Source organism: Devosia sp. Root436, from assembly GCF_001426345.1.
In the GTDB taxonomy this organism is placed as follows: Bacteria; Pseudomonadota; Alphaproteobacteria; order Rhizobiales; family Devosiaceae; genus Devosia.
This window is the reverse complement of record NZ_LMEM01000011.1, coordinates 280585-337779: the sequence shown is the minus strand read 5'-3', so window position 1 is coordinate 337779 and position 57195 is coordinate 280585. Positions and strand designations below refer to the sequence as shown.

The 57195-nt window shown below is 64.1% G+C and carries 51 protein-coding genes (1 of these 51 only partly in view); 30 read left to right on the top strand and 21 right to left on the bottom strand.

All coding sequences use genetic code 11. From position 1 onward, the window contains the following. Nucleotides 1-3: 3 nt before the first annotated feature. Nucleotides 4-930, top strand: a complete 927-nt coding sequence (locus ASD04_RS12715) for a LysR family transcriptional regulator (RefSeq protein WP_056257395.1) — start codon at nucleotides 4-6, stop codon at nucleotides 928-930. A gap of 77 nt (nucleotides 931-1007) precedes the next feature. Here ASD04_RS12715 and ASD04_RS12710 read toward each other — a convergent pair whose 3' ends face one another. Then, nucleotides 1008-2045, bottom strand: a complete 1038-nt coding sequence (locus ASD04_RS12710) for a LacI family transcriptional regulator (protein WP_056257392.1) — start codon at nucleotides 2043-2045, stop codon at nucleotides 1008-1010. Between the two features lie 281 nt (nucleotides 2046-2326). Here ASD04_RS12710 and ASD04_RS12705 point away from each other — a divergent pair, with 281 nt between their 5' ends. From ASD04_RS12705 to ASD04_RS12680, 6 genes are all read left to right on the top strand, one after another. Beyond that, nucleotides 2327-3643 (top strand): extracellular solute-binding protein, encoded by a 1317-nt coding sequence (locus tag ASD04_RS12705; protein ID WP_056257390.1) that lies wholly within the window; start codon nucleotides 2327-2329, stop codon nucleotides 3641-3643. Between the two features lie 203 nt (nucleotides 3644-3846). Beyond that, on the top strand, nucleotides 3847-4737 hold the full coding sequence (locus tag ASD04_RS12700) for a sugar ABC transporter permease (protein WP_056257387.1): 891 nt from the start codon (nucleotides 3847-3849) through the stop codon (nucleotides 4735-4737). After that, on the top strand, nucleotides 4737-5549 hold the full coding sequence (locus ASD04_RS12695) for a carbohydrate ABC transporter permease (RefSeq protein WP_056257385.1): 813 nt from the start codon (nucleotides 4737-4739) through the stop codon (nucleotides 5547-5549). The genes ASD04_RS12700 and ASD04_RS12695 overlap by 1 nt, the downstream gene beginning before the upstream one ends. Next, a complete protein-coding gene (locus ASD04_RS12690) occupies nucleotides 5546-8746 on the top strand; it encodes a glycoside hydrolase family 38 C-terminal domain-containing protein (protein ID WP_056257382.1) in 3201 nt (1066 codons plus the stop codon). Before ASD04_RS12695 ends, ASD04_RS12690 begins: the two co-directional genes overlap by 4 nt. A 10-nt stretch (nucleotides 8747-8756) precedes the next feature. Further along, complete coding sequence (ugpC, locus tag ASD04_RS12685) at nucleotides 8757-9812, top strand: sn-glycerol-3-phosphate ABC transporter ATP-binding protein UgpC (RefSeq protein WP_056257380.1); 1056 nt, start codon at nucleotides 8757-8759, stop codon at nucleotides 9810-9812. 245 nt (nucleotides 9813-10057) lie between these two features. Then, nucleotides 10058-11263 (top strand): ROK family transcriptional regulator, encoded by a 1206-nt coding sequence (locus ASD04_RS12680; protein ID WP_056257379.1) that lies wholly within the window; start codon nucleotides 10058-10060, stop codon nucleotides 11261-11263. Here the strand turns inward: ASD04_RS12680 and ASD04_RS12675 are convergent. Further along, complete coding sequence (locus tag ASD04_RS12675) at nucleotides 11234-11563, bottom strand: integration host factor subunit alpha (RefSeq protein WP_156460448.1); 330 nt, start codon at nucleotides 11561-11563, stop codon at nucleotides 11234-11236. The genes ASD04_RS12680 and ASD04_RS12675 overlap by 30 nt on opposite strands. Before the next feature lie 210 nt (nucleotides 11564-11773). Here ASD04_RS12675 and rirA point away from each other — a divergent pair, with 210 nt between their 5' ends. Together rirA and ASD04_RS12665 are read left to right on the top strand one after the other, a co-directional pair. Then, complete coding sequence (rirA, locus tag ASD04_RS12670) at nucleotides 11774-12235, top strand: iron-responsive transcriptional regulator RirA (RefSeq protein ID WP_056257375.1); 462 nt, start codon at nucleotides 11774-11776, stop codon at nucleotides 12233-12235. A 483-nt stretch (nucleotides 12236-12718) separates the two neighbouring features. Beyond that, nucleotides 12719-14539: an ATP-binding cassette domain-containing protein gene (locus ASD04_RS12665; RefSeq protein ID WP_056257373.1), complete on the top strand. Its 1821-nt coding sequence runs from the start codon at nucleotides 12719-12721 to the stop codon at nucleotides 14537-14539. 34 nt (nucleotides 14540-14573) lie between these two features. Here ASD04_RS12665 and ASD04_RS12660 read toward each other — a convergent pair whose 3' ends face one another. Next, nucleotides 14574-15623, bottom strand: coding sequence for a LacI family transcriptional regulator (locus ASD04_RS12660; protein WP_082531194.1), 1050 nt, complete (start codon nucleotides 15621-15623; stop codon nucleotides 14574-14576). A 533-nt stretch (nucleotides 15624-16156) separates the two neighbouring features. Between ASD04_RS12660 and ASD04_RS12655 the strand changes: the two genes are divergently transcribed. Next, a complete protein-coding gene (locus ASD04_RS12655; protein WP_056257371.1) occupies nucleotides 16157-16378 on the top strand; it encodes a hypothetical protein in 222 nt (73 codons plus the stop codon). 71 nt (nucleotides 16379-16449) lie between these two features. Here ASD04_RS12655 and ASD04_RS12650 read toward each other — a convergent pair whose 3' ends face one another. The 5 genes from ASD04_RS12650 to ASD04_RS12635 all read right to left on the bottom strand — a co-directional run bounded on the left by ASD04_RS12650 (nucleotide 16450) and on the right by ASD04_RS12635 (nucleotide 19250). Then, on the bottom strand, nucleotides 16450-16650 hold the full coding sequence (locus ASD04_RS12650) for a hypothetical protein (RefSeq protein WP_156461236.1): 201 nt from the start codon (nucleotides 16648-16650) through the stop codon (nucleotides 16450-16452). Beyond that, nucleotides 16637-16783 carry a hypothetical protein gene (locus ASD04_RS19720; RefSeq protein WP_200940263.1) on the bottom strand — a complete coding sequence of 49 codons (147 nt, stop codon included), beginning with the start codon at nucleotides 16781-16783 and terminating at the stop codon, nucleotides 16637-16639. Before ASD04_RS19720 ends, ASD04_RS12650 begins: the two co-directional genes overlap by 14 nt. Before the next feature lie 64 nt (nucleotides 16784-16847). Next, nucleotides 16848-17414, bottom strand: a complete 567-nt coding sequence (gene phnN, locus ASD04_RS12645; RefSeq protein ID WP_056257368.1) for a phosphonate metabolism protein/1,5-bisphosphokinase (PRPP-forming) PhnN — start codon at nucleotides 17412-17414, stop codon at nucleotides 16848-16850. 3 nt (nucleotides 17415-17417) lie between these two features. After that, nucleotides 17418-18554 carry an alpha-D-ribose 1-methylphosphonate 5-triphosphate diphosphatase gene (locus tag ASD04_RS12640; RefSeq protein ID WP_056257365.1) on the bottom strand — a complete coding sequence of 379 codons (1137 nt, stop codon included), beginning with the start codon at nucleotides 18552-18554 and terminating at the stop codon, nucleotides 17418-17420. Beyond that, complete coding sequence (locus ASD04_RS12635; protein ID WP_082531193.1) at nucleotides 18555-19250, bottom strand: DUF1045 domain-containing protein; 696 nt, start codon at nucleotides 19248-19250, stop codon at nucleotides 18555-18557. Nucleotides 19251-19389: 139 nt separating this feature from the next. On the opposite strand from ASD04_RS12635, the gene ASD04_RS12630 reads away from it, so the two are divergent. From ASD04_RS12630 to ASD04_RS12620, 3 genes are all read left to right on the top strand, one after another. Next, nucleotides 19390-20622 (top strand): glycerate kinase, encoded by a 1233-nt coding sequence (locus ASD04_RS12630; protein ID WP_056257624.1) that lies wholly within the window; start codon nucleotides 19390-19392, stop codon nucleotides 20620-20622. 12 nt (nucleotides 20623-20634) lie between these two features. Beyond that, on the top strand, nucleotides 20635-20982 hold the full coding sequence (locus tag ASD04_RS12625; protein WP_056257363.1) for a VOC family protein: 348 nt from the start codon (nucleotides 20635-20637) through the stop codon (nucleotides 20980-20982). 73 nt (nucleotides 20983-21055) lie between these two features. Beyond that, a complete protein-coding gene (locus ASD04_RS12620; protein WP_056257360.1) occupies nucleotides 21056-21994 on the top strand; it encodes a Gfo/Idh/MocA family oxidoreductase in 939 nt (312 codons plus the stop codon). Nucleotides 21995-22525: 531 nt separating this feature from the next. On the opposite strand, the gene ASD04_RS12615 is transcribed toward ASD04_RS12620, so the two are convergent. Beyond that, nucleotides 22526-22918 carry a VOC family protein gene (locus tag ASD04_RS12615; protein ID WP_056257358.1) on the bottom strand — a complete coding sequence of 131 codons (393 nt, stop codon included), beginning with the start codon at nucleotides 22916-22918 and terminating at the stop codon, nucleotides 22526-22528. A 226-nt stretch (nucleotides 22919-23144) separates the two neighbouring features. Between ASD04_RS12615 and ASD04_RS12610 the strand changes: the two genes are divergently transcribed. The 5 genes from ASD04_RS12610 to ASD04_RS12590 all read left to right on the top strand — a co-directional run bounded on the left by ASD04_RS12610 (nucleotide 23145) and on the right by ASD04_RS12590 (nucleotide 28543). Continuing rightward, nucleotides 23145-24740 carry an ABC transporter substrate-binding protein gene (locus ASD04_RS12610; RefSeq protein ID WP_056257355.1) on the top strand — a complete coding sequence of 532 codons (1596 nt, stop codon included), beginning with the start codon at nucleotides 23145-23147 and terminating at the stop codon, nucleotides 24738-24740. 212 nt (nucleotides 24741-24952) lie between these two features. Further along, nucleotides 24953-25960, top strand: a complete 1008-nt coding sequence (locus tag ASD04_RS12605) for an ABC transporter permease subunit (RefSeq protein WP_056257351.1) — start codon at nucleotides 24953-24955, stop codon at nucleotides 25958-25960. A gap of 1 nt (nucleotide 25961) precedes the next feature. After that, the gene (locus ASD04_RS12600; protein WP_056257349.1) at nucleotides 25962-26864 is read left to right on the top strand and encodes an ABC transporter permease subunit; all 903 of its coding nucleotides are present in this window, start codon (nucleotides 25962-25964) and stop codon (nucleotides 26862-26864) included. 3 nt (nucleotides 26865-26867) lie between these two features. Continuing rightward, nucleotides 26868-27716, top strand: a complete 849-nt coding sequence (locus ASD04_RS12595; protein WP_082531192.1) for an ABC transporter ATP-binding protein — start codon at nucleotides 26868-26870, stop codon at nucleotides 27714-27716. Further along, the gene (locus ASD04_RS12590) at nucleotides 27713-28543 is read left to right on the top strand and encodes a dipeptide ABC transporter ATP-binding protein (RefSeq protein WP_056257346.1); all 831 of its coding nucleotides are present in this window, start codon (nucleotides 27713-27715) and stop codon (nucleotides 28541-28543) included. The genes ASD04_RS12595 and ASD04_RS12590 overlap by 4 nt, the downstream gene beginning before the upstream one ends. Before the next feature lie 147 nt (nucleotides 28544-28690). Here ASD04_RS12590 and ASD04_RS12585 read toward each other — a convergent pair whose 3' ends face one another. The 8 genes from ASD04_RS12585 to ASD04_RS12555 all read right to left on the bottom strand — a co-directional run bounded on the left by ASD04_RS12585 (nucleotide 28691) and on the right by ASD04_RS12555 (nucleotide 40173). Continuing rightward, on the bottom strand, nucleotides 28691-29725 hold the full coding sequence (locus ASD04_RS12585; RefSeq protein ID WP_056257342.1) for a Gfo/Idh/MocA family oxidoreductase: 1035 nt from the start codon (nucleotides 29723-29725) through the stop codon (nucleotides 28691-28693). A gap of 150 nt (nucleotides 29726-29875) precedes the next feature. Next, nucleotides 29876-32545: an EAL domain-containing protein gene (locus ASD04_RS12580; RefSeq protein ID WP_348271021.1), complete on the bottom strand. Its 2670-nt coding sequence runs from the start codon at nucleotides 32543-32545 to the stop codon at nucleotides 29876-29878. A 116-nt stretch (nucleotides 32546-32661) separates the two neighbouring features. Continuing rightward, nucleotides 32662-33426, bottom strand: coding sequence for a DeoR/GlpR family DNA-binding transcription regulator (locus ASD04_RS12575; protein WP_056257340.1), 765 nt, complete (start codon nucleotides 33424-33426; stop codon nucleotides 32662-32664). Nucleotides 33427-33433: 7 nt separating this feature from the next. Then, the gene (mce, locus tag ASD04_RS12570; protein ID WP_056257337.1) at nucleotides 33434-33838 is read right to left on the bottom strand and encodes a methylmalonyl-CoA epimerase; all 405 of its coding nucleotides are present in this window, start codon (nucleotides 33836-33838) and stop codon (nucleotides 33434-33436) included. Between the two features lie 142 nt (nucleotides 33839-33980). Next, a complete protein-coding gene (scpA, locus tag ASD04_RS12565) occupies nucleotides 33981-36101 on the bottom strand; it encodes a methylmalonyl-CoA mutase (protein WP_056257334.1) in 2121 nt (706 codons plus the stop codon). Further along, complete coding sequence (locus ASD04_RS12560) at nucleotides 36101-38083, bottom strand: acetyl/propionyl/methylcrotonyl-CoA carboxylase subunit alpha (protein ID WP_056257332.1); 1983 nt, start codon at nucleotides 38081-38083, stop codon at nucleotides 36101-36103. Before ASD04_RS12560 ends, scpA begins: the two co-directional genes overlap by 1 nt. Beyond that, on the bottom strand, nucleotides 38046-38579 hold the full coding sequence (locus ASD04_RS19190; protein WP_082531191.1) for an endonuclease domain-containing protein: 534 nt from the start codon (nucleotides 38577-38579) through the stop codon (nucleotides 38046-38048). Before ASD04_RS19190 ends, ASD04_RS12560 begins: the two co-directional genes overlap by 38 nt. 61 nt (nucleotides 38580-38640) lie before the next feature. Next, nucleotides 38641-40173: an acyl-CoA carboxylase subunit beta gene (locus ASD04_RS12555; protein WP_056257328.1), complete on the bottom strand. Its 1533-nt coding sequence runs from the start codon at nucleotides 40171-40173 to the stop codon at nucleotides 38641-38643. Nucleotides 40174-40292: 119 nt separating this feature from the next. Here ASD04_RS12555 and ASD04_RS12550 point away from each other — a divergent pair, with 119 nt between their 5' ends. Continuing rightward, entirely contained in the window at nucleotides 40293-41705 is a 1413-nt protein-coding gene (locus tag ASD04_RS12550; protein ID WP_056257325.1) for a helix-turn-helix transcriptional regulator, read from the top strand. Nucleotides 41706-41839: 134 nt separating this feature from the next. Here ASD04_RS12550 and ASD04_RS12545 read toward each other — a convergent pair whose 3' ends face one another. Next, nucleotides 41840-42394 carry a gamma carbonic anhydrase family protein gene (locus tag ASD04_RS12545; protein ID WP_056257322.1) on the bottom strand — a complete coding sequence of 185 codons (555 nt, stop codon included), beginning with the start codon at nucleotides 42392-42394 and terminating at the stop codon, nucleotides 41840-41842. Nucleotides 42395-42405: 11 nt separating this feature from the next. Continuing rightward, nucleotides 42406-43815 carry a protein adenylyltransferase SelO gene (locus ASD04_RS12540; RefSeq protein WP_056257617.1) on the bottom strand — a complete coding sequence of 470 codons (1410 nt, stop codon included), beginning with the start codon at nucleotides 43813-43815 and terminating at the stop codon, nucleotides 42406-42408. A gap of 96 nt (nucleotides 43816-43911) precedes the next feature. Between ASD04_RS12540 and ASD04_RS12535 the strand changes: the two genes are divergently transcribed. Both ASD04_RS12535 and ASD04_RS12530 read left to right on the top strand, forming a co-directional pair. Further along, nucleotides 43912-44592 (top strand): HAD family phosphatase, encoded by a 681-nt coding sequence (locus ASD04_RS12535; RefSeq protein WP_056257320.1) that lies wholly within the window; start codon nucleotides 43912-43914, stop codon nucleotides 44590-44592. Nucleotides 44593-44979: 387 nt separating this feature from the next. Then, the gene (locus ASD04_RS12530) at nucleotides 44980-45852 is read left to right on the top strand and encodes a cell wall hydrolase (RefSeq protein WP_162245131.1); all 873 of its coding nucleotides are present in this window, start codon (nucleotides 44980-44982) and stop codon (nucleotides 45850-45852) included. Between the two features lie 249 nt (nucleotides 45853-46101). On the opposite strand, the gene pckA is transcribed toward ASD04_RS12530, so the two are convergent. Continuing rightward, nucleotides 46102-47694 (bottom strand): phosphoenolpyruvate carboxykinase (ATP), encoded by a 1593-nt coding sequence (gene pckA / locus ASD04_RS12525; protein WP_056257316.1) that lies wholly within the window; start codon nucleotides 47692-47694, stop codon nucleotides 46102-46104. A gap of 247 nt (nucleotides 47695-47941) precedes the next feature. On the opposite strand from pckA, the gene ASD04_RS12520 reads away from it, so the two are divergent. From ASD04_RS12520 to ASD04_RS12495, 6 genes are all read left to right on the top strand, one after another. After that, a complete protein-coding gene (locus tag ASD04_RS12520; RefSeq protein ID WP_056233925.1) occupies nucleotides 47942-48652 on the top strand; it encodes a response regulator transcription factor in 711 nt (236 codons plus the stop codon). A 9-nt stretch (nucleotides 48653-48661) separates the two neighbouring features. Then, nucleotides 48662-50488, top strand: coding sequence for a stimulus-sensing domain-containing protein (locus ASD04_RS12515; RefSeq protein ID WP_244488310.1), 1827 nt, complete (start codon nucleotides 48662-48664; stop codon nucleotides 50486-50488). Between the two features lie 9 nt (nucleotides 50489-50497). Beyond that, entirely contained in the window at nucleotides 50498-50968 is a 471-nt protein-coding gene (locus ASD04_RS12510) for a hypothetical protein (protein ID WP_082531189.1), read from the top strand. A gap of 175 nt (nucleotides 50969-51143) precedes the next feature. Next, complete coding sequence (locus ASD04_RS12505; protein ID WP_056257311.1) at nucleotides 51144-51545, top strand: PTS sugar transporter subunit IIA; 402 nt, start codon at nucleotides 51144-51146, stop codon at nucleotides 51543-51545. Between the two features lie 46 nt (nucleotides 51546-51591). After that, nucleotides 51592-51903, top strand: a complete 312-nt coding sequence (locus tag ASD04_RS12500; protein WP_056257613.1) for an HPr family phosphocarrier protein — start codon at nucleotides 51592-51594, stop codon at nucleotides 51901-51903. Between the two features lie 3 nt (nucleotides 51904-51906). Then, nucleotides 51907-52443, top strand: a complete 537-nt coding sequence (locus tag ASD04_RS12495) for a GrpB family protein (protein WP_056257307.1) — start codon at nucleotides 51907-51909, stop codon at nucleotides 52441-52443. Nucleotides 52444-52480: 37 nt separating this feature from the next. Here ASD04_RS12495 and ASD04_RS19715 read toward each other — a convergent pair whose 3' ends face one another. Beyond that, nucleotides 52481-53185: a hypothetical protein gene (locus ASD04_RS19715; RefSeq protein WP_082531188.1), complete on the bottom strand. Its 705-nt coding sequence runs from the start codon at nucleotides 53183-53185 to the stop codon at nucleotides 52481-52483. A gap of 92 nt (nucleotides 53186-53277) precedes the next feature. Between ASD04_RS19715 and ASD04_RS12485 the strand changes: the two genes are divergently transcribed. The 3 genes from ASD04_RS12485 to ASD04_RS12475 form a co-directional block, all read left to right on the top strand. Beyond that, the gene (locus ASD04_RS12485) at nucleotides 53278-53784 is read left to right on the top strand and encodes a DUF2937 family protein (protein WP_056257304.1); all 507 of its coding nucleotides are present in this window, start codon (nucleotides 53278-53280) and stop codon (nucleotides 53782-53784) included. 98 nt (nucleotides 53785-53882) lie between these two features. Continuing rightward, nucleotides 53883-55280 (top strand): adenosylhomocysteinase, encoded by a 1398-nt coding sequence (gene ahcY / locus ASD04_RS12480; protein WP_056257301.1) that lies wholly within the window; start codon nucleotides 53883-53885, stop codon nucleotides 55278-55280. A gap of 639 nt (nucleotides 55281-55919) precedes the next feature. After that, nucleotides 55920-57195, top strand: the 5' portion of a protein-coding gene (locus tag ASD04_RS12475; RefSeq protein ID WP_056257300.1) for a PAS domain-containing sensor histidine kinase. 1112 nt of this gene lie beyond the right edge of the window; the window shows 1276 of its 2388 coding nt (coding positions 1-1276); its start codon is at nucleotides 55920-55922; the stop codon falls past the right edge of the window.

Sequence of the window (57195 nt, the reverse complement as noted above, 5' to 3'; positions counted from 1 at the left end):
CTGGTGAATTTGCGCTCGCTCAGGATTTTTCGCCGCGTCGTGACGACTGGATCGCTCGCCCAGGCCTCGCAGGATCTCAATATATCGCCCTCGGCCGCCAGCCGGTTGCTGTCGCTGCTCGAATCCGAGCTCAAGCTCAACCTGTTTTCGCGGTCCAAGCGCCGGCTCGAACTGACCGAGGAAGGCGACCGCTTCTATCGGCAGACCGAGCATATCCTGCGTGGCCTCGACGAAATGGAGCTTATCGCCGCCGAAATCCGCGCCCAGGCCAACGAACTGCTGAGCCTGGTGACGGCGGCGCCGCTGGCCATGGGGCTGATCTCGCCGTCGCTGGTGCTCATGCAGCAGCGCGACGCGGCCTTCGAATGCGTGATCAATGTCGAGACCCGGTTCGACCTAGAAAGCAAGGTTGCCGCCCGAGCCTATAATGTGGGCGTGATTTCGCTGCCGATCGAGAACGGCATTCTCGACCTCACCATCGAGCCCTTCCTCGAAACCCGGCTTGGCGTGTTGATGCGCACCGATCATCCCCTGGCCGGGCAAGCCGAAATCGCCCTCGATGAACTGGCCCGGCACCCCATTGTCGCGCTGACCAAGGGACAGCGCTGGCGCGAACGGCTGGACGATATCTTCTCGGCTTCCGGCCTGACGCCCGAGATTCATCTGGAAACGACATCAACGCCGGTCGTCAAAAGTCTCGTCCGCGATGGCGCCGGCCTGACGGTGGTGGATTGCATCTGTGGCCGGATCGCCGATGACGAGCCGCTGCTGCTAAAGCCTCTGGCAGGCGAAAAGTGGATCACCTATGCCACTATCCATCCCAACGGCCCCAGATCGGCCCGGAGCGGTCAGTTCATCGAGGCCATGCGCGACTTCATCCGCGCCGAGATGACCCGCAGTCAGGCCAGATCCATGCTGCGTCTCATCTAAAGCATGTCTCCCGAAAATGGTCGCCGGGTTCGGGACAAAGAAGCGCTAGGAGCCAATCTGAAAGATCGCGATGCGCCTTAGCTGCGCCAGTGCGGCTGTGGTTCGGCCATGGTCTGCAGGCTTTCCGCGTCGGCGCCCTCGATGCGCTTGAGCAGCAGCCGCGTCAGTTCCGTGCCGGCGGCAAATACATCCTCGCGGATGCTGTCGAGGCCAGGGAACAATGTGGGCAGGATGCCCGAGGTCTGCTTGTAGATCAGGTGCACGTCCCGCCCCACCACCAGCCCGCTCTCCTGCAACCCGCCGACCAGGGCGATGGTGCGCATCTCGCTGTCGCAGATGATGCCGTCCGGGCGGTTGGCTTCTGCCGCCAGGTCGAGCCCGATCTTGCGCATTTCCGCGGGTGCCAGCCCCTGCGTGCCCTCGAGGATGCGGGCCTCGATTCCGGCGCGCGCCGTTGCCCGGTGAAAGGCGGTGACGATGTTGTGGTAGTTGGTGGTGCTGTCGTCGCCGATCACCAGCATCACCTGCTTACAGCCCTTGCTGGTCAGGCGCTCCACCGCCAGGGCGGCGAACACTTCGGAGTGGAAGTCGTGATAGGGGTGGGGCGTATAGAATTCGGTGCGGCCGTGGCTGACAAAGGGAAAATCCGCGTCGATCATCATCTGCACGCGCTTGTCGCGCGGCCCGGTATGGGTGATGACAACGCCGTCGGCCGTGCGGTTGTCGAGAATGTAGCGGATCGTATCGGCGCTCAAATTCCGCTCGAATTCGGGAATAACCGTCAGGTGGTAGCGCGTGCCCTTGATGGCATGGCCGATCCCCTGGATCATCTGCCGCGCGAAATCGATCGAGTCCTCGGCGCCATCGAGAACCAGGGCGATAACATTGGTCTTGCCGGTACGCAGGCGCACGCCGGCGCGGTCGGGAATATAGCCCAACGCGTTGGCGGCCTCGGCCACCTTATCGCGGGTTTCCTGCTTCAGCGTGGTGCCGCCGCGCAGTGACAGCGATACGGTGGACAGGCTCAGCCCCGTCACCTCCGCAATGGTGCGCAGGGTGACGCGCTGGCTTCCAGCCGCCCTGCCATTCCCGCCCGATGTGGTCTTGCTGCTCATATATTCGCTTCCCCACCCGTTTCTACACCGCTGGGCAGAGAAACCAAACAGGTCAAATTTTGCAACGATGTATAACAGGCTTCAATGGATTTGAAACGATTGCGCAGGGTTAATAGTATGAAATAGCTGGATAAAAATTAACAATGGTCAAAATGCCTGTCGCAAGACAATTCAGAATTGCAACGTTGCATAAGATGTGATTATCTCGGCCCGCGCCAGGATGAGGGTTCCGGCGCGAGGCTGCCCGACCAGAGGCAGCGCGAGCAGCAGAGGAGGAGTTGATGCTCAAACGAGGTTTTCTGACCACGGTGGCCGCTATGTCACTGATGGCCGCCGCCGCGATTCCCGCGAAGGCCGAAGTGTCTTTCATGTATGCCGAATGGATTGCCGCGCTGGTCGAGCCCGGCATCGCGGCCTTCGAGGCCGAGACCGGCGAGACCGTCAAGGCCATCAAGCTGCCCGGCCAGGGCTATGACCAGCGCATTGCGCTGGACCTGGCAGCCGGCACCGCCGCCGATGTCAATCTGATGGACAGCTTCATGGTCTCCGAGCTGGCCTCGGCCGGCTATCTCGAGCCGCTCAACGATCTCGCATCGGGCTGGGACCAGTATCAGTATTACCTGCCCGGCCTGCTCGAAGTGGCTTCCTATCAGGGCAAGGTCTACGCCCTGCCCACCGATACCGACGTGCGCATGCTGTGGTACGACAAGTCCAATTTCGAGAAGGCCGGCATTGCCATGCCGTGGGAGCCCAAGAGCTGGGCCGACATTCTCGATGCGGCCCAGAAGCTCAAGGACGCGGGCGTGCAGTACCCGTTCCAGCTTCCCGCCGGTATCAAGCAGGGTGAAGCCACCACCATGCAGGGCGTCTATATGGCTTTGCTCGGTGCCGACGTGCCCGAGGGCGATCGCAACCGCCTGCTCAACCGCGAAACCAACCAGTGGATCGGCGACAGCCCAGCTTTGCGCCGCACCTTCGATCTCTATCACCAGGTTTTCGTCGAGCGCGAGCTGAACCCGGCCGATCTCAACTACGCCACCGATATCGGCGCCGCCGTGCGCCAGGCCCTGGCCGATGGCAAGCTCGGCATCCTGGCCTCCGGCTCGTGGGAAGACGCCTGCCTGTGGGATTGCAATAATCCGCCCAGCCGCGAAGATCGGGATGCCCAGGTCGGCTGGACCCCGTGGCCCGGCTCGGGCGAGCCCGGCACCAAGACGACCACCAACATTTCCGGTGGCTGGACCATTGGCGTCAATGCCAATGCTGCCGACAAGGAACTGGCCTTCAAGCTGATCACTTCGATCTTCGATGAAGCCAATTTCAAGGAATGGACGCTGGCCAATCACCGCATGGCGGTCCGCACCGATATTTCGGAAAGCCCGGAATACACTGCCGATCCGTTCCTGGCCAAGGCGACGGCATTGGCTGCCGATACCACCGGCCGCGACACTGTCCCCGGCTATCAGACGGTCTCGGCCCTGATCCAGCAGGCCACGTCCGACCTGCTCGATGGCGTCAGCGTCGATGAAGTCGTCCAGGGCTACCACGATGCGCTGGTCGACGAATTCGGCGAAGAGAACGTCATCACCTACGAGTAAACCAAACCTCCCGACGCGGCGGCGCCCACCTGTCCTCAGGGTGCCGCCGTGACGGGGCGCTTTGCACCAGACCACTCACAATCGCGATGTCACCCCGGCGAAGGCCGGGGTCCATCCTGAGATCGACTAACCGGCAACATCTCAGGATGGATTCCGGCCTTCGCCGGAATGACACCGAGCAAGTTTATGGGCCCGAGTGAACTATGAAAAACCAGGCCAATCCCTGGCTCACCAGCAATCTGTTCCTCCTTGGTCTGGGTCTGCTGCCCGCCGCCATCCTGATCGGCGCGCTGCTCTATTTCACCGCCTGGGCCTTCGCCTTCAGCTTTACCGACCTGGCCCTTGTCGGCCGCAAGTCGGTGGAGTGGAACTGGGTGGGCCTGCAGAATTTCGAGCGCCTGTTCACCCGCCGGGGCTTTCTGGAATCGCTCTGGACCACTGTCATCTTCGTTTTCTTCTCGGCCATCGTCGGCCAGTCGGTGCTGGGCTTCCTGCTCGCCGCCGTGCTGCGCGGCAGCCAGTCCACCATTCGCAGCGTGGTCGAAGTCTGCATCATGCTCGGCTGGCTCCTGCCCGATATCGTAGCGGCCTTCTTGTGGTCGGCCACCACCAGCCAGACCGGGCTGATCAATCAGCTTATCGTCGTGCCGCTGGGCTTTCCGCCGATCAATTTCATCAACGAATATGCCCTGCCCATCGTCACCATCGCCAATATCTGGAAGGGCACGGCCTGGTCTTACCTGCTGTTCTCGGCGGCCCTGGATTCGGTATCGCGTGAAGTGGTCGAAGCGGCCAAGGTCGATGGCGCTACGCCTTTCCAGCGCATCTGGCTGGTGCAGCTGCCGATCATCCGGCCGCATATCGCCACCAACATGCTGTTCATCACCATCTGGACCTTCACATATTTCCCGCTGATCTTCGCCATGACCGGCGGCGGGCCGGGAAGGCAGACCGAAGTGCTGGCGGTGTTTCTCTACAATCAGAGCTTTTCGCGCGGCAATCTCGGCTTCGGCAGCGCCATTTCGGTGGCCATGCTGGTCATTGTGGGCCTCTTGTCGCTGGTCTATCTGCGCATGCTGCGGGAGCCGAAATAATGGAATCGACCGGCACCTCCCGCGTCACCGCCATCGCCCTGGCTTTTATGGCGGTCATCTGGATCAGCCCGTTTTCCTGGCTGCTGCTCAACGCCTTCAACCCAATGTCCACCGGGCAGCTCGAAATCCCGCGCGCCGTGGGGCTCGACAATTTCGCGCTGGCCGTCAGCGGCAATGCCGGGCGGCAATTCCTCAATTCCATGCTGATCGCCGCCGGCACGGCGACGCTCAGCGTCATCGTCGGCATCTCCGCCGCTTACCCGCTGTCGCGACTGCGCATCCCCGGCCGCAACGCCTTCCTGTGGACGCTGGTGCTGCTGCGCATGCTGCCTTCCGCGGGCGTGCTGGTGCCGCTCTATTTCGCGGCGCAGCGCTCGGGCCTGCTCAACCAGCTCGGCGTCATCATCGCGCTGACCGTGCTCAACCTGCCCTTCACTTTGCTGCTGCTGAAGAACTTCTTCGACACCGTGCCGATCGAGCTTGAGGAAGCGGCCTATGTCGAGGGCGCGAGCCTGCTCCAGATCGTCACGAAAATCGTGCTGCCCATGTCGCGGGCCGGCATCGCCGTGGTCTGGTTCTACAGCTTCACCGGTGCCTGGAACGAATTCCTGCTGCCGCTGATCTTCGCCCGCGTACAGGATGCCTTCCCCATGTCGGTCGGGCTTTACGCGGCCTTCGGCCAGCAGGGGGCCATCAATTACGGGTTCCTGACGGCCTTTTCCATTATCTACGCTGCGCCGGCGGTCGGCGTGTATTTCTTGTTACGGCGCAACATGAACACAGGTTTCGCCGGTGTCGGAGTCAAAGGATGACCTATTCCAACCCCCAATCGTCCAAGCTCGGTCTGCTCGACGATGACCTCAAGATGGAGGGCAAGCTCATCCGGCTCTGCAAGGATCTGGAAAACAAGATCCTGACCCCGGTCGGCGGCGTCGCCTGGCAGTGGCATGTGCAGCGCGCCGACATGACCTCAGAGGAAGCCCTCAAGGCCGATTGGCGCAAATGGGAGCAGTTCGGTCCTCATTCTGTCTGGGCCAAGAAGCAGGGCCACACCTGGTTTGCCGCCGAAGTCACGGTGCCGCCGGAAGCGAAGGGCAAGACCTTCGTGCTCAAGTTCACCAGCCAGTGGCAGGATCGCCCGGGCTCGACCGACCCGCAATGCCTGGCCTATCTCGATGGCAGGATCGCCCAGGCGCTCGACGGCAATCACACCGAACTGGTCATCGAGCGCGACGCCAAGCCGGGCAGCAAGCATACCCTGCTGGTCAATGCCTTCACCTTCTTCGACCGGCCGCTGGTCGGCTTCACCGTCGATTTCTACACCCGCAGCGAACGCGCCGAAAAGCTCTATTGGGACTTGCAGACGCCGCTGGATGTGGCGGTGCGCCTCTACCAGAACGACCCCCGCCGCCAGGCCATCCTCAACATCGTCGACCGTGCCCTGCGCGCCCTCGATCGCCGCGCGGGCTACACGCCCGAATTCGAAGCCTCGCTGGGTGCCGCCGAGAAGATCGCCGCCGAAATCTACAAGCTGGTCGATACGGAAAACCAGCCGCAGATCACCGCCGTCGGCTCCACCCATCTCGATGTGGGCTGGCTCTGGCGCGTCATGCACACGCGCGACAAGACCGGGCGGTCCTTCGCTACAGTGTTGAATTTGATGGAGGAATATCCAGAATTCATCTTCATGTATAACCAGTCTGTCCTCTTCGACTTCCTCAAGAAGGACTATCCCGAGCTGTGGGAGCGCCTGCTCAAGAAGGTGAAGTCCGGCCAATTCGAGATCGAGGGCGCCATGTGGGTGGAGCCCGACGTCAACATCGTCTCGGGCGAGTCGCTTGTCCGCCAGATCATGCGCGGCCGCCGCTTTCACCTCGAGCATTTCGGCGTCGATCCCAAGACGGTCTGGCTGCCCGACACCTTCGGCTACTCCGCCAACCTGCCGCAGGTGATGGACAAATCCGGCCTCGAATATTTTGTCACCTCCAAGCTGAGCTGGAACGATACGGACCGGTTCCCCTATGACAGCTTCCATTGGCGCGGCATCGACGGCACCGTCACCAAGGCGCAGCTCATCACCGCCCAGCGGGTCGAGAGCGAGCAGATTTTTACCACCTATAATGGCGATCTCTCGGTTTCCGAAACCATGGGCGCCTGGAAGCGCTACGAGCCCAAGGCCGTGCATACTGAAGTCGTCATGTCCTATGGTTATGGCGATGGCGGCGGCGGCCCCACCCGCGAGATGATCGAGCGCGGCATCCGCCTCGAACGCGGCATTCCAGGCGCCCCCCGCGTCAAGCTCGAAGGCATCGTTCCCTTCCTCGACCGCCTCGGCAAGGCGATGGATGCCAAGGGCAACCGCTTCCCTGTCTGGAACGGCGAGCTTTACCTGCAATATCACCGCGGCACCCTGACCTCGGTGGCCAAGAACAAGGCCAATAACCGCCGGTCCGAACGCCTGCTGCGCGAACTGGAATTCCTCGGCGCCATGGCGCTGACCCAGGACGGTGCACCTTACCCGGCCGACACCCTGGCCGAGTTCTGGGAGCTGGTCCTGATCAACCAGTTCCACGACATCCTGCCCGGCACCTCCATCCCCGAAGTCTATGTCGACAGCGACAGTGAGTACGGTCAGATTTTCTCGACCTTGGGCTCGCAGAATGGCCCCTGGCATTCCGCGGCGCAGGCTTTCTCCAAGCCGGGCGCCGATCAGCTCCGTCTGTTCAACTTTACCGGCCAGACCCGCTCGGGCCTGGTGAGCCTGGGCGCGGATGCCGGACTCGATGGGTCATCTCTGTCAGCTCCAAGCGGTACTTATCCCCTGCAGAAGATTTTTGCGGCTGATGGGTCTTCGTCATTCGCCGCGCCAGTCAGCGATATTAGCCCGCTCGGCTGGACTGGGGGACAAGTTATTTCCGGCGGCGCCAGCAACAGCTCGTCCAGCCTGTCGGTTTCGGCAAGCCATCTCGAAAATGAGCTGCTGAAAGTCACTTTCGACAAGGCCGGCGAGATCACCTCGATCTTCGACAAGACGCGCAACCGCGAGACCCTGGCGGCGGGCGAAAAGGCCAACCGCCTCATCGCCTATGAAGACAAGCCGATGGAGTGGGATGCCTGGGATATCGACCGCTATTTCGAGGAACAGTTCTGGCCACTGGCTGATGGCAAGGCCTTGATTTCAGTGGTGGAAACCGGCCCGCATCGTGCCGCTATCCGCATCGAGCGCCTCTATCGGGCGTCCAAAGTCGTGCAGGTCATTTCGCTGGCGTCAGGTGCACGGCAGGTCGAATTCGACACCTTTATCGACTGGCAGGAACGCCAGACGGTGCTCAAGGCCCAGTTCCCCTTCGACCTCAATACGTCGGAAATCCGCGCGGAAATCCAGTTCGGCCATGTGAAGCGCCCCACTCATCGCAATACCAGCTGGGACAAGGCCCGTTTCGAGGCCTCGATGCATCGCTGGGTCGATCTCAGTGAATCCGATTTCGGCGTCGCCCTGCTCAACGACTGCAAATATGCCTATGATTGTCTTGAGCAATCCGTCCGCCTGACCCTGGTGCGCGGCTCCACCTTCCCCAGCCCCGATGCCGATCTGGGCGAGCATCGCCTGCGCTACGCGCTCTTCGTGCATGATGGCGTGGCCGACCTGGCCGATGTGCATCGCGCCGCCGAGCGCTTCAACAATCCCGTCGCGGTTATCGGCTCCCTCAAGCCCGCCGCCACAGCGGCGAGTGAACTGGGTCAGTTCAGCTTCGCTCGGGCCGACGTGGATAACATTACGCTGGAGACGGTCAAGAAGGCCGAAAAGTCTGACGCGGTGGTGCTGCGCATCTTCGAGCACGCCAATATCCGCGCCGAGGCGACTATCACCTTCGGCATGCCGGTCAAGTCGGTACGCTCAGTCAACCTGATGGAGGAGGGCGCCAGCAAGCCCCTGAAAATCAAGGACAATGGCGTGACACTGTCGCTGCGACCCTTCGAGATCGCGACGCTGCTGATCGAAACCTGAGGAGGCTTTCATGTCCGATGTGTCGCTGCGCGGCGTCCGCAAATCCTATGGATCACTTGAAGTGGTCCATGGGGTGGACCTCGATATCAAGTCCGGCGAGTTCGTGGTTTTCGTCGGCCCCTCGGGCTGCGGCAAGTCCACCTTGCTGCGGATGATCGCCGGGCTAGAGCCGATAACCGGCGGGGATATCTCCATCGGCGGCAAGGTTGTCAACGACGTGCCTTCGCCCCAGCGCGGCATCGCCATGGTGTTCCAGAGCTACGCTCTCTACCCGCATATGAGTGTCTACGAAAACATGGCCTTTGGCCTCAAGCTCGCCAAGACGCCGAAAACCGAGGTAGATCAGCGGGTTAGGGAGGCGGCGCGGATATTGCAGATCGAGGATTACCTCGAACGCATGCCCAAAGCGCTCAGCGGCGGCCAGCGCCAGCGCGTCGCCATCGGCCGGGCCATCGTGCGCAATCCCAAGGTGTTTCTGTTCGACGAACCGCTCTCCAACCTCGACGCTTCACTGCGGGCGCAGACGCGGGTCGAGATCGCCAAGCTGCACGATACGCTAGATGCCACAATGATTTACGTGACCCATGACCAGGTCGAGGCCATGACCTTGGCCGACCGGATCGTGGTGCTCAATGCCGGCAGGATCGAGCAGGTCGGCAGCCCGCTCGAACTCTACCGAAACCCCGTCAACACCTTCGTTGCCGGCTTCATCGCCAGCCAGCGCATGAACTTCCTTCCGGTGTCCCCGAGCAGTGACGGGTTGCTGCTTCCGGGTAACAGACTGTTAACGTTGAGCCACGCCAAACGTGAGAATGTAAGAACTCTGGGGGTGCGCCCCGAGCACCTTCACCTGGCCGATCCCGAGGCCGCCCATTTCAGCGGCTCGCTGTCGGTGATCGAGCAGTTCGGCGAATATGCCTTGGCCTATGTCGAGCTGCCCAGTGGTGACCTCGTCACCATCAAGCTCGACGGCGCGCCCGACCTGCAACTGCATCAGACCATCCATATCGGCCTGCCTGCCGAGGGGGTGCATCTGTTCGACGAAGCCGGCCGCGCCCTCCGCTGATCCCATCCCCGCGACGGGGGGCCTCGTAGATTTCCCAATAGACACGACTTTAGTCTTCTATTCATTTGAGGGCTCGGGACTTGGCGCGGCGGACCCGGTTTGGCATGATTGCCGGACTTGTTTCGAATCACGGATTACGGGCGTTTGCGGCGCCCGTGTCACCTTCATTTTGTTATGGGATCCCGGACGGGCCCGTGCTGCGTGCACGGCCCGGTACGGTGGTTGACCTTTTTGGGATGCCGACGATGACCACTGAGCCCGTACGCGACGCCTTCGATGCGGGGGGGCGCGGATTGCAGCACCAGGGGCTTCGGCGCGCCAATGAACGGGCCGTGCTGACCATTATCGGCTTCAACCCCGGCGTGTCCAACGCCGACATCGCCCGCCTGTCGGGGTTGGCGCCACAGACCGTCTCGGCCATCCTGAGCGACCTCGATGGCATGGGGCTCATCACGCGGGGCGAAGTGCTGCGCGGGCGGCGCGGCCAGCCGGCGACCCCGATTTCATTGCATCCGCAGGGCGCATTCGCAGTTGGCGTCGAGGTCGGCTGGCGCCATCTCGACGTGTTGCTGCTCGATCTGCATGCGCGGGTGCTGGACCGCCGTCATCGCGACCATGTCTTTCCCGATGCCACCACCATTATCGACGATATCGTGGCGATGACGGACGAGGTGCTGGGCACGCTGCCCGAGGGCATGAGGGCCAGGCTGACCGATATCGGGGTGGCGCTGCCGACCAACATTGCCGGCAATCTGGGGCTGGTCAGCGCGCCTGCGGAACAGCGGGCGCACTGGCTCCAGCTCGATATCGCCGCGGCGCTGAAGCAGCGCACCGGCATCGCGGTGAGCCTGTTCAATGACGGCAATGCCGCCTGCTGGGCCGAACTGATCGCCTTCCCCAAGCCGCGTCCGGCCAATTTCATCTATTTCCTGATCGGACGCTACATCGCCGCCGGCATTGTCGGCGAGGGCACGTTGTGGGAAGGGCCAAGCGACAATTCGGCCAATCTCGGCTCCATGCTGGTGGATGGCGATGACGGGCCGCAGGTGGCCCATTTCATCGCTTCGGTCACGGCACTGGAAAGCCGGCTTGTCGCGGCGGGCTTTGCCGTCGATACCCATGACCCGGCCAACTGGCCCTGGCAGGATTTCGGGCCCGTGCTCGACCAATGGTTGGACGACAGCGCCAAGGCCCTGGCCAAGGTGGTGTTCAACACCACGACGGTCATCGAAAGCGGGCTGGTGCTGGTCGACAGCACCCTGCCGCCGGCCATCGTGACCCAACTGGTAGAGCGGCTGGAGGCAGAATTGCGGCGCCTGCCCATTGCCGCCTATGTGCCGCCGCAAGTGCTGCCCGGACATCTGGGCGCACTGGCCCCCGCAATCGGCGGAGCCGAGCTGACGCTCTATCGCCGCTATTTCTCACGCACGCTGGCGGACCTGGCCGGCTGACGGCGCCGGCTCGGCGTGGTTCAGCGCCTCGCGCAATTGCGCACTGGGCGTGAACACCACGGTCTGCCGTGGCGAGATGCGGTGTTCGGTGCCGGTGCGCGGATTGCGGCCCAGCCGCTCGGCGCGAGAGCGCACCTGCAACGAGCCGAACGCGGTGAGCTTGACATTTTCCCCCGCCATCAGCGCCTCGCCCATCAGCGCAAACATGGCCTCGCCAACTGCCGCAGCGTCGGCCTTGCTGACTCCAGTTCGTCGAGCCGCCGCTTCGCTGAGCATGGCTCGCGTAATTGTCGTGTTCAATGTGCCGTCCCCCTCTTTAAGTTCATAGAAGGAAGTTATCCCCCTGTCCAGAGGGGCATGCGGCAACAAATATGATCGTACCGATCAAGTTACGTTGACATATTTTAGAATGGTTATAAGCTGCGAGGCGTTCTATGAACGGATAAGAAGTCGAATCATGGCCGGCCGGCACCGCTTGCGGCGCCTCGCCAGGCCAATATGAGGTCCGAAGTGAGACTGACCCGCCAATCCAATTATGCGATCCGCACCCTGGTCTATTGTGCCGTCAATGAGCCGGGGCTGAGCCGGGTGGCCGACATCGCCAGGGCCTACAATATTTCCGAGCTTTTCCTGTTCAAGCTGATCAAGCCGCTGGTGGAAAATGGACTGCTGGCCACGGTGCGCGGCCGCCATGGCGGCATCAAGCTGGGCAAGAAGGCCGAGGACATTACCCTGCTCGATACGATCAGGCTGACCGAAGAGAATTTCGCTCTGGCGGAATGTTTCGAGGACGGCGCCGATTGCCCGCTGATCGGGGAATGCGACCTCAACGGCGCGCTGCGCGAGGCGCTGGGAGCGTTCTTCGATGTGCTGGCCAGCTATACCATCGCCGATCTCGCCAGCAAGAAGCGCTCCATCCGCGACCGGCTGGGGTTGAGCGCGCTGGACGCGGTGATGGAGCCGGCGCACTAAGGCACGTATCGGTACTGTGGAACTGGATTGTCACCCTCGGGCTCGCCCGGGGTGTTTTGTGTCCACCACGCCCCCTTCTCCCTTCGTGGGAGAAGGTGCCTCCCCGTGTCGCTTCGCGCACGAGGACAGGCTCCGGGCGATGAGGGGGGGACGCCGAGCTATCCGCTGGCATTGAAGCATGGGACAGCGCAGCCCCCTCACCCGGAAATCCGCTGAACGCGGATTTCCCCCCTCTCCCACGAGGGGCGAGGGGTGGCTCCACTCGTGGCGGGAGTGAAGAATCCATTATTATGAGTTTGACACTCATAATAACATATGCTTTTCTCCCGTCATCGCGCGGCGGTGGTTGGTCCCAGGGGACTTCACCAATCGCAACGCTGCCGAGACGACGGGGCTTGCTGCTACCGTCTCCCCGGGCCGGTCAGGATCCTCAACGTCCTGACCGGCCTTTTCTTTGCTCGGGCCTTGTGCTCTATCCGCGCCATGGCCGCTGCACCCCTTCTTTCGCTCCAGAATATCCATCTGACCTTCGGCGGCACGACGCTGCTCGAAAGTGCCGAACTCATCGTGTCGCCGGGCCAGCGCATAGCGCTGGTAGGGCGCAACGGCTCGGGCAAGTCGACTTTGCTCAAGATCGCCTCGGGCGATGTTGCCCATGATGGCGGGGTGCGCTTCATCGAACCCAGCGCCACCGTGCGCTACCTGCCGCAGGAGCCGGACCTTTCGGCCTATGCGACGACGCTCGACTATGTCGAAGCCGGGCTGGGGCCGGGCGATGACAAATATCGCGCCCAATATCTGCTGAACTCGCTCGGGCTGACCGGTGCCGAAAGCCCGAAAAATCTTTCAGGCGGCGAGGGGCGCCGGGCCGCGCTGGCGCGGGTGCTGGCCCCCAAGCCCGATATCCTGCTGCTCGACGAGCCGACCAACCATCTCGACCTGCCCGCCATCGAATGGCTGCAGGCCGAACTCGACAGTCTGCGGTCGGCCATGGTGCTGATCAGCCACGACCGGCGCTTCCTCGCCGATCTGACCAAAGCGACCGTCTGGCTCGATCGCGGCGTGACGCGCCGGCTCGACAAGGGTTTTTCGCATTTCGAAGCCTGGCGCGATTCCGTGCTGGAAGAGGAGGAGCGCGACCGCCACAAGCTCGACCGGCAGATCGTGCGCGAGGAACACTGGCTGCGCTATGGCGTCACCGCCCGGCGCAAGCGCAATGTGGGGCGGCTGGAGCGGCTGGCTGGGCTGCGGCAGGATCGGCGCGAACAGCGGCGGGTGACCGGCTCGGTCAATATGCAGGTGTCCGAGGGCAGGACATCCGGCGCGCTGGTGGTGGAAGCCGAGAACATTGCCAAGCGCTATGGCGAGCGGGTGATCGTCGGCGATTTTTCGACCCGCGTGCTGCGCGGCGACCGCATCGGCATTGTCGGTCCCAATGGCGCCGGCAAGACCACGCTGATCAAGATGCTGACCGGGCTGCTCGAACCCGACAGCGGCAAGATCAAGCTCGGTTCGGCGCTGGAACTGGCCATGCTCGACCAGGGGCGGGCCAAGCTTCATCCCGAGACGCGGCTCAAGGAAGCATTGACCGGGGGCGGCTCGGATACGCTGCAGATCAACGGCCAGCCCAAGCATGTGGTGGGCTATATGAAGGACTTCCTGTTCGGCCCCGAACAGGCCAATACGCCCATCGGCAAGCTTTCGGGTGGGGAGCGGGCGCGCGTGGCCCTGGCCCGGGCTTTGTCGCTGCCCTCGAACTTCCTGGTGCTGGACGAGCCGACCAACGATCTCGATCTCGAAACGCTCGACCTTCTGGAGGAAATGGTCTCGGACTATGCCGGCACCGTCATCGTGGTAAGCCACGACCGCGATTTCCTCGACCGGGTGGCGACCTCGGTGATCATTGCCGAAGGCAATGGCATCTGGACCGAATATGCCGGCGGCTATTCCGACATGGTGATCCAGCGCGGCGAGGGCGTCACCGCCCGCGAACCGGCGCCCAAGGCGCACCGGCCGGGCAAAACCAGCCTGGCCCAAACCACGGCTGCCGTGTCCGCCGCGCCGAAGCGCAAGATGAGCTTCAAGGAAAAGCACGCGCTCGAAACCCTGCCCAGGACGATCAACGGGCTCGAGGACGAGATCAAGGCGATCAATGCCGCACTGGCCGATGCCAATTTCTATGCGCGCGACCCGGCGGGTTTCGCAGCGAAATCCAAGGCGCTGATGGAAGCCGAGGCCAAGCGGGCGGCGGCGGAGGAACAGTGGCTGGAACTGGAATTGCTGCGGGAAGAGCTGGAAGGGTAGGCGGAATCGCCCGTGTGGGCGATGAGCTGGACTCTCAGTCCTTCCACTCGAATTTCGGTTCGGTGAGCTGTTGCAGCCCCTCGGGGCCTTCGCCAGCGATGCGGCGCAGCAGGACGGCGCCGAGCTGGCGGCCTGCACCGACGAAATCCTCGAATACGGTCTCGGCGCCCGGCTGGAACTGGGCGAACATCTGCGAGGATTGCTTGGCCACCACATGCGCGGTCTGGCCGACGACGCGGCCGGCCTCGTTGAGGCCGCCGATGACCGCCAGGGCCGAGACCTCCGAGGCGCAGACCCAGCCGTCGGGCCCGTCGGGGCGCTTGGTGCGCTTCATCACATAATTGCGGATGGCGTCGGTCGGGCTGCCCAGATTCACGTCGGCAGCGAATTCGTGCTCGATGCCGGCCTCCCCGGCTGCGCGGGCCATGCCGGTCTTGAGATGATCGGTATAGGTCAGGGCGCTTTCGGGCAGGACGATGGACACCTTGCGGCAGCCCTTCTGCACCAGGCGCTTCACCGCGCCATAGGCATAGGCTTCGTTGTTGAAATCGACCGAGGCATGCTGCTCGGGCCAGTTGGTGCGGCCATGGCTGACAAAGGGGAACTCGTTGTCGATGAGAAAGCGGATGCGCTCGTCGAAAGTCTCGGCCTTGGAGAAGATCACCCCATCGGCCATGCGATTGCGCACGATATGCTTGATCGGCTCGATCGGCTGCACATTGCGGAACAGGGGCGTGATGACGACGTGATAGGCCGTGTCGCGCACCGCCTCGGTGAGGCCGGTGACGATGGAGGAGCCGAAGCCGTAAATCTGCTCGTCCGGCTCCAGCACCAGGGCGATGACATTGGTGCGGCCGGTCTTGAGGCGCAGGGCCGCGCGGTCGGGCAGGTAGCCGATTTCGGCGGCGATCTTCTGCACGCGGTCGCGGGTTTCCTGGGCGAGCTCGGGGGCATTGTTGAGGGCGCGGGAAATCGTGGTGACGGCAAAACCCGTCATCTGCGCAATGGTCTTGAGCGTCGGCTTGCCGGATGGCTTGACGCCGCGCTTGCCTTTCGCTGCAGAAGGCAGGTCGTCTTCGGACACGTCGTATACCCCTCGGACCGCGATTGTCCGCGGTGGCGCCTTGTTGAAACGGACAACAACAGATTGTTTGGCCCAGTTCAAGCGCCGCCCGAAGGGTGGTGCCGATGACGGACGTACGTCAAAATATGAATATCATGATCAGATTTCTGGCATACAGCTAAAGTCGAGCAGTCTTTTTCCGAAAATCTGCATCGGGCGGTCGCTGCGCGTCTAGCAATCGGCGCCAAACGCTCCTATCTTGCCGTCACGTATCGGCACTTGCCGATGCTCCCGTGTCGTTCAACCCGCAGGAAAGGAATGAAGATGTCTCCATCTATTACCTTCACTATCCATGCCGGTTGTCCGCTCGTACGCACCAACCTGCACGCCGCCAAACGGTGGCAAGGGACCTGTCGCTGCAAACGAATGTGACCTGCTGTCACGCCTTCGTCTCAGTCTTCCGATAGACCCCCAGCGTTGCCGGCCGGAATGTGCGACTCGCTCTCGTGCTACCAATTCTGGCCCCGTGCAATGCGCAAGTGGAGCACCCACCCATGCAGGAACGCAGTCTCGACCGGGCTCAGGCCCATAAGCCAATTGTCATAGAAGTCGCCGGCGAACCGCTCGGCGTCGTGGTGCCGCATGCCGACGGCTACCGCTTCCTCGCGGTCAAGCTGCCGGCCTTCGCCATCGACGGCCAGCAGTTCGAAACGGTCGAAAAGGCCCATTTTGCCGTGTCGCAGGCCGTTCGCAAGGGCAGTGCCGACGCGGCATGAAGCTGGGCCGAGTCATTCCCGCTTTCGCGGGAATGACTCTGTGCGTGTGACCTGGTGTGTCGACACTCACTTCAATCGTCATTGGTGGCGTTGAGTTCGTCCGGGTGCCGGCCTTCATTGGCCGGTGCCGGCGGCTCCAGCGCGATGTCGATGGCCTCGGCCAGCGCGTCGATATCGATGCGCTGGGCGCCATCGCGGGCCTGCCGTTCCAGCTCACCCGCTATGGCCGTGGCGATGGCTTGCCGACGTTCGCCTTCATCATCCATTGCCATCGATGGAAATCCCCTGCTCGTCTACCCGCACTTCGATGCCCGGGCGGGTCTGCTGCTGGTAGGTATAGATGCCAAAGCCGACGATCGCGACCAGCAGGATGGCGACCACGGCATATAGTCCATTGCGACTCATGAAAAACTCCTGACGCTTTGCGCAGGAGCAACGCGCCAGCCCGCCAAGGGTTCACGCGCTCCGGCTATTCCTGCGCGGCGATGGTGCGCAGGGCCATGACGAAGGCGGTGACGCCGATGGCCAGCAGCCCCGAATTGTCGATGATGACAGGGGTGACGCCCGATGGCACCGGCGCGCTTTCGCGCGCCAGCCGCGCGGTGATCTGGTCGGCGCTTTCGCGTCCGCGCCGGGTCAGCCGCTCGGCGCGGCAGGAAATCTCGGCGCTGATCAGCACCACCGCGCAACTCGGATATTTGTCCAGCGCTTCGCTGACGACATGGCGGGAGACATTGGCGACCACGGTCTTGCCCAGAGCCAGGTCGGTATCGAGGCTGAGCGGCAGCGCATAGCGCAGGTTATGCGCATCCCAGGACAGGGCGAAGCGCCCGGCCGCCTCCATCTGCCGGAAGGTTTCGGCATCGAGGCTGTCATGGTCCTCGCTCTCGATGGAGGTGGGGCGGGTGACCAGGCGCCGCACGAAGACGAAGCGCTTGTCATTGCCCAGGGCGTGGCGGGCGCCCGCTATCAGCGTGTCCTTGCCCACCCCGGAGGGGCCGACCACAAGGACAAGTGAACCGAGCGGTCGCGCCATGGATCAGCTTACCCTCACGCCCTGCCGCCAGACGCCGCGGACGATGGGCAGCCCGCCCACCACCCTGACGCGGACCAGGTCGGCCCGCTTGCCGGGGGCGATCTCGCCGCGATCGTCGAGCCCGGCGGCGCGCGCTGGATTGCGCGTGACCGTGGCCAATGCCTCGGGCAAAGCGAGCCCGTCGACCCGCTGCGGCAGCACGAAGGCGGCCTGCAGCAGGGCAAAGGGCACATAGTCCGACGAGAGGATATCGAGCAGTCTCGCGCGCACCAGGTCGGTTGCCGAGATATTGCCCGAATGGGATTTGCCGCGCACCACATTGGGCGCGCCCATCAGGATGGCGAGACCCGCATCATGCGCGGCCGAGGCGGCTTCGAGCGTGGTGGGGAATTCCGAGATGGCGACGCCATCGGCCACACCCTCCTCGACATGGAGCAGCGTGGTGTCGTCGTGGCTGGCGAGCGGCAGGCCCAGCTGTTTGGCGCGGGCGACGATATGCGCGCGATTGGGCGCCGAATACCGCTCGTGCTCTGCCTGCCTCGCATCGAGATAGGCATCGAGCTCGGCCTGGCTGCGGCCCATCTTGTCCTTGTAGAAGCGCTTGTAGTCGTCGAGCGAGCGGAACTGGCGCTGGCCTGGCGTGTGGTCCATCACAGAAGCCAGCCGCGTATGCTCGTGGGTGGCATGAGCCTCGAACTGGGCGATGACGTCATGCGCCGGCAATTCACAGCGCAGATGCACGAAATGCTCGGCGCGCAGCCAGCCATCCCTGCGGCCGGTTTCGATGGCGCCGGTGAGCTTTTCGACATGTTCGCCCATGCTGGGCAGGTCGGGATCCGAACCGATCCGCACCGCGTCGAATACGGTGGTTATGCCCGAGCCGATGATCTGCACGTCATGGGCATGCAGCGACGCCATCGCATCCCAGAACACGCCGGGACGGGGACGATAATGGCTTTCGAGATGATCGGTATGCAGCTCGACGAGGCCCGGGATCAGGTAATCGCCATCGAGGTCCTCGCCCGCCTGCGCCGGGCCGGAATCGATGGCGGTGATGACGCCCTCGCGCAAGGCAAGGCTGCCCTCGATGACTTCGCCACCCAGCACGACACGGGCATTGCGGAATTGGCTCTCGACCATTCAGGCGGCTTCTCCCAGCTTGAAATCGCCGATGCGGCGGAAGGGCTTGCCGGCCTCCTGCTCGTGGAACAGCGATAGCCGGTCGAGCAGGACAGGTTCCTCCAGCACCGGGCCGAACCAGGTGGCGGCGGCCGTCGCGATATCCCGCGCGTCGGCTTCCTCCAGCCGGTCGGTCAGCGTCATGTGGAAGCGGAATTCCTCGAAGACATAAGGATAGCCATAGGCGTCGAGCAGCTCGATCTGCCGCTCGCTGAGCCCCTTGCCGGCACGGGCGGAGCGATCCCTGACGCTCATCGGCGCGCGCAGGGGATCGAAATCCTCGACCACATGAGCAGCGAAATCCTGCAGGCTTTCGTTGTCGCCATCGACCATCAGGGCAAGAAAGCCCTGCAATGAGGCGAGCTTGAGCCGGCCGAGATCGAGGGGCCGGTGCCGGGGCGCGAATTCGGCGAGGGCAGCGCGCAGATCGGCTTCGCTGGCGCCGTCGACCAGCGCCATCGGCGCCTTGAGCGTGGCATGGAAGCCGTAGCGGTTGGCCGACTGGGTGAGGTTGAGCAGCCGGTCGCGGTCTATGCCGGCCACCGGGCCGTCGAACAGTGTGCCGTCGCTGGCGTCGCGCCCCAGCCAGGTGGCGGCCCGCTCCCACAGATTGCTGGTGGCGGCGGGGGCAAAATAGATCGCGAATCGTTCTGTCATCGGAACTCCTTGACCAGCCCGCTATTCGGACTCTGTGTCGCCTGTTTGACAACTGTCCACGCAACCCATTGCTGGCTACCCTTGCCCGCACCGAATCGCAAGCCGGGAGAGACTTTTGGACCGCGACCTGCTCGAACAGATGTTCCGCCGAGCCGTGGCGCAGGCACAACCGGCCTTGGCCATACGCCGGCACCTACCGGAAAAGCCGGTTGGCCGCACCGTGGTCATCGGCGCCGGCAAGGCCTCCGCCCAGATGGCGCGGGCTTTCGAAGAGGCCTGGGACGGGCCGCTCACCGGGCTGGTGGTGACGCGCTACGGCTATGCCGAGGCTTGCGAGCGGATCGAGATTGTCGAGGCGGCCCATCCGGTGCCCGACGAGGCGGGGTTCCTCGCGGCGCGGCGCATGCTGGAAACCGTCTCGGGGCTTGGGCCAGACGACCTGGTCGTGGCGCTGATCTCGGGCGGCGGCTCGGCCTTGCTGCCGGCACCGGCGCCGGGGCTGACTTTCGACGACGAACAAGCGATCAATCGGACGCTGCTGGCCTCGGGCGCTCCCATTTCGGTGATGAACCTCATTCGCAACCAGTTTTCGACCATCAAGGGCGGGCGGCTGGCGGCCCATTGCGCTCCCGCGCGCGTGGCGAGTCTGATCGTGTCCGACGTGCCGGGTGACGATCCGGCTTTGGTGGCCTCGGGGCCGACCATTCCGCTTTCCGGTTCGCGCGAACTGGCGCGCAAATATGCCGGGCTCTACCGGCTGGAACTGCCACCCCATGCCCATGCGTTGCTGGCCGGCACCGACAACCTGGCACCGATGCCGGGTGACGCCGTCTTCGCCCGCAACAGTGTGCGCACCATTGCCTCGGCCGCCCTGTCGCTGGAAGCGGCGGCGGAGCTGGCGCGAAGCCAGGGGATCGAAGCCGCCATTCTTTCCGATTCCATCGAGGGGGAATCGCGCGACGTGGCGCAGGTGCATGCGGCCATGGCGCGTGAAATCGCCCAGCGCAACCGGCCGTTCAACAAGCCCGTTGTGCTGCTCTCGGGCGGGGAAACCACGGTGACCCTGCGCGGCAAGGGCGGCAGGGGTGGCCGCAATGCCGAATTCCTGCTCGCCCTCGCCATCGCCATTGACGGCGTGGACGGCATTTCCGCGCTGGCGGCCGATACCGACGGCATCGATGGCTCCGAGGACAATGCCGGCGCCTTTGCCGACGGCAGCACCGCGACGCGCCTGCGCAAGGCGAGGATCGACCCGCTGGCGGCTTTGGCGGGCAACGACGCCTGGGGCGCCTTCAACGCCATCGGCGACCTGCTGGTGACCGGGCCGACCGGCACCAATGTCAATGACTTCCGGGCGATACTCATCCAGTGAGGACAGCGAAGAATGGCAAAAGTATTGGGCATCGGGGGCATCTTTTTCCGCTCCCGCGATACCAAGGCCCTGGCCGCCTGGTATGAGAAGCATCTCGGCATTACCGAGCTATGGCAGCAGGAACAGGGCCTCACGGTCTTCGCGCCATTCAAGCAGACGAGCGAGTATTTTCCCGCGGACAAGCAATGGATGATCAACTTCCGCGTCGATGATCTCGACGGGATGATGCGCCAGCTCAATGCGGCGGGGATTGCCACCGAAACCCGGCCGGAGGAGTGGGACACGCCCGAGACCGGCCGGTTCTGTCGCCTGCATGACCCGGAGGGCAACCAGATCGAGCTCTGGCAGCCGCCAAAATAATCATACAATTGCCCCTTGGCAGAGTGGGGGTGGCTCTGTTCTATACGCCCGACTTTCGGGAAGGAGCCGCCTTATGGCCAGACGCAGGATCGCCGTCATCGGCGTGGGCAAGATCGCGCAGGACCAGCACCTGCCGGTCATCGACGCATCCGATGATTTCGAACTGGCGGCGACCGTCTCGACCCGTGGCTTGAGCCACAACGGCCTGCCGGCCTTCCGCAGCCCGGCCGAGCTCTACGCCGCGCTGCCTGACGTGTCGCTGGTTTCGATCTGCACCCCGCCCGGCATTCGCCATCAATATGTCCGCGAGGCGCTCGACGCCGGCAAGGATGTGATGATGGAAAAGCCCCCCACCACCACCATTTCCGAACTGGACGACCTGATCGCCCATGCGCGGCGCCTTGATCGCGTCCTCTACCAGACCTGGCACAGCCAATGGAATCCGGCGGTGGACCGCACCAGGGAGATCCTTGCCCAGGACGGCGTCCGGTCGGTGCGCATCGACTGGCGCGAAAGCGTGCGCAAATGGCATCCCGGCCAGGACTGGGTGTGGGAGCCGGGCGGCTTCGGCGTCTGCGATCCGGGCATCAATGCGCTCTCAATCTTCACCAAGATCATGCCCTTCCCGGTTTTCGTCGAGCGCTCCACGCTGACCTTCCCTTCAAACCGGCAAACCCCCGTCGATGTCGAGATCGTCTTCAAGTCGGGGCAGTTGCATCAGCCCCGGCTGTCGGCGGGCTTCAACTGGCTTGAGGAGAGCGGCGAGATCTGGACCATAAGGGTCGAGACCGGGGCTGGCGATGTCATCAAGCTCGAGGGCGGCGGGCGTTCGCTCACCATCAATGACGAACTGGTGCTCAAGCATGGCGACGGCGAATATGCCGCCATGTACGAGCATTTCGCCGGGCTGCTGGAACGCCACGAAAGCGACGTCGATGCCGCCCCGCTGCGGCTGATGAGCGATGTGTTCCTGATGGGCGCGCGGGAGAACGGGCCGGAATTTGAGTGGTAGGCATTGCGGCACGCCCTCGTGGTGAGGCGGGAGCGTAGCGACCCTCGAACCACGATTGCGTGGCACCCCTACTGTCCGGCTTCGGCTCGACCGGAACGCGCGGCGCGCAGTAGGCGAGGGCGGCGTTGATGGCATAGAGCGAGCCATCGAGCGGAATGTGGTTGGCCGGCATGTCCGAGCCATCCTCGGGCGCCAGATAGGCGACGGCGCCATTGGCGAGATTATAGAGTACCCAGGAAAAATCCCCGACCAGCCGAGCGCCGTAAGGCATGGCCGCCTCGGCGTCGAAGGAGCGGGTTTCCTTGTCGACGGTGATGGCCCAGCGCCCGGCATCGCCACCGGACCGGCTGGTATGGATATGGATGCCGGTGGTGAAATCGTCCTCGCAGCGCACGGCGAGGCAGGCATAGATCTGGGGCGTCGAGTCGAGGGCGCAGCCCAGCGTGGCGCGATCGCCCTCGCCCGGCAGCGGCGAATAGTGCCAGCCGGCCTCCTGCGCGCTGGCCGGCGTGGCGAGCAGCAAAGCCAGCATCAGCGGCTGGGCTGGATGAAGTCCCATTTGTTTCCATAGAGATCGATGAAGACGGCGACCGAACCATAGGCCTCATGGCGCGGCTCTTCGATGAATTTGACGCCGCGTTCGATCATGGCGGCGTGATCCCGCGCGAAATTGCCGGTCTCGAGGAAGAACATCACCCGGCCGCCGCCCTGATTGCCGATGGCGGCGCGCTGGCTTTCGCCATCGGCACGGGCCAGCAGCAATTGTGCGCCGGTGCGGCCTGGCGGGGCCACCACCACCCAGCGCTTGCCGCCCCCGAGGTCGGTATCGGTCACCAGGTCAAAACCCAGCGTATCGCAATAGAATGTGATGGCCTCGTCATAGTCGGCGACGAGCAGGGAGACGGTGGCGATGGATTGGCTCATGGGAGACCATGGATCACCAGCGGCATGGGCGGGTCAAGCCACCATGGGGTCCACCGAACGGTTCGTTCCAAAACCGTCCAATCCTGTGGAAGGACGTTCTGGCTGTCATCAGATTGACCAAATGGTCAAACTGCCTGCTTGCGCTCCCATGGATTCTAGGCTTTGTTGACGCCCAAGCCCCGGTTGGCAAGCCGGGTGCGCATAATAGTTTCGGGAGACAACAATCATGAAATTGATGAAAACGCTGCTGGCGGCGACGGCCATTCTGGCGCTCGCCGCTGGCGCGGCCCAGGCCAAGCAACTGATTTACTGCTCGGAAGCCTCGCCGGCCCACTTCGATCCCGGCCCGACCACGGGCGGCAACGACTTCGACGCTTCGGCCCATACCATCTATGAGCGCCTGGTCGAATTCGCCCCCGGCACCACCGAAGTCATCCCGTCCATGGCAGAAAGCTGGGACATCTCCGAGGACGGCCTGGAATACACGTTCCACCTGCGTCCCGGCGTCAAGTTCCACACCGAGCCCTACTTCACCCCCACCCGCGACATGAACGCCGACGACGTGATCTTCTCGTTCGAGCGCCAGTGGAAGGAAGACAATCCGTGGCACGCCTATCTCGAAGGCATGACCTGGGACTATTTCCAGGGCATGGACATGCCCAAGTATCTCGCTTCGATCGAGAAGATCGATGACCTGACCGTCAAGTTCACCCTGACCGAGCCCAATTCGCCGATGCTGGCGAACCTGGCGATGCAGTTCGCATCGATCGTGTCCAAGGAATATGCCGACCAGCTCGAGGCCTCGGGCGACATGGCTGCCTTCTCGACGCAGCCCGTCGGCACCGGTCCGTTCCAGTTCGTCGACTACCAGCTCGATACCGTCATCCGCTATGCCGCCTTCCCCGATTACTGGGATGGCAAGCAGCCGATCGACGACCTGATCTTCGCCATCACCACCGACGCTTCGGTGCGCGCCCAGCGCCTGCTGGCCGGTGAATGCGATATCATGCCCTACCCGGCTCCGGCTGACATCGAGACCCTCAAGGCCGATGACAACCTCAACGTGATGGAATCCGAGGGCCTGAACATCGGCTATATCTCGTACAACACCACCGAGCCGCCGTTCGACAATCCGGACGTGCGCAAGGCCCTGACCATGGCGATCGACAAGTCCGCCATCATCGAGGCCGTGTACCAGGGTGCCGGCCAGGACGCCAAGAACCTGATCCCGCCGACCATGTGGTCCTATGACGAAGCCACCCCGGCCGATGTCTACGATCCGGAAAAGGCCAAGGAAATGCTGGCTGCCGCCGGCGTGACCGACCTGACCACCGACCTCTGGGCGATTCCCGTGTCGCGTCCGTACAATCCGAACGGCCAGCGCGTTGCCGAACTCATCCAGGCTGACTGGGCCGCTGTCGGCGTCACCGCCAACATCGTGACCTACGAATGGACCGAATATCGCGAGCGCGGCAAGCAGCCCGACCGCAAGGGCCCGTTCATGATCGGCTGGACCGGCGACAATGGCGATCCGGATAACTTCTTTGCCACCCTGTTCTCGTGCTCGGCCATTGGTGTGAGCAACTATTCGAGCTGGTGCAACGAAGACTTCGAGGCTGCCATCCAGGACGCCAAGGCGATTTCCGACCCGGCCGAGCGCACCGCGCTCTACACCAAGGCCCAGGAAATCTTCAAGGCCGAGGAACCGGCGATCACCCTGGCCCACAGCCGCGTGTTCATGCCGATGAAGAAGACCGTGCTCAACTACCATATGAGCCCGCTCGGCAGCCACATCTTCAAGGGCGTGGATATCCAGGAGTAATCCTGGGCGCCCCCATCTAGCGAACAGGAGCCTCGATCCGGCCGGACCGGAACGGGGCTCCCCTCTTTAAGGTGCTGCGTCAGGCGCCTCCATTCGAGAGCAGGACCACGAGGCGCCGGTCAGCGGCGCCCGGCAAGAGTCCGCCGCCACAGGAAACGTCTGCGATCCGGTCCGCTGCGGCGGCCCGGGTGGCCAAGGGTAAAGACCCGCACATGCTCAACTACCTGCTGCGCCGGTTGGCGCTGATCGTGCCGACCGTCATCGGCATTTCCATCTGTGCCTTCGCCTTTGTGCGCGTGCTGCCGGGCGACCCCATTCTCGCCATGGCCGGCCAGCACGGCGTGACCCCCGAGCGCTATGAAATCCTCAAGGAGCAGTTCGGCTACAACCTGCCGATCTGGCAGCAATATTTCGATTATCTGGGCAGTGTGCTGCAGGGCGATTTCGGTATCTCGCTCGCCACCAAGCGCCCGGTCATCACCGAATTCCTGACCCTGTTCCCGGCCACGATCGAGCTGGCGCTTACCGCCATGTTCCTGGCCGTGATCATCGGCATTCCCGCCGGCATCTTTGCCGCGGTCAAGCGCGGCTCCTGGTTCGACCAGGCCACGATGGGCGTGGCGCTGACAGGCTATTCCATGCCCATCTTCTGGTGGGGCCTGCTGCTCATCATCTTCTTTTCCGGCTATCTCGGCTGGACGCCGGTCTCGGGCCGGATCGCGCTGACCTTCTTCCTGCGGCCGATCACCGGCTTCATGCTTGTCGACACCTTGCTCTATGGCAACTGGCCCGCCTTCGTTTCGGCCCTGCGGCACCTCATCCTGCCAGCAATCGTGCTGGGGACCATTCCGCTGGCGGTGATCGCGCGCCAGACCCGCTCGGCCATGCTCGAAGTGCTGGGCGAGGACTATGTGCGCACCGCGCGCGCCAAGGGCCTGTCGCCGCGCCGGGTGGTCAATATCCATGCCCTGCGCAATGCGCTGATCCCTGTCATCACCACCATCGGCCTGCAGGTCGGGCTGTTGATGGGCGGCGCCATCCTCACCGAGACCATCTTCACCTGGCCCGGCGTCGGCAAGTGGATGATCGATTCCATCTTCAAGCGCGACTATGTCGTGGTGCAATCGGGGCTGCTGATCATCGCGCTCATCGTCATGGCGGTGAACCTGGCTGTCGACCTGCTCTATGCCTTCATCAATCCACGCATCCGGGTACAGTAGCATGGCTCCCAGCACCGAACCCGTTGCCACCGCCAGCAAGCCCGCCTCGGGCCTGCGCGAATTCTGGTATTATTTCTCGGTCAATCGCGGCGCCGTCATCGGCCTGACCGTTTTCGCGCTGCTCGTGCTCATGGCCATCTTCGCGCCGCTGATCGCGCCCTATTCGCCCGATATCCAGTATCGCGACGCCCTGCTCAAGCCTCCGATATGGGAGGCCGGCAGCGATCCACGCTTCATCCTCGGCACCGATCCGGTCGGCCGCGACATGCTCAGCCGCCTCATCCACGGCGCGCGCTATTCGCTGTTCATCGGCTTCTTCGTGGTGATCGGTGCCCTGTTCGTGGGCGTCATTCTCGGTGTGCTGGCCGGCTATTTCCGCGGCTGGGTCGACGTGGCGATCATGCGCGTCATGGATATCATCCTGGCCTTCCCGTCGCTGCTGCTGGCGCTGGTGCTGGTGGCTATTCTCGGGCCCGGCCTGTTCAATGCCATGATCGCCATCGCCATCGTGCTGCAACCGCACTTTGCCCGGCTGGTCCGGGCGGCCGTCATGGCCGAGAAGAACCGCGAATATGTGACGGCGGCCAAACTCTCCGGCGCCAGCCATATCCGGCTCATGCTCATCACCATCCTGCCCAATTGCCTGGGCCCCATCATCGTGCAGGCGACGCTGAGCTTTTCCAACGCCATCCTCGATGCGGCGGCGCTCGGCTTTCTCGGCATGGGCGCCCAGCCGCCGACCCCCGAATGGGGCACCATGCTGGCCACGGCGCGCGAATTCATCCTCAAGGCGCCCTGGGTGGTGACCTTCCCGGGCCTGGCCATCCTCATCACCGTGCTGGCCATCAACCTCATCGGCGACGGCCTGCGCGACGCCCTCGATCCCAAGCTCAAGAGGAGCTGATCCATGCCCCTGCTTGATATCCGCAATCTCACCGTCTCGTTCGATACCTCGGTTGGCCTGTTCAAGGCCGTCGATGGCATCGACGTGTCGGTGGACAATCGCGAAGTGCTGGCCATTGTCGGCGAATCCGGTTCCGGCAAGTCGGTGGCCATGCTGGCGGTGATGGGCCTCTTGCCCGCCACCGCGACCGTTACCGCCGACAGGATGGAATTCGAAGGCATCGACCTGCTCACGATGAGCCCGCGCGACAAGCGGCAGATCATCGGCAAGGATATTGCCATGATCTTCCAGGAGCCGGTGGCGAGCCTCAATCCCTGCTTCACCGTGGGCTTCCAGCTCGAGGAAGTGCTGGGCAAGCATCTGGGCCTGCATGGCCGCGCGGCGCGCGACCGCGCCGTGGAGCTGCTCAACCTGGTCGGCATTGCCGACGGGGCGGAGCGGCTCGGCGCCTACCCGCATCAGATGAGCGGCGGCCAGTGCCAGCGCGTGATGATCGCCATGGCGATTTCGTGCCATCCGAAACTGCTGATCGCCGACGAGCCGACCACCGCGCTCGACGTGACCATCCAGAAGCAGATCCTCGACCTGCTGGTGCAGCTCCAGCTCGATACCGGCATGGGACTGATCATGATCACCCATGACATGGGCGTGGTGGCTGAGACGGCCGATCGGGTGATCGTGCAATACAAGGGGCACAAGATGGAGGAGGCCGACGTGCTCTCCCTGTTCGAAAACCCCAAATCCAACTACACGCGCGCGCTGCTCTCGGCGCTGCCGGAAAACGCGGTGGGCGATCGCCTGCCGACGGTGTCCGACTTCGTGTTCGAACCGGCGCCGGGGGGCTCGGCATGACGACACCCGTTCTCGAAGTCCGCAACCTGACGCGCGACTATGTCACCTCCGGCGGCTTCCTCCGCCCGGCCAAGATCGTTCATGCCGTCAAGGGCGTGAACTTCAAGCTGGAAAAGGGCAAGACCCTGGCCGTGGTTGGGGAAAGCGGCTGCGGCAAGTCGACCCTGGCGCGCATGATCACGCTGATCGACCCGCAGACCTCGGGCGAAATCCTGATCGACGGCCTTTCGGCCAGCGCGGCGCATGTGACGCGCGAACTGCGCCAGAAGGTGCAGATCGTGTTCCAGAACCCCTATGGCTCGCTCAATCCGCGCCAGAAGATCGGTGATGTGCTGGCGGAGCCCTTGCTGCTCAACACCACGATGTCGGCGGCCGAGCGGCGCGACAAGGCCATGGCCATGCTGCTCAAGGTCGGCCTCGGCCCCGAGCACTTCAATCGCTATCCGCACATGTTCTCGGGCGGCCAGCGCCAGCGCATCGCCATCGCGCGGGCGCTGATGCTCAATCCGAGCTTCCTCGTGCTGGACGAACCGGTCTCGGCACTGGACCTCAGCGTGCAGGCGCAAATCCTCAACCTGCTCAAGGACCTGCAGGACGAGTTCGGCCTGACCTATGTGTTCATCAGCCATGACCTCAGCGTCGTGCGCTACATCGCCGACGAGGTGATGGTGATGTATTTCGGCGATGTCGTGGAGCACGGCACGCGCGACGAAGTCTTCACCAGCCCGCAGCATGCCTATACCCGCACGCTGTTCGCCGCGACGCCCAATTCGAGCGTCGAGAGCATCAAGGCGCGGTTGGCGAAGAAGGCGGCGCTGGCGGGGTAGGTCCTGCGTGCCACGCCCTCGTGGTTCGAGGCGCTGAAGAAGCGCACCTCACCATGAGGGCTACTGCTAGCTCAGTATTCCAGTAGTCCTCATGGCGAGGTGCGAGCTCTTGGCGAGCCTCGAACCACGAGGGCGTGTGCTACGCCCTCAGACCGCCACCCGCCGTCCCTGCTGTGCCGAAGCCATCATGGCGTCGATCAGCCGATGCACCTGCAATGCCGTATGGCCATTGCTGAGCGGCTGGCGATCATGGCGCACCGCGTCGGCGAAATCGGCGATCTGGGCGGCGTGCCAGTCGAAGGGGAAGGCCATGGGGTCGGCGCCGCCACCGCCCTGGCTGGCTTCGCCTTCGGTGATGGTCTCGCCCGCCATGGTGCGGACGGTGAGGTTGCCGGCGGTGAGCGTTGCCGTGGCATGGGCGAAGTTGAGCGTCAGGCTTTCCGGTCCGCCGGGGAAACTGGCCGTCGTCGCCATGACCGCGCCGACCGCGCCATTGGAAAATTCGAGGCCGGCGGAAACGAAGTCCTCGGTTTCCATTGCATGGAGCCGCGTCGTCTTCGCCATGGCGGTGACGGCATCGACTGCGCCGCAGAGGCTGAGCATCAGGTCGAGCGAATGGATGGCCTGGGTGATGAGCACCCCGCCGCCATCTTGCGCGAGCGTGCCGCGTCCGGGCTGGTCGTAATAGCCGGCCTGCGGCCGCCACCACGGCACCACCAGATGCACCGCCTCGAGCCGGCCATAGCGCCCCTCGGCAACCGCTTCGGCCAGATAGCGCGACGCGCGGCGGAAACGGTGCTGGAACACCACACCGAGCTTGATGCCGGCCCCGTCGGCGAGCCGGACGATCCGCTCGGCGGCGGCCAATGTCCGTTCCACCGGCTTTTCCAGCAGCACATGCTTGCCCGCCCTGGCGGCGGCGGCGACGATGGCCTCGCGCGCATTGGGCGGGGTAACCACCAGCACGGCGTCGAGCCGCGGATCGGCCAGCAGCGCCTCGTAGCTTTCGGCCTCGGGGAAACCATAGGCCTGGCAGAACTGGGCGCGCTGCACCGCGTCGCGGCGATAGACGCCGAGCACGGCAATGTCCTTGCTCAGCGATTGCAGCGCCAGCGCATGCGGCTTGGCCCCCATTCCGGCCCCGATCACGCCGATGCCGAAGCGTCCCTGTTCATCGCTCATTGCCAGTCTCCAGTTCCATACAAGATGGCCTTGTACCCACCGCACCACCGCCGCGAAAGCGGAAATCTTACTTGATGGACGAAGGGGGATTCCCGATGGACGAAGGGGGATTCCCGCTTTCGCGGGAATGACGCCGTGGTTGGGAGGCGGTCAGGAGGCCTGGCGCCAGGCCTTGGCCTTGAGGAAGGTTTCGAGATCGGCGGCGCTCAGCGGCCGGGAGAAGGCGTAGCCCTGCAGGATATCGCAGCCCAGGTCGCGCAGGATGGCGGCATGCGCCATGGTCTCGACGCCTTCGGCGACCACTTCGATGCCCATCGACTTGCCGATATCGACAATGGAAGCGAGCAACTGGCGCTGGCCCGGATCGACCAGGATCGGATTGACCAGTTGCCGGTCGATCTTGAGGCGCTTGGGGCGCAGTTTCTGCAGCGACACGATCGAGGCATAGCCGGTGCCGAAATCGTCGATCTCGACATCGATGCCCAGTTCCTTGATCTGGTCGATATTCCAGCCGACTACGGCATCGCCTTCATCGAGGTAGATCGATTCCACCAGCTCGAACGACAGCCGTCCCGGCTCGATATTGAGCCGCCGCAAGCCGTTGATGAGGTCTTCGTCATTGAGCCGGCGCAGCGAGACGTTGACCGAGGCGCGCGGCACGCCCAGGCCCATGGCGTCCCAGCGGGCGAGGGCGGCAAGCGATTGCTCCAGGATCAGCCGATCGACCGTGGCGACCACGTTGAGCTCTTCGGCAATGGGCATGAAGGCATCGGGCGCCTTGATGCCCTCGCTTGGATGCTGCCAGCGGGCCAGCGCCTCGACGCCGACCACGTCGAGCGTGTGGGCGTCGAACTGCGGCTGGAACCAGGCGACGAATTCATTGCGCTCGAGCCCGCTGAGGATTTCGTCGGCCACGCGCTTGGTCTTGACCACCTCGGCCTGCAGCGCCTCCGAGAAGAACTCGAAGCGGTTGCGGCCGCGGGCCTTGGCCCGGTAGAGCGCGATATCGGCATTGATCAGCAGGCGTTTGACATCGACCGGCGCGCCGCGATCGGCGGCAATGCCGATGCTGACGCCGAAGCGGCATTCATGCCCCTCGTAGGTCACGGGCTGGCGCATCTGCTGCACGATGCGCTCGGCCAGGGTCGCCAGGTAGATGTCGCCCTGGCTGGCCGTGGTGAGCACCACGAATTCATCGCCGCCGATACGGGCGACGAAATCGGCGCTGGCGCAATTGTCGCGCAGCACGGCGCTGGCATGGATCAGCATGGCGTCGCCCGCCGCATGGCCCAGCGTGTCGTTGATCTGCTTGAAGCGGTCGAGATCGATATGCAGCAGCGCCATGCTGCTGCTTTCCTGGTAGCCCGTCGCAGCGTGGCGCTTGAGCATCTCGTCGAGATAGCGCCGGTTGGGCAGGCCGGTCAGGCTGTCATGCAGCGCATTGTGCTCGATACGGACGCGGGCCAGTTCGAGCTCGTGGTTGCGCGCTTCGGTCAGTTGCGTGGCGCGGCGCAATTCCTCGTTGAGGGTCACATCGGCCGTCATGTCCCAGTTGACGCCCACCATCCTGTCGGGTGCGCCGGGCTCGCGGTAAAGCGCGCCGATGGACCGCACATGACGCAGCGTGCCATCGGCCAGCAGCACGCGGTAGTCGGCCTCGAACCCGCCCGTTGCTTCGCTCATGCGGCGGAATTCGCGTTCGACGCGCGCGCGATCATCGGGATGCACGGCCGCCATCCAGTTGTCGTGGTTGCGCGGGCCGTCATCGGCCGGCCAGCCGAAAAGCTCGTTGGTGTGGTCGTCCCAGGTTTCCTGGCCGCTGGCCAGATCCAGTTCCCAGACACCGACCTTGGACACGTCCAGCGCCAGTCCGAGCCGCCGCGACAGGCGTTCCAGCTCGCTTTCGCGCGCCTTGAGCTCGCGGAAATGCTGCTGTCGCTCGCCGACCAGCCGCCCGGTAATGCCGATGGGCAGCAGGATCAGCGTGCCGGCAATGACCATCAGCGCGCGCATCAGCCCGCTATTGCCCTGCGCTACCGACCAGCCGCCACGCGGCACGGCCGCGATTTCCCAGGAGCCGGATGGCAGGATCACCTCGGCCGTTACCGGATTGAGGGCGCTGATGTCCTCGCCGAAGAAGCGCGTGCCATGCGCGCCCGTCGCGTCCTTGCCGGTGATCGAGATATTGAGCTCGTGTGAATGATCGATCAGCCCGCTATCGGCATAAAGCTGGTCGACATCGACCACGGCCGAGACCAGCCCCCAGAATTCGCGACCGACCGGGGTATCGGCATAGACCGGGAAGCGACCGACAAAACCCCGCCCGCCCTGCACCAGGTTGACCGGCCCGGCCAGCACCAGCCTGCCGGAATCGCGGACCCGCAAGGCCGCGTCGCGTTGGGCCGCGTTGGTGCGGTAATCCAGGCCGATGGCGGCCTCGTTGCCTTCAAGCGGATAGGTCATGGCGATGACCAGGTCCGGCGCGGCGGCGATCGAGCGGAGCTGGCTCTGTTCTTCGAACAGGTTGGCGACCAGCGCCGAGAACCGCGTCTGGTCCATCTCCGGTTCGGTGGAAATGGTGGAGACCAGCCCGCGCACCAACTGGATATTGCCGTTGATATTGCCTTCGAGCTTGGCGCGGATCAGCGATACTTCGGCAAGGACGGCCGTGCGCATGCGCTCTTCGTTGAGCACGCTGCTCTGCCGATCCAGAAAGACCCCGCCCGCGATCAGCACGGCAAGCGCCACCATCGCCGGCAGCAGGATGGGCCGCATCCAGCTCAGGCCATGTTCCGCTTTATGTGTCGCGTTTGAATTCAAGACCCGCCATCCACTAGCCGGCCTTCTGGCCAGCGAGCAGATACCTTGGACCCCGCGGAGTTTATGTTTGGCTTATCGGCCCGGCGAACTGATCGCGTGGTTAGCGCCGGGCTAATTCACTGTGCTTCGACGAGGTCGACGCCTGCCGCTTCGCACTGCGCGCGGAAGCGCTCGGAGGGGCAATGGTCGGTGACAAAGGTGTCGATCTGGTCGATGCGGGCGATGCGCACCGGGGCCGAGCGGGCAAACTTGCCCTGGTCGGCCACCAGGATCACATGGCGGGCATTGGCGATGATGGCCTGCGCCACCTTGACCTCGCGATAATCGTAATCGAGTAGCGCGCCTTCCTCGTCCAGCGCCGAGGCTCCGACAATGGCGTAGTCGACCTTGAACTGGCTGAAGAACCCCGCGGCTGCCTCGCCCACGATGCCGCCATCGGAAGGGCGCACCACGCCGCCGGCAATCACCACCTCGAAGCGCGGATAGACCCGCATGCGATTGGCGACGTTGATATTGTTGGTGACGACCAAGAGGCCAGCGTGATCGAGCAGTGCCTGGCTCACCGCCTCGGTGGTGGTGCCGATATTGATGAACAGCGACGCATCATTGGGAATGAGCGCCGCGGCGGCCCGCCCGATGGCGTCCTTGGCCTCGGCGGCGATGCGGCGGCGCGCTTCGTATTCGAGATTTTCCACGCCCGACGGCATGGTGGCGCCGCCATGCACGCGCGACAGCAGCCGCTGGTCACAGAGCTGGTTGAGATCCTTGCGGATGGTCTGCACCGAAACGCCGAAATGGCCAGCCAGCGCCTCGACGGTGACGCGGTTTTCGACGCGGGCCAGTTCGAGAATGGCCTGGTGCCGTTCGGTAGTGTCGCTCATGGGCGGATCAAACCTCTTCGAGTTCGATCAACGTGCCATCGAAATCTTTCGGATGCAAAAACAGCACCGGCTTGCCATGGGCGCCGGTCTTCGGCGCGCCGTCGCCCAGCACGCGGGCGCCGCCGGCCTTGAGCACCTCGGCGGCGGCGCGGATATCGGGCACCTCGAAGCAGATGTGATGCATGCCGCCGGAGGGGTTCTTGTCGAGAAAGGCGGCGATGGGAGAATTCTCGCCCAGCGGCTCGAGCAGTTCCACCTTGGTATTGCCGGTGTCGATGAAGACGACGGTGACGCCGTGTTCGGGCAGGGGCTGGGGTTGGCCGACATGGGCGCCGAGCAGGTCACGGTATTTCGTTGATGCGGCGGCGAGGTCGGGGACCGCGATGGCAATGTGGTTGAGGCAGCCGATCATAGAAAGGTCCCCTCATCCGCCCTTCGGGCACCTTCTCCCACGAGGGGAGAAGGGAAAGGAGCCGAGAGTTCACAGTCGCCGCCCTTCTCCCTTCGTGGGAGAAGGTGGCGCGCAGCGCCGGATGAGGGGGCTCCTGGGTCCATCATCGATTGCTCAGCCTTCCCTCGATCTGGCTCAGCACGGAAAACGCCGCGCTCAGCACATTGGTCCCCGGCCCGAAAATGCCGGCCACGCCGCAATCGAACAGGAAGTCGTAATCCTGTTCGGGGATGACGCCGCCGACGATGACAGTGACCTCGCCCAGGCCGCGATCCCTGAGCGCGCCGATCAGCTCGGGCACCAGCGTCTTGTGGCCAGCGGCCAGCGAGGAGACGCCCACCGCGTCGACCTTGAGTTCGTCGACATGGGCGGCGACTTCCGGCGCGGTTTCGAACAGGTCGCCCATATGGACGGCAAAGCCCAGATCGGCAAAGGCCGAGGCGATGACCTTGGCGCCGCGATCATGCCCGTCCTGCCCCATCTTGGCGATGAAGATAGAGGGGGCCCGGCCGCGAGCGGCCTTGAAGCTCTCGATGCGGGCGCTGATGGCGGCAAATTCCGGGTCGTCGCCATAGCCCCCGGCATAGACGCCTGAAATGACGCGGGTGACGGCCGAATGGCGGCCGAAGACGTCCTCCATGGCCTGGCTGATCTCGCCCAGGGTGGCGCGGGCGCGAGCCGCCTCGATGGCGGCTTCTAGCAGGTTGCCTTCGTCCTTGGCCGCATATTCGCGCAGGGCCGCCAGCATGGACTGGCATCTGGCCTCGTCGCGGGTCGAGCGGACACGTTGCAGCAGGGCGACCTGTTCGGCGCGCACCTTGGCATTGTCGATCTCGCGCACATCGATGGCATCTTCCACGTCGAGCCGGTAGCGATTGACGCCGACAATGACATCCTCGCCGCGATCGACGCGAGCCTGGCGCAGGGCGGCGGCCTTTTCGATTTCGAGCTTGGGCCCGCCTGATTGCACCGCCTGGGTCATGCCGCCGGCCATCTCGGCCGCGCCGATCAGCCGTTTCGCCTCTTCGACCAGTTGACTGGTCAGCGCCTCGACATAATAGGAGCCGCCCAGCGGATCGACGACGTCGGTGATGCGCGATTCATGCTGCAGGATGAGCTGGGTGTTGCGCGCGATGCGGCTGGAAAATTCGGTGGGCAGCGCGATTGCTTCATCGAAGCTGTTGGTGTGGAGGCTCTGCGTGCCGCCCAAAGTTGCGGCCAAAGCCTCGATGGTGGTACGGACGATATTGTTGTGCGGGTCCTGCTCGGTCAGCGACACGCCCGAGGTCTGGCAATGGGTGCGCAGCATCTTGGAGCGGGCATCCTTTGCCCCCAGCCCGGTCATGATCTCGCTCCAGAGCTGGCGCGCGGCGCGCAGCTTGGCGACTTCGAGGAAAAAGTTCATGCCGATGCCGAAAAAGAAGCTCAGCCGCCCGGCAAAGGCATCGATATCGAGGCCGCGAGCCTGCGCGGCGCGGACATATTCCATGCCGTCGGCCAAAGTATAGGCCAGCTCCTGCACCGCCGTCGCCCCGGCCTCGTGCATGTGATAGCCCGAGATGGAAATCGAGTTGAACTTGGGCATGTGGCGGGCGGTGTGGGCGATGATATCGCCGACGATCCGCATCGAGGGCTCGGGTGGGTAGATATAGGTATTGCGGACCATGAACTCCTTGAGGATGTCGTTCTGGATGGTGCCGTCGAGCTTCGACTGTGGCACCCCCTGTTCCTCGGCGGCGATGATGAACATGGCCAGGACCGGTATAACGGCGCCATTCATGGTCATGGAGACGCTCATCTGATCGAGCGGAATGCCGTCGAACAGGATTTTCATGTCCTCGACGGAATCGATGGCGACGCCGGCCTTGCCGACATCGCCGGTGACCCGCGGATGGTCGCTGTCATAGCCGCGATGGGTGGCGAGGTCGAAGGCGACCGACAGGCCCTTCTGCCCCTTCTCCAGCGCCTGCCGGTAGAACGCGTTGGATTCGCGCGCGGTGGAGAAGCCGGCATATTGGCGGATGGTCCAGGGCCGGTTGGCATACATGGTGGCGCGCACGCCGCGGGTGAACGGCTCGACACCGGGGGTTTCCGAGCCCGCGCCGAAATAGACCGGCTTGACTGGAATGCCGCCATAGTCGCGGTCGAGGGACGACAGCGGGGTGTCGCGCAGTTCCTTTTGCGCGAGGGCGGCCCAATGGGCGAAAGTGGGCGTCTGGCTCATCACACCGCCTCGAATTCGATCATGACCTGATCCACCGCCAGCACGGCGCCGGGCACGACATGGACCTTGCCGACCCGGGCCCGCTTTTCAGCCCTGAGCACGTTTTCCATCTTCATCGCCTCGACCACGGCCAGCGTCTGGCCATCCTCGACGATATCGCCTTCCGCCACATCCACGCGCACCACCTGGCCCGGCATGGGGCAGAGCAGGAATTTGCTCATGTCCGGCGGCACCTTGACCGGCATATGCTTGAGCAGGGCCGAGATATGCGGGCGCAGCACCAGCACCCTCAGGTCGGCGCCGCGATAGCGGATGCGGAAGCCGGATGTGGTGGGGGTAACCTTGAGCGCGCTCCTGCGCCCGTCCGACCAGTCGAGCCGCGCCAGCGTGTCGCCGGGCTGCCAGTGGAGATGGGCGGCTTCGCTGCGCCAGCCGACATCGACAACGGTTTCGAGCCCCTGCTGGTGCAGGGTAACGCTGTTCACCGTCTCGCCCGCCTGCACATGCCAGTGCGACTCCGCGATCGCGCCGCTGCGGCGCTGCTCGCGGCGTGCCATCAGAATCGCTGCGGCGGCCGTGATGTCGAACAGGTGTTGTTCGCTGAGCTCGGCGCCATGAAAGCCTTCGGGGAATTCCTCGGCAATATAGCCGGTGGTGAGCCGGCCCTCGCGGAAGCGCTCCTGCTCCATCACGGCCGAAAGGAAAGGCAGGTTGTTGCCGACGCCTTCGACCTGGAAGCTGTCGAGCGCCACGGCCATGGCATCCACCGCTTCGATGCGGGTCGGCGCCCAGGTGCAGAGCTTGGCGATCATCGGGTCATAGAAAGTGGAAATCTCGCCGCCCTCGAAGACGCCGGTGTCGTTGCGCACGACCAGTTTCTTGCTTGTGCTCTCTTCCGGGGGCCGATAGCGGGTCAGCCTTCCGGTGGAAGGCAGGAAATTGCGATAGGGGTCTTCGGCATAGAGCCTCGACTCGATGGCCCAGCCCTTGCGCTGCACCTGATCCTGCGTCAGCGGCAGCTTTTCGCCATTGGCGGCGCGGATCATCAGCTCCACCAGGTCCAGCCCGGTGATGAGCTCGGTCACCGGATGCTCCACCTGCAGGCGGGTATTCATCTCGAGGAAGTAGAAATTGCGGTCCTTGTCGACGATGAATTCCACCGTCCCGGCGCTGGTATAGCCGACGGCCTTGGCCAGCGCGACCGATTGCTCGCCCATGGCCTTGCGGGTGGCGTCGTCGAGGAAAGGCGAGGGCGCCTCCTCGATGACCTTCTGGTTGCGGCGCTGGATCGAGCATTCGCGCTCGTTGAGATAGAGCACGTTGCCATGCGCGTCGGCGATGAGCTGGATTTCGATATGGCGCGGCTCGGTGACGAATTTCTCGATGAAGATGCGGTCGTCGCCGAAGGATGAGGCGGCCTCGGACTTGGAGCGCTCGAAGCCCTCGCGCGCTTCGGCGTCATTGTGGGCAATGCGCATGCCCTTGCCGCCGCCGCCGGCCGAGGCCTTGATCATCACGGGATAGCCGATGGAGCTGGCAATTTTCACCGCCTCGTCGGCATCCCCGATCAGCCCCATATGGCCGGGCACGGTGGAAACGCCGGCTTCGGCCGCGATCTTCTTGGACGTGATCTTGTCGCCCATCGCCTCGATGGCTTTCACCGGTGGGCCGACGAAGATGATCCCGGCGGCTTCGAGCGCCTCGGCGAATTTCGGGTTTTCCGACAGGAACCCATAGCCGGGATGGACGGCCTGCGCGCCGGTGGCTTTGCAGGCAGCGATGATCCTGTCGATCTGCAGATAGCTGTCCTTTGCCGGTGACGGGCCGATATGCACGGCCTCATCGGCCATGCGGACATGGAGGGCCTCCCTGTCGGCATCGGAATAGACGGCGACAGTGGCGATGCCCATTTTCCGCGCGGTCTTGATGACCCGGCAGGCGATTTCACCGCGATTGGCGATGAGGAGTTTTTGTATGGTCATTTTTGATCCTCACGCGAAGAAATCGAGTTTGTGACTCCCCCCACCCCAACCCTCCCCGCGAGGGGGAGGGAGCCCGATCCAGCTTGCGGCACGGTCTTGTCAAACACACCGGCGCGGCTCCCTCCCCCTCGCGGGGAGGGCGGGGTTGGGGGACGGGAGCCCGAATTTCAAGGTGAGCCGCCACGCGGGAAAAGACGCCCTCCGCGTTGGTCAGCACATCCTGGTTCGAGAAGCGCAACACGGTGAAGCCACGCCCTCGCAGATAGTCGTCGCGCACTGCATCGTTGGATATGGCCAAATCCGTTCCATTCGTGTCCCCGTCTATCTCGACAACCAGACCCGCAGCGATACAGACAAAGTCCACATAGTAGCTGCCCAACTGGAACTGCCTGCGAAAATGCCAGCCTTGCTGACGCCATGTTTGGGTCAGCTTCCAGAAATTCAGTTCCGCGGGCGTGGCCTGGCGTCTCAGTTTTCTCGACAGATCCGTGGCCATCCATCCCCCACCCCAGCCCTCCCCGCGAGGGGGAGGGAGTCCGCTCCGTGCATATCCGTCCTCACAGCGGAATATTATCGTGCTTCTTCTTCGGCATGCTCGATGCCTTATGGCGGAGCGTCGAGAAGGCGCGGATGACGCGGCGTCTTGTGCCGTGGGGCATGATGACGTCGTCGATGAAGCCGCGTTCGGCGGCGACAAACGGGTTGGCGAAGCGGGCTTCATAGTCCGCCGTGCGCTGGGCAATCTTGTCCTTGTCGCCCAGTTCCGAGCGGTAGAGGATTTCCGTCGCGCCCTTGGCGCCCATCACGGCGATTTCGGCTGATGGCCAGGCATAGTTCACGTCGGCCTTGATGTGCTTGGACGCCATCACGTCATAGGCGCCGCCATAGGCCTTGCGAGTGATGACGGTGACCAGCGGCACGGTGGCTTCGGCATAGGCGAAGAGCAGCTTGGCGCCATGCTTGATGATGCCGCCATATTCCTGCGCCACGCCGGGCAGGAAGCCCGGCACGTCGACAAAGGTCAGGATGGGGATTTCGAAACTGTCGCAGAAGCGGATGAAGCGGGCGGCTTTCTTGGAGGCGTTGATATCAAGGCACCCGGCTAGCACCAGCGGTTGATTAGCGACAACGCCGACCGTATGGCCGTCCAGCCTTATGAAGCCGCACAGAATATTGCCGGCATGGTCGCGCTGGATTTCGAGGAAGTCGCCCTCGTCGGCCACCTTCTCGATCACCTCGCGCATGTCATAGGGCTTGTTGGCGCTGTCGGGGATGATGGTGTCGAGGCTGTCGTCACGCCGATCCACCGGGTCATGCGTGGTGAGGCGCGGCGGCTTCTGGCCGGCAGTGAGGGGGAGGTAGGAGAAGAGGCGGCGGACTTCGAGCAGAGTTTCGATGTCGTGGTCGAACGCCGCGTCGGCTACCGAGGAGATTTTCGTGTGGGTCGAGGCCCCGCCGAGTTCTTCCTGCGTAACGCTTTCATTTGTAACGGTCTTGACCACGTCCGGTCCGGTGACGAACATGTAGCTGGTATCCTTCACCATATAGATGAAGTCCGTCATCGCGGGCGAATAGACCGCGCCGCCGGCGCAGGGGCCCATGATGACCGAGATCTGCGGCACCGCGCCCGAGGCCTGTACATTGCGCCAGAACACATCGGCATAGCCGCCCAGCGAAGCGACGCCTTCCTGGATGCGGGCGCCGCCGCTATCATTGAGCCCAATCACCGGCGCGCCATTCTTCAGCGCCAGGTCCATGATCTTGCAGATCTTTTTGGCGTGGGTTTCCGAGAGCGAGCCGCCGAAGACGGTGAAATCCTGGCTGAAGACGTAGACCAGGCGACCCTCGATCATGCCCCAGCCGGTGACGACGCCATCGCCCGGAATGATGGTGTCGGCCATGCCAAAATCCACCGCGCGATGGGTGACGAACATGTCGTATTCTTCGAAACTGCCAGGATCGAGCAGCACATCGAGTCGCTCGCGGGCCGTCAGCTTGCCCTTGCCATGCTGGGTATCGATGCGCCTCTGGCCACCGCCAAGGCGAGCCTGCATGCGCTTGTCTTCCAGTTCGCCGATGATTTTCTGCATGCGCGCACCCTGTTATCCGGCAGCAGACTAGCGCTTTGCTTCATCCGGCCCAAGACAGGAAAGGGCGGGGCTGTTACAATCACACAGGTTCATGTTTGTGATTTTGTGGATTTGTGAAGATGGCGGCACGCAAGGTCTTTGCCGGAGCACGATTGCGCGCCCTGCGCAGCCAGCACAGGCTAACCCAGGGCGAACTCGCCGCGCGGCTCGATATCTCCGCCTCCTATGTCAACCAGCTCGAATCCAACCAGCGGCCGCTGACCGCCTCGGTGATGCTGGCACTGGCCGACGGGTTCAATCTCGACCTGTCCGAGCTGATGACCGATGCCTCCGACCGGCTGGTGGCCGACCTGCGCGAGGCACTGGCCGATCCGGTCTTCGGCGAGGCCGTGCCGAACCTCATGGAGCTCAAGACCGTCGCCACCAATGCGCCCGACATGGCGCGGGCCATGCTCCAGCTTTACGAGAGTTATCGGAAAACCAATGAGCGGCTGGCCGGGGTCGATGCAGCGCTGACGCGCGATCCGCAATCGGGCATGCAGACCGCCTATGAGGAAGTGCGCGACTTCTTCCACTATGCCGACAACTATATCGACCCGCTCGACCGGGCCGCCGAGGCGCTGGCAACGGAGTTGGGCGAATTCGGGCCTGACCGGCTGCGGCGGCTGATCGTCTATTGCGCCGAAATGCACAATATCAGGGTGACGCTGACCCCGCCGCTTCAGGGCGACACCATCACCCAGTTCGATCGCGCCAACCGGGACCTCTGGGTCAACAGCAGGCTCGATCCCTCGACGCAGTTCTTCCAGATCGCGGTGACGCTGGCTGGGCTGGAGCAGGCTACATTGCTGGGGCAATTGCTTGACGGCGCCAGCTTCAAGACCTCGGAGGCGCGCGACATTGCCCGGATGGGGTTGGCCAATTATTTCGCCGGCGCGCTGCAAATGCCCTACGGCGCATTTCTTGGGGCGGCCGAGGCGCATCGCTATGATATCGAGGAACTGGGACACCTGTTCGGCGCCAGCCTCGAGCAGGTGGCCCATCGCCTCTCCACCATGCAGCGGCCACGCGAGCGGGGCGTGCCGTTCTTTTTCGCGCGTGTTGATGCAGCGGGGACAATCACCAAGCGCCATTCGGCGACGGCGTTGCAATTCGCCCGCTTCGGCGGGGCCTGTCCGCTGTGGAATGTGCATCGCGCCTTCGAGGGGCGGGGCGAGATCATACGGCAACTGGCCGAAACGCCCGATGGCAACCGCTATCTGTGCCTTGCCTGGTCCTCCGAAAAGCGCAGCGGCGGCTATCATGGGACGACGCGACGCTATGCCTATGCCCTGGGCTGCGAGGTGAGCCATGCCGGGCGGACGGTGTATGGCGCCGATGTCGACCTGGGGCGAGCCAGTTTCGACCCGATCGGGATTTCCTGCCGCATCTGCGAGCGGCGGAACTGCCCGCAGCGCTCGGTGCCACCGCTCGCTGCAGCGATCAGCGTGCCGCAGGACCGGCGGAGCATCGTGCCGTATGAGATCGGGTGAGGCCGCAACCACCGCGCGGGTCCTCCCCCTTGACGGGGGAGGTTGGGAGGGCGTGTGGGAAGCCCCGATATCCGGGCTAAACATCCCCCCCTTGATCCCTCCCCGCAAGAGGGGAGTCGACTGAGAACCCTGGTTTAGGCCGGCTCGAAATCGTCCGGGCCGCTCGGCACTTCGACCATGCCGGCGGCGAAGCGTTTGGCGTTTTTCACATAGCGCTCGGCGGATGCCGCCAGGTTCCTGACGCCCTCGTTGTCGATCTCGCGGATCACCTTGCCCGGTGCGCCGACCACCATGGAATTGTCGGGGATCACCTTGTTTTCGGTGATGAGGGCATTGGCGCCGATCAGGCAGTTTTTCCCGATTTTCGCGCCGGTGAGAACGGTGGCGCCCATGCCGATCAGGGTGTTGTCGCCAATGGTGCAGCCATGCACGATGGCGGAATGACCGATGGTGCAATTCTCGCCGATGACCAGCGGATAGCCCTTGTCGGTGTGCAGAACCGTGTTCTCCTGCACATTGGAGCGGGCGCCGATGGTGATGGCTTCGATATCGCCACGCGCCACGACGCCGAACCAGATGCCGGCATCCTGCCCGACCATGACATCGCCGACCAGTACGGCGGTCGGGGCGATCCAGCCCACTTCAGGGTCGATTTGCGGCGCGACGCCGTCGAGGGCATAGATGGGCATTGGGGGCCTCCTCAGGGAATAATGCCATAGGCTTGGCGCATCTCGGCGATATCCGCCAGAGTGTTTTGGAACAGGGTCCAGTCGTCGCGCTCGGCGATGGGGGCCCAGATGGCTTCCATCTCGTCGATCAGCATGGTGCGCGGCTGCTGGCGCGCGAAATAGGGATGGTCGAGGTTGAGATTGTCGGCGGGACTGTAGCGTTCGAGCGCGTTGGCGATCGGGCGGAAGGCGTCGCTGGCATAAAATTCGGCCGAAGGGCTGCGCGCGGCGCGTTCGGCGCTGGCGGCGCCGCCGCGCCAGTCGAAGAAGAATTGCTCATAGGGCGCCTTGCTGGCGGCCAGGAAGCCGAAGAGGTCAGTGACGAAGGCGCCGTCGCTTTCGGTGTCATCAGGCGTGAGGCCAAGGCGGCGCAGCATCTGCCGGGGCAGTTCGGCGCGAAAGGTGGGCCAGACGGTGTTGAGCGCCGGCTCCAGCTTTTCGATGCTGGACAGCGGCAGCAGGCATTCGGCGAGGCGGGTGAGGTTCCAGGCCAGCGTATCGGGCTGGCGGCCGAAGCTGTAGAGGCCGGTCTCGTCGAAATAGGCGGCGGTGAAATCGGGATCGTAGGCCGGGATGAACCGCCAGGGGCCGTAGTCGAAGCTCTCGCCCGTGATGTTGATATTGTCGGTATTGAGCACGCCATGCACGAACCCAGCCGCGATCCATTGCGCGCCGAGCTTGGCCACCTTGCCGACCACGGCCTCGAGGAAGGCTGCCGGCCTGTCGGCAGCATCGGTCAGGTCGGGATAATAATTGGCGATGGCATAGTCGAGCAGTTGGCGCAGTCCTTCATGATCTTCGAGCCAGGCCAGGCGCTGGAAGGTGCCGATGCGGATATGGCTGTGGCTGAGCCTGACCAGCACCGACGATCTAGTGGGCGAAGGCTCGTCGCCGCGATAAAGTTCTTCGCCGGTTTCGATCAGCGAAAAACTCTTGGACGTATAGACGCCCAGCGCTTCGAGCATTTCGGTCGCCAGCACTTCGCGCACCCCGCCCTTGAGCGTCAGCCGCCCATCGCCGCCGCGCGACCACGGCGTCTTGCCCGATCCCTTGGTGCCGAAATCCAGCAGGCGGCCATCGGCGAGGTCATGGCCCTGGGCGAAGAGGAAGCCGCGGCCATCGCCGAGATCGGCATTGTAGCTGCGGAACTGATGGCCGTGATAGCGCAGGGCCAGCGGCTGGTCCAGCGATCCGGGCAGGGGCGTAAAGCGCCCGAAATGGGCGAGCCATTGGGTATCGGTGAGGTCAGCCAGCCCCATGCGGGCGGCCCAGCGCTGGTCGCGATGGCGCAAGATGGTCTGCGGGAAATCGGCGGGCGCGACGCGATCGAAAAAGGCATCGCCCAGGGTTTCGTGATTGCGGGCGGGCTGGAAGCGGATCATGGCTGCCACCATACGCCATCCGCCGCCCCGCCATGCAACCCAGCTTTTCGCCGCGCCGCCTAGCGCGGGCCGGCAAATCGCCCTATATCGAGCGGGATGAAACCTGAGAGTACCATCCTGCGCCTTGCGCCGTTCCAGGCCGTCATCTTCGATATGGACGGCACGCTCCTCGATACCGAAAGTGTCTTCAAGACCATCGTTTTCGAGGTCTGTACCGAGCTTGGCTTCGCCATGACCGACGCTGTGCATATGTCCATGGTCGGGTCCAGCCATGAGCGGACCAGCCAGTTGCTGATCGAAGCCTATGGCGTGACCTTTCCCTATACCCTGTTCGATGAGCGCTGCCGGGTGATCATGCGCGAGCGCAGTCATGCCGGCGTGCCGGTTAAGCCGGGCGCGCGGGAATTTATCGGCGAGTTGCGCGAGCGGGGCATTCCGACGGCGGTGGCGACCTCGTCGCGCAACCCCCATGCCCGGCACCACCTGGGCGCTGCCGGCCTGCTCGACCTGTTCGAGACGGTGGTGACGCGCGACGACGTGGTCAATCCCAAGCCGCATCCCGAACCCTACCTGACGGCGGCACGGCGGCTGGGCGTCGATCCGCTGGCTTGCCTGGCGCTGGAGGATAGCCATTCGGGCGTGCGCGCCGCTCATGCCGCCGGCATGCAGACGGTGATGGTGCCCGACCTGGTCCATCCCGACGAGGCTATCCGCGCGTTGGGCATCGCCGTGATGGAAAGCCTCGACCACGTTCGGCTGGCGGCGTTCGAGCGCTGAGCTCTTTCCCTTCTCCTCAAGGGGAGAGGGCGCAGCCCCGGAGTCTCGCTTCGGCCACATCTCCACAGCAAAGCGCTGTCCGCCGGCCCATCCCATAAACTTTTATCCTTTGCCGAAAGCCCCTCTTCACCAAGGGGCAAGGCCTTATTTTTCCTGGGTTTTCATCTGCCGCCGCCTCGGTTAACCCTAACTTAAGAAGCTAACAGGCATAGTTAACCAGCCGTAAATTTCGACTTCCATAGCCCTCTGACCTTGGATAGGGTGCCGGCCGGGAAGTGAATTGGGACCGCAATGACGGACCCGAAACAAACGAAGGCCCGCCGGATATGGCTGGACGGGCTCAGGGGTAAGGACGGGGCATTGGGGCAGAGCTGGCAGAAGATTGCTGTGCGTGCAGTTTCGCATGTGCTTGCCCTGGGCGCCGTGGCGCTCGTGCTGTTCGTTACGCTCGCTCCTGCCCATGCCGAAACCATCCGCGTCGCTGAAGTCACCCCATTGCCGGTTCCGGCCGATCTGATGGCCTTGCGTGCCCGTCCGGCCATCGGCCCGACCGTGGTGCCGCTGGCGCCCGGCCAGCAGCCGCTGACGCCGGCTCTGCTTGCCAATTACGTGGCGCGCCAGAAAGCCCTGCGCGAAGTCAATGTTCTCGGCAATGAAGTCGGGGGCGAACTCACCTCCGACGTGCTGATGGGCTACATCGCCCGCGGCTCGATCGGCGGTAACAGCGCCGTCTCCGCCATTGCCAGCTTCACCAGCCCGGCCGCCAAGCCCGAGCCGGCGCTCAATCCGTCCGCACTGGCCGCCTATGTGGAAAGCGGCTACCAGCCGCTGGCCAAGCGCCTGGAACACGCCAACGCCGAGCGCGACTGCCTCGCCCAGGCCATTTATCACGAAGCGCGCGGCGAGAGCGAAGTGGGCCAGCTCGCGGTGGCCAATGTCATCGTCAATCGCGCCCGTTCCGGCAAATTCCCGTCGACCCTGTGCGGCGTCATCTACCAGAATGCCGACAAGGGCTATCACCGTTGCCAGTTCACCTTCGCCTGCGACGGCCGCACCGATGCGCCGGGCGAACGCCGCGCCTGGGCCCGCTCGGCCGCATTGGCGCAGGACGTCTATGCCGAATTCGCCCTGGGCGAAGCGGTGGGCGCGGTGCCGGGCTCGGCCCTCTACTACCACACCACCAACGTTCGCCCCTCCTGGGCCAACACCTATAGCGCCGTCGCCCAGATCGGCTCGCATATCTTCTACTCGCCCAACTGAGGGGGCCATTGAGGGGCAATACGGTGTCACGCCCACAGGCTCCCCTTCTCCCCTTGAGAGAGAAGGTGCCCGAAGGGCGGATGAGGGGTTGTTTCCACAGCCATTGAAGCATGGGGAGGCGCAGTACCCCTCACCCGATTTTGCGGCTGAACACCGCAAAAATCCCCCTCTCCCTCAAGGGGCGAGGGTGCATCGCGCCAAAACAAAAGGGCGCCCGGTGGGCGCCCTTTGCGTCTCGGGAGGAGACTGTTACTCGGCGGCTTGCGCCAGCCTTGGTCCGGGCGCGGCATTGGCGCCATCACCGAATTTTTCGAAATTGGCGCGGAACAGACCGGCCAGATGCAGCGCCTGGCGGTCATAGGCTTCGGCGTCGGCCCAGGTGAGGCGCGGGGTCAGCAGGCGTGTCTCGACGCCAGGCACGCTGAGCGGCACGGCAAAGCCGAACAGCTCATCCTGGCGCGTCTCGGCCTGGTCGAGGCTGCCATTGAGCGCTGATGTCAACAGGCGCCGGGTCGAGGCAATATCAATGCGTTTGCCGACGCCATGCCCGCCGCCGGTCCAGCCGGTATTGAGCAGCCAGGTCGCCGCGCCGGTGGCGCGCAGCTTGTCGGCCAGCATCTCACCATAGACGGTGGGATGCAGCGGCATGAAGGGCGCGCCGAAGCAGGCCGAGAAAGTCGCCTGCGGCTCGGTGACGCCGCGCTCGGTGCCGGCCACCTTGGCGGTATAGCCGGAAAGGAAGTGGTAGACCGCCTGCTCGGGCGTCAGCCGGGCGATGGGCGGCAACACGCCGAAGGCGTCTGCGGTGAGGAACACCACGGTCTTGGGCGTGCCGCCCACGCTGCCCTTGGCAATGGCCGGCAGCACATGGATGGGATAGGCGGCGCGGGTGTTTTCGGTGAGCGAGACGTCGTCGAAATCGGGCACCTTGGCGGTGTCGATCACCACGTTTTCCAACACCGTGCCGAAGCGTTTGGTAGCGGCGTGAATCTCGGGTTCCGCGCTGGCGCTGAGCTTGACCGTCTTGGCGTAGCAGCCGCCTTCGAGGTTGAAGACGCCGTCTTCGCTCCAGCCGTGTTCGTCATCGCCGATCAGCGGACGGTCCGGATCGTTGGAAAGCGTGGTCTTGCCGGTGCCCGAAAGGCCGAAGAACAGGGCGGCTTCGCCATCCTTGCCCAGATTGGCCGAGCAGTGCATGGGCAGGACGCCCTGGCGCGGTGCGTGGAAGTTGAAGAGGCTGAACACGCTCTTCTTGATTTCGCCGGCATAGGAGGTGCCGGCGATCACCACGATATTGCGGCTCATGTCGAGCGCGATCACCGTGTCGGTGCGGCTGCCATGCCGGGCCGGGTCAGCGCGGAAATGGGGGGCATGGACGATGGTGACGGCAGTCGGATTGGCGCCGGTCTCGACCATTTCGCCGGGGCGGATGAGCAGGTTGCGGATGAACAAGGCATGCCAGGCGCTGGGCGTCATGACCGTGACGGCATATTGGTGGCGCGGATCGGCCCCGGCCAGCAAATCTTGGCGGAACACGCCATGCCCGCCCAGGGCGCCGATCGCATCAGCCAGCAGCGCGTCGAAATGGGCAGGGCTCATGGCACCCGAATTGTCCCACCACACGCTGTCCTCGGTGAGGCTGTCGCGCACGATGAACTTGTCCTTGGGCGAGCGGCCGGTAAAGGCACCGGTGCGCACCGAAACGGCGCCATCGACAGTCAGTTCGGATTCCTCGCCCATCAGCGAGCGTGCAACCAGCACCGGGGCGATGTCGTTTGATGATACCGAACCGGCTCGGGCGGCAATCCGGCTCCTGAGGGCTTCATGATCGAACAGGGTCATCTGGCATAGGCTCCGTCGCATGGTGGCAAGGGCGCCACCCGCTATGGAGTTGAAAATACGGGGTGAACTCGTCGTACAACCATCCCGAAATCGGTCTTAAGACGGAAGTTGCATCGCGCCGGAAGGTCGCACCCGCGGTTGTGCTCCCCTTGGCCGCGCCTTATTTAACGCGTAATTGTCGCCTGCAAGCAGGGTTCACGGCCATATGGCCGCATGCCTGCAAGCGTCCGAACAAGAAAGGCAGACCATGCCAAAGATCGCCCTGGTGGATGACGACCGCAATATCCTAACCTCCGTGTCGCTGACACTGGAGGCCGAGGGGTATCAGGTCGCCACCTATACCGATGGAGCCTCTGGCCTCGAGGGCCTGACCACCGACAAGCCGGACCTGGCCATTCTCGACATCAAGATGCCGCGCATGGACGGCATGGAGCTGCTGCGCCGCCTGCGGCAGAAATCCGATGTTCCGGTGATCTTCCTCACCAGCAAGGACGAGGAAATCGACGAATTGTTCGGCCTCAAGATGGGCGCCGACGATTTCATTACCAAGCCGTTCAGCCAGCGCCTGCTGGTCGAGCGGGTCAAGGCCATCCTGCGCCGCGCCGCGCCGCGCGATCCCTCGACGCCCCCCGGAACCCAGGAAGTGGGCGGCAAGGCGCTGATCGAGCGTGGCAGCCTGGTGATGGACGAGGAGCGCCACACCTGCACCTGGAAAGGCCAGCGCGTGACGCTGACCGTCACCGAATTCCTGATCCTGCAGGCGCTGGCTTTGCGGCCCGGCGTGGTCAAATCGCGCAACGCACTGATGGACGCGGCCTATGACGATCAGGTCTATGTCGATGACCGCACCATCGACAGCCACATCAAGCGGCTGCGCAAGAAGTTCAAGGCGACCGACGACGACTTCGAGATGATCGAGACGCTCTATGGCGTCGGCTATCGCTTCAAGGAGCAATAGGCACAACAAGTGGCCATTCTCGACCCGGAGCTGGAGCCCAGACCCGACATACAGCCCGACGCGACGCAGGATTGGCGCGCGCCGGGGCCGGATGAGAGTGCCGCCAAAGCCGCGCCCCGCACATCCCGCAGCCGCTGGCGGCTGGTGGTGACGCCCTTGGCCAAGGTGGTGGGGGCAATCTCCCGCTTCCTCGATTTCACCATCTTTTCCAGCCTGACCCGCCGCATCATCGTGCTCAACCTGGTGGGGCTGCTGGTGCTGGTGGTGGGCATCCTCTACCTCAACCAGTGGCGCGCCGGGCTGATCGATGCGCGCGTGCAATCGCTGCGCGTACAGGGCGAAATCATCGCCGCCGCCATCGCGGCCTCGGCCACGGTCGACAGCGACGTGATCTCGATCAACCCCGAGCGGCTGCTGCAACTGCAGGGCGACGGCACGGTGTCCTCGCTGTCCTATTTCGATCCGATGCTCGAATTCCCGATCAATCCCGAGCGGGTGGCGCCGCTGCTGCGCAACCTCATCACCCCGACCCGCACCCGCGCCCGCATCTATGACCAGGGCGGGCTGATGATCCTCGACAGCGACAATATCTATGCGCGCGGCGAGGTGATGCGGCAGATCATCGAAACCAAGCAGGGCGACGACTTCTTCCTGTGGGACTGGTGGAATGCCATCCTCTCCTGGGTGCCGGGCGACAATTACCCCAAATATCAGGAGCATGGCGTCGACGAAGGCAGCCGCTACCCGGAAGTGGCCTCGGCGCTGGCGGGCGCACCGGCCGATTTCGTGCGCGTCGATGGGCAGAACCAGCTCGTGGTTTCGGTGGCGGTGCCGGTGCAGCGCCTGCGCGCCACTGTCGGCGCCATCCTGCTCTCCACCGCGCCGGGCGATATCGACTCCATCGTGGCGCAGGAGCGCTGGGGCATATTGCGTATCGCGCTGATCGCCGCGGCGGTGCAGGTGGCCCTGTCGCTGGCGCTGGCCGGCACCATTGCCGGCCCGATGCGGCGCCTGTCGGCCGCGGCCGAGCGGGTCCAGACCGCCGGCAATGCCCGCGCCGAAATTCCCGATTTCTCAGACCGTCCCGACGAGATCGGCCATCTCAGCGGCGCGTTGCGGCGCATGACCGACGCACTCTACAATCGCATCGAGGCCATCGAGCGCTTTGCCGCCGACGTGGCCCATGAGCTGAAAAATCCGCTGACCTCGCTGCGATCGGCCGTCGAAACCCTGCCGCTGGCCAAGCGCCCCGAAGATCGCGAGCGGCTCAACGCCATCATCCAGCATGATGTGAAGCGCCTCGACCGGCTGATCACAGACATTTCCAGCGCCAGCCGGCTCGATGCCGAACTGGCGCGCGAAAGCTCGGAACGGGTCGATGTGGAAAAGCTGGCCGAGGCCATGGTGTCGATCCAGGAGGATGTGGCGCAGGGGCGTGGCGTGACGGTGGAGATGGTCAAGCGGTCAGGCAAGGGCGCCGCCATCGTGACCGGCCACGAAAGCCGGCTGGCGCAGGTCTTCGCCAACCTCATCGACAATGCGGTGAGCTTCTCGCCCGAAGGCGGCGTGGTGCGCGTGGCTTTGTCCACCGACCCCGAAACCATCACCGTGACCGTAAGCGACGAGGGGCGCGGCATTACCGGCGATGTCGGCAAGATCTTCCAGCGATTCTACACCGACCGCCCCGATACCGAGAGTTTCGGCGATCATTCCGGGCTTGGCCTCTCCATCTCCAAGCAGATCGTGGAGGCCCATAAGGGTACCATCCGGGCCGGCAATCGCACCGATCGCTCGGGGGCCGTGTTCACGATTGTCTTGCCGCGCGCGCGCAAATAGATTGTCGCCATGAGCAAGCCTAAAAACGTGCACGGCACGGGACTGTTACTGGGATCGACCGGGGTGCTGCTGCGCGGGCCTTCGGGCGCGGGCAAGTCGGTTCTGGCGCTGTCGCTGCTGGATCGCTGGGAGGGGCGGGGCCTGCCCGCCTTTCTGGTTTCCGACGATCGGGTCGACCTGGTGCAGACCGGACGCGATCTCAGCATGAAGGCGCCCGAAACGCTTGCCGGCCTCATCGAGCTGCGCGGGCGCGGCATCGTCAAGCGGCCGCACAAGAGCCTGGTGACCCTCAACCTGGTGATCGACCTGGTCCCCGACCTGGTGCGCATGCTCGAGGAAGACGCCATGGTCACCGAAATTGCCGGGAGCAAGGTGGCGCGGGCGCCGGTGCCGGCGGCCGACGTCATCGGGGTCACGCACCAGATGCTGCTGGTGCTCGAAGCCATTGCCGCGCTTGATGGCGACACGGCCGCCCTGTGACAAAAAACAACTTGAATCGCCGCCCATCCGGGCCGAGACTACATGATGCTCGTCCTTCGGGGCCGGGTTCGCGTTCGCATCGGCGTTGGTCCTGGGATGCGGGCAGGGGGCAGGAATTACTGGAATGCCGCGCGCGCCGACTGGTCGGCGCGGCCTGGCAGGCTGGGGACGTTGCATGATTGGTCTGGTTCTGGTGACGCACGGCGCGCTTGCCAATGAATTCAAGTCGGCTCTTGAACACGTCGTGGGGCCGCAGGACTTCTGCGAGACCATCGCTATCGGTCCCGACGACAATATGGAAAATCGCCGCAACGATATCCTTGCCGCCATCGACAAGGTGGACGACGGCTCGGGCGTCATCATCCTCACCGACATGTTCGGCGGCACGCCATCCAACCTGGCCATCTCGGTGATGCAGAACCGCGATGTGGAAGTGATTGCCGGGGTCAACCTGCCCATGCTGGTCAAGCTCGGCCGCGTCCGCGCCGACATGGACATCAAGGATGCGGTGAACCTGGCCCAGGAAGCGGGCCGCAAATACATCACCGTCGCCAATTCGATCCTGGGAGCCGGCTGAGCATGAACAGTGCGGCACGGTTTTCGGCCATGCGGGGGGCTTGGTGATGGATGGTGCAGCGGGCGGCAGCCGGGCCGTTGCCCAGCAGCTGACCATCGTCAACCGCAAGGGCCTGCATGCCCGCGCCTCGGCACGCTTCGTGCGCACTGCCGAGTGTTTCGACGCCACGATCCATGTCATCAAGGATGGCACCTCGGTCGAGGGCAATTCCATCATGGGCCTGATGATGCTGGGTGCCGGACCGGGCAGCACCATCCTGGTGCAGGCCAGCGGCAAGCAGGCCCGCGAGGCGCTGGAAGCGATCGTCGAGCTGGTGAATAACGGGTTCGACGAGGATGTCGAGGGAGCGGCGGGGTAACCCATGTCCGAGGCCGTGAAACTGCATGATGCTGATCCGGCCTGGCCTCGATTGTATGAGCATGAGCGGGCACTGATCCTGCCCTGTTTCCTCGAAATGCCGCTGCTGGTCGAGCATATGGGTTCGACCTCCATTCCTGGCCTGCCTGCCAAGCCGATCATCGACATCATCGTGCTTGTCGCCGATCTCGAAGCGGCGCGGCTGGCGATTCCGGCCCTGGAGGCCGCCGGTTTCGAGTATCGCGCGGACTATGCGGACAAGACCAAGCTGTTCCTGATGAAGCGGGATGCCGGCGACCGTCGCCGCACCCACCACCTGCATATTCACGACCATGCCGGCGAAGTGCGCCGGCACCTGATATTCCGCGATGCCCTGCGTGCCGACGACGGGCTTCGGGACGCCTATCGCGATCTCAAACAGGAGCTTGCGCAGCTTTATCGCGATGACCGCATGGCCTATTCGCGGCACAAGACGGCCTTTATCGACAGGCTGGTGCTTGAGAGGGGTGGTCCGCCACGGCGCGTTGCGTGGAACCCCTAAGGAATACCGGGTTCTTCGGGCGACCAATGGCCCGCTCTTAGTTTCCGTCCTCATCCCGGCGCGTGCCGCCGCCCATGCCCATCCCCATGCCGCCGCCACCTGCTGCACCACCACCACCTCCTCCGCCAATCCCTGAGCCACCACCACCTTCGCCCTTGCCGCGAGCGCCGCCGCTTTGCGGGCGGGTTGGGCCTTGCGCGGGAATGGCGACATCGGCGGGGATGGCGTCGAGATCGAGGGCCGTGCGGATGAAATCGCGCAGCTGCACTACCAGTTCGGCGGTGTGGATCGGCTTGCCTTCGGCCAGGTCGCGCGCGGCCTGTGCGGCGAGGCGAACCTGGTCCTGCGTGCCGAGCAGGATAATGTCGGACAAAGCCGCCTCCACCGCGTCGCGGATGCGGCGGGCACGATCCGAGGCGCTTTCGGGCGCGCCGCCAGCCGCGGGTGGCATGTCGCTGCCGGGCTCGGGCAGGCTGGCCTGCAGGTCGCGCAGATGCCCCGGATTGACGCTAAGGCGGCCGGTGAACGAGCCGCCCAATGTCTTGTAGGCCGCGATCAGCGTGCGCAGGCGCTCGTTGATCTGCCGGTTCATGCGTTGCTGCCGCTGCTGGATGGTCAGCATCATGACAAGGCGGATGCCCACCCCAAGCAGGGTGAACAGGGCCAGGCCGAGTATCGTGGTCAGGATGCCCTGCCAGGAACTGAAGTCGAAATAGCGCACGACGATCTCCGCATCTGCCATTGTGGAGCTTATCGGCAGCCGGCAGTTCCGCATATCGGTTGCGGAACACTCTTTGCTCTCCCACATTGACCCCGCGAGGCGGAGGAGATGCCATGCGGCGGATGATTGCGGGGGTCGGCGGATTGGGACTGGCACTGGTGCTGAGCCAGTTTCCCGAATATGCCCAGCAATATACCCAGCGCCTGGGCGGGGCGGTGGATGAATTGCGGGTCATCACCGAGGATTTCGACCGTGCCGCGGCCGAAGGCGGGTTGGACCGCGCCACGGCGCTGGGGCGCTACGAAGCCTCCAATGACGATTTTCTCGCCGGGCGCGGCACCTCGATGACGGCGACCTTCCAGCGCTATGACCAGCTCAGCGCCACATTGGCGCGTATCGAGAATACCGGTGCGGTCGAGCGCCTGCAATCGCTGCCGGCCTATCTCGATACCGATATCGGGCGGCGGACGCTGGAGAGCTACAAGCCCGCCGTGCCGGTGACCATGGAAGGCATCCTCTATGCCGGTGCTGGCTTCATCCTGGGCTACCTGGTGCTGTCGGGCCTGTGGCGCTTCGTGACCTTGCCGTTCCGGCGCCGGCGCTACGCCGCCTACCGCTAACCGGATATAAACATTCCTTTATATCTATGTTGATCCAGGGCGCGCCCTTGCGTATAGCAGGTGCAACCACTTCCAATTGTCATTGCCGGAGCATTCTGATGAGCAAATCGACCGACTATGCGGTCAAGGATATTTCCCTCGCCGCCTTCGGGCGCAAGGAACTAGATATCGCCGAAATCGAAATGCCCGGCCTGATGGCTATCCGCGCCGAATATGCCGCGGCCCAGCCGCTCAAGGGCGCCCGCATTGCCGGCTCGCTGCACATGACCATCCAGACCGCCGTGCTGATCGAGACGCTGGTGGCCCTGGGCGCCGAGGTGCGCTGGGTCTCGTGCAACATCTTCTCGACCCAGGATCATGCCGCCGCCGCCATCGCCGCCGCCGGCATCCCGGTATTCGCCCACAAGGGCGAGAGCCTCGAAGAATACTGGGAATTCACCGATCGCATGATGGATTGGCCGGGCACCACGCCCAACATGATCCTCGACGATGGCGGCGACGCCACCATGTATATCCTGACCGGCGCCAAGGCCGAAAAGGACATCTCCATCCTCGACAAGCCGGGCAACGAGGAAGAGGAAATCTTCTTCGCCACCATCAAGCGGCGCCTGGCCAAGAACCCGACCTTCTTCTCGGCCATCCGCGCCGCCATCCGCGGCGTGTCCGAGGAAACCACGACGGGCGTGATGCGGCTCTACCAGCTCCACGCCAAGGGCGAGCTGCCCTTCCCGGCGATCAACGTCAACGACTCGGTCACCAAGTCCAAGTTCGACAACAAGTACGGCACCCGTGAATCGCTGGTCGACGCGATCCGCCGCGGCACCGACGTCATGCTGGCCGGCAAGGTCGCCGTGGTCTGCGGCTATGGCGACGTGGGCAAGGGCAGCGCGGAATCGCTGCGCGGCGCCGGCGCCCGCGTGCTGGTGACCGAAGTCGATCCGATCTGCGCCCTGCAGGCTGCCATGGAAGGCTTCGAGGTGGTGACGCTGGAAGAGGCCGCCCCGCGCGCCGACATCGTCGTCACCGCGACCGGCAACAAGGATGTGCTGACGCTCGACGACATGCGCAACCTCAAGGACATGGCCATCGTCTGCAATATCGGCCATTTCGACAACGAGATTCAGGTTGCCGCCTTGCGCAACTTCAAGTGGACCAATGTGAAGCCGCAGGTCGACCTGGTGGAAAAGCCCGATGGCAAGCGCCTGATCCTGCTGTCCGAGGGACGGCTGGTCAATCTGGGCAACGCTACTGGCCACCCCAGCTTCGTCATGTCGGCCTCGTTCTCCAACCAGACGCTGGCCCAGATCGAGCTGTGGACCAATGGCGACAAGCTGGAAAAGAAGGTGCATGTGCTGCCCAAGCATCTCGATGAAAAGGTCGCCGAACTGCACCTGGCCAAGCTGGGCGCCAAGCTGACCAAGCTGACCAAGGACCAGGCCGACTATATCGGCGTCTCGACCAACGGGCCGTTCAAGTCAGGTGAATACCGCTACTAGGCTGGCAAAATGTGAATGAAGACGCCCGTGGCTTCGGCTGCGGGCGTTTTTGTTTAGGGGATGCCCTCCCTCAGCCTCCTCTGATGGCAGGGCAATCGCATATGGAATGAGGGAGCGCTTCAATCAGCCCCCACCGCGCGTGGGCTCCCTCTCCCCCGAGGGGAGAGGGTGGGGTGAGGGGTTCGGGGCTGGTGGAAGGCACGATGCCCAACGCGGCGCTGAACCCCTCACCCGGCGCGTTCGCGCCGACCTCTCCCCTCAGGGGAGAGGTGACTTCGGCTCCATTCCATAGGCAATACCGCTGCCGGACACGCTTCACGGATGTTGCTGCTTCGTTCTCCGTCAATCCCCGATATCGATACTTTGCCCATAATGCACAGCCATTAAGACTCTTTTAGCCGATTCCCTGGGCCGGTATGGTCATGGTGATTCGGCTGCTGGGGGACACGCAGCCGGTTCGAAGAGGGCCGGATTCCCTGAGGACTCCGCGTTGGCCCCTTCGCTCGAGTTGAGGCGTACCGGTTTGTTGGAAAACCGGGCTGGCAACAATGATTTTGACCTAGAGGGCAGCGCATGGCGCCGGATCGGTTCCGGAAGCATTGGGGATTCGCACCACTTGCGGCAGCCCCTCTCACCCTGATGACGGCGGTCCCCGCCCTCGGCCAGGGGCTCAATGCGGCCAGCTTCGTCAGCGCCGCGCCCCTCGCCATTGCCGTTGGCGCCGGGGCCTTCGCGCTGCTGGCCATGGCCGTGGTTCGCACCATGTTGGTCGATGGCAAGGCCGCGCGCCACCGCGCCGCCAGCCAGATTGCCGGCCTGCGGGCCATGGTCGATGAATATGAGGCGCTGCTTTCCGGCACGCGCGAAGTCACCATCCTGTGGGCCGAAAACAGCGAGGGCGGGCCGCGCCTGCTCGGCCAGGCCGCCTCGGTGCTGCCGCCGGGCCGCCAGCCCGAAAGCGTGCTCAATTTCCCCTCATGGCTGTCACATGGCGATGCCGACAAGCTGGCGCGGCTGCTCGAAGACCTGCGCGTGCATGGCCATGCCTTCGCCGTGAGCCTCAATGCGCTCGACGGCAGGCTGATCCGCGCCAATGGCTGGGTGCTGGGCGGCGGCGCGGCGATGCGGCTGCGGCCGGCCTTTCTGCAGCCGGAGGCCGAGCCGGGCCTGGTGGCGGCAGCGGCGGCGGGCGATCTCGCCAGCGTCCGCGCCATTCTCTCGGCCCTGTCCAACCCCGCTTTCGCCCGCAATCGCGACAACCGGCTGATCTACGCCAACCCGGCCTATCTGCAGCTTGCCAAGGCGCTGGGCAAATCCGGCACCGAGGCGGCGCCGCCCGAACTGCTCGATACCGCCCAGCTTCGCCAGCACCTGCTCAACTGCGCGCGAACCGACAAGCCGGAAGCCATGAACGTGGCCTGGCCCGGACAGGGCGGGTTCGAGCTGGTGGAATTCGCCATTGCGGGCGGCCGCGCCGGCTATCTGCGGCCCCTGGAAGATGCCAAGCCGGCCGAAACCAGCCTCGCCCATATCGGCGGCATTATCGGCGCCCTGGCTACTCCCATCGCCATTTTCAATGCCCGGCGCGAGTTGATCCAGTTCAACGAAGCCTATGCCAGGCTGTGGAACCTCAGCCGAAAATTCCTGGTGCCGGGGCTGGACGAGCGGGCCATCCTCGACAAGCTGCGCACCGACGGCATGCTGCCCAGCCAGGTCGATTACCAGACCTGGCGCAGCCAGCACCTGCAATCCTATACCCGCAAGGAACCGCACGAGAACGAGCCCTGGCACCTGCCGGACGGGCGCACCGTCAAGGTGATCTCCGCGCCGTCGGGCCCGCAGGGCGGTGTGATCTATGTTTTTGAAGACATTACCGAAAGGCTCAAGCTCGAGAGCAGCAACAAGGCCTTTTCCA

Bases quoted from the DNA above. Each gene is read 5' to 3' on its own strand.
- ASD04_RS12575 (WP_056257340.1), bottom strand. From the start codon at position 33,426: ATGAGCGACACTACCGAACGGCACCAGGCCATTCTCGAACTGGCCCGC.
- ASD04_RS12605 (WP_056257351.1), top strand. From the start codon at position 24,953: ATGCTCAACTACCTGCTGCGCCGGTTGGCGCTGATCGTGCCGACCGTC.
- ASD04_RS12635 (WP_082531193.1), bottom strand. From the start codon at position 19,250: ATGACAGAACGATTCGCGATCTATTTTGCCCCCGCCGCCACCAGCAAT.
- ASD04_RS12615 (WP_056257358.1), bottom strand. From the start codon at position 22,918: ATGAGCCAATCCATCGCCACCGTCTCCCTGCTCGTCGCCGACTATGAC.
- scpA (WP_056257334.1), bottom strand. From the start codon at position 36,101: ATGAGCCAGACGCCCACTTTCGCCCATTGGGCCGCCCTCGCGCAAAAG.
- ASD04_RS12545 (WP_056257322.1), bottom strand. From the start codon at position 42,394: ATGCCCATCTATGCCCTCGACGGCGTCGCGCCGCAAATCGACCCTGAA.
- ASD04_RS19190 (WP_082531191.1), bottom strand. From the start codon at position 38,579: ATGGCCACGGATCTGTCGAGAAAACTGAGACGCCAGGCCACGCCCGCG.
- ASD04_RS12505 (WP_056257311.1), top strand. From the start codon at position 51,144: ATGATTGGTCTGGTTCTGGTGACGCACGGCGCGCTTGCCAATGAATTC.
- ASD04_RS12535 (WP_056257320.1), top strand. From the start codon at position 43,912: ATGAAACCTGAGAGTACCATCCTGCGCCTTGCGCCGTTCCAGGCCGTC.
- ASD04_RS12695 (WP_056257385.1), top strand. From the start codon at position 4,737: ATGGAATCGACCGGCACCTCCCGCGTCACCGCCATCGCCCTGGCTTTT.
- ASD04_RS12665 (WP_056257373.1), top strand. From the start codon at position 12,719: ATGGCCGCTGCACCCCTTCTTTCGCTCCAGAATATCCATCTGACCTTC.
- ahcY (WP_056257301.1), top strand. From the start codon at position 53,883: ATGAGCAAATCGACCGACTATGCGGTCAAGGATATTTCCCTCGCCGCC.
- ASD04_RS12555 (WP_056257328.1), bottom strand. From the start codon at position 40,173: ATGCAGAAAATCATCGGCGAACTGGAAGACAAGCGCATGCAGGCTCGC.
- pckA (WP_056257316.1), bottom strand. From the start codon at position 47,694: ATGACCCTGTTCGATCATGAAGCCCTCAGGAGCCGGATTGCCGCCCGA.
- ASD04_RS12655 (WP_056257371.1), top strand. From the start codon at position 16,157: ATGCAGGAACGCAGTCTCGACCGGGCTCAGGCCCATAAGCCAATTGTC.
- ASD04_RS12540 (WP_056257617.1), bottom strand. From the start codon at position 43,815: ATGATCCGCTTCCAGCCCGCCCGCAATCACGAAACCCTGGGCGATGCC.
- ASD04_RS12705 (WP_056257390.1), top strand. From the start codon at position 2,327: ATGCTCAAACGAGGTTTTCTGACCACGGTGGCCGCTATGTCACTGATG.
- ASD04_RS12550 (WP_056257325.1), top strand. From the start codon at position 40,293: ATGGCGGCACGCAAGGTCTTTGCCGGAGCACGATTGCGCGCCCTGCGC.
- ASD04_RS12700 (WP_056257387.1), top strand. From the start codon at position 3,847: ATGAAAAACCAGGCCAATCCCTGGCTCACCAGCAATCTGTTCCTCCTT.
- ASD04_RS19720 (WP_200940263.1), bottom strand. From the start codon at position 16,783: ATGAGTCGCAATGGACTATATGCCGTGGTCGCCATCCTGCTGGTCGCG.
- ASD04_RS12595 (WP_082531192.1), top strand. From the start codon at position 26,868: ATGCCCCTGCTTGATATCCGCAATCTCACCGTCTCGTTCGATACCTCG.
- ASD04_RS12690 (WP_056257382.1), top strand. From the start codon at position 5,546: ATGACCTATTCCAACCCCCAATCGTCCAAGCTCGGTCTGCTCGACGAT.
- ASD04_RS12500 (WP_056257613.1), top strand. From the start codon at position 51,592: ATGGATGGTGCAGCGGGCGGCAGCCGGGCCGTTGCCCAGCAGCTGACC.
- ASD04_RS12620 (WP_056257360.1), top strand. From the start codon at position 21,056: ATGGCCAGACGCAGGATCGCCGTCATCGGCGTGGGCAAGATCGCGCAG.
- ASD04_RS12710 (WP_056257392.1), bottom strand. From the start codon at position 2,045: ATGAGCAGCAAGACCACATCGGGCGGGAATGGCAGGGCGGCTGGAAGC.
- ugpC (WP_056257380.1), top strand. From the start codon at position 8,757: ATGTCCGATGTGTCGCTGCGCGGCGTCCGCAAATCCTATGGATCACTT.
- ASD04_RS12495 (WP_056257307.1), top strand. From the start codon at position 51,907: ATGTCCGAGGCCGTGAAACTGCATGATGCTGATCCGGCCTGGCCTCGA.
- ASD04_RS12625 (WP_056257363.1), top strand. From the start codon at position 20,635: ATGGCAAAAGTATTGGGCATCGGGGGCATCTTTTTCCGCTCCCGCGAT.
- ASD04_RS12600 (WP_056257349.1), top strand. From the start codon at position 25,962: ATGGCTCCCAGCACCGAACCCGTTGCCACCGCCAGCAAGCCCGCCTCG.
- ASD04_RS12520 (WP_056233925.1), top strand. From the start codon at position 47,942: ATGCCAAAGATCGCCCTGGTGGATGACGACCGCAATATCCTAACCTCC.
- ASD04_RS19715 (WP_082531188.1), bottom strand. From the start codon at position 53,185: ATGGCAGATGCGGAGATCGTCGTGCGCTATTTCGACTTCAGTTCCTGG.
- phnN (WP_056257368.1), bottom strand. From the start codon at position 17,414: ATGGCGCGACCGCTCGGTTCACTTGTCCTTGTGGTCGGCCCCTCCGGG.
- mce (WP_056257337.1), bottom strand. From the start codon at position 33,838: ATGATCGGCTGCCTCAACCACATTGCCATCGCGGTCCCCGACCTCGCC.
- ASD04_RS12585 (WP_056257342.1), bottom strand. From the start codon at position 29,725: ATGAGCGATGAACAGGGACGCTTCGGCATCGGCGTGATCGGGGCCGGA.
- ASD04_RS12560 (WP_056257332.1), bottom strand. From the start codon at position 38,083: ATGACCATACAAAAACTCCTCATCGCCAATCGCGGTGAAATCGCCTGC.
- ASD04_RS12510 (WP_082531189.1), top strand. From the start codon at position 50,498: ATGAGCAAGCCTAAAAACGTGCACGGCACGGGACTGTTACTGGGATCG.
- ASD04_RS12630 (WP_056257624.1), top strand. From the start codon at position 19,390: ATGTTCCGCCGAGCCGTGGCGCAGGCACAACCGGCCTTGGCCATACGC.
- ASD04_RS12680 (WP_056257379.1), top strand. From the start codon at position 10,058: ATGACCACTGAGCCCGTACGCGACGCCTTCGATGCGGGGGGGCGCGGA.
- ASD04_RS12590 (WP_056257346.1), top strand. From the start codon at position 27,713: ATGACGACACCCGTTCTCGAAGTCCGCAACCTGACGCGCGACTATGTC.
- ASD04_RS12650 (WP_156461236.1), bottom strand. From the start codon at position 16,650: ATGGCAATGGATGATGAAGGCGAACGTCGGCAAGCCATCGCCACGGCC.
- ASD04_RS12640 (WP_056257365.1), bottom strand. From the start codon at position 18,554: ATGGTCGAGAGCCAATTCCGCAATGCCCGTGTCGTGCTGGGTGGCGAA.
- ASD04_RS12610 (WP_056257355.1), top strand. From the start codon at position 23,145: ATGAAATTGATGAAAACGCTGCTGGCGGCGACGGCCATTCTGGCGCTC.
- ASD04_RS12485 (WP_056257304.1), top strand. From the start codon at position 53,278: ATGCGGCGGATGATTGCGGGGGTCGGCGGATTGGGACTGGCACTGGTG.